General features: G+C 67.1%; 58 protein-coding genes (1 of these 58 only partly in view). 35 read left to right on the top strand and 23 right to left on the bottom strand.

Features of this window, described 5'->3' with window-relative positions:
• Nucleotides 1-744, bottom strand: partial view of a GntR family transcriptional regulator gene (locus D5S18_RS05205; protein WP_239003552.1) — the 5' portion only. Its footprint begins 261 nt before the window's first position; only the first 744 of its 1,005 coding nucleotides appear in the window; its start codon is at nt 742-744; its stop codon lies off the left edge, out of view.
• Between the two features lie 195 nt (nt 745-939).
• Here D5S18_RS05205 and D5S18_RS05200 point away from each other — a divergent pair, with 195 nt between their 5' ends.
• From D5S18_RS05200 to D5S18_RS05190, 3 genes are all read left to right on the top strand, one after another.
• Nucleotides 940-2,172, top strand: coding sequence for an FAD-dependent monooxygenase (locus D5S18_RS05200; RefSeq protein WP_120038584.1), 1,233 nt, complete (start codon nt 940-942; stop codon nt 2,170-2,172).
• 23 nt (nt 2,173-2,195) lie between these two features.
• Nucleotides 2,196-2,660: a VOC family protein gene (locus D5S18_RS05195; RefSeq protein WP_120038582.1), complete on the top strand. Its 465-nt coding sequence runs from the start codon at nt 2,196-2,198 to the stop codon at nt 2,658-2,660.
• Between the two features lie 202 nt (nt 2,661-2,862).
• Nucleotides 2,863-4,458, top strand: coding sequence for a flavin monoamine oxidase family protein (locus D5S18_RS05190; RefSeq protein ID WP_158607801.1), 1,596 nt, complete (start codon nt 2,863-2,865; stop codon nt 4,456-4,458).
• Nucleotides 4,459-4,580: 122 nt separating this feature from the next.
• Here D5S18_RS05190 and D5S18_RS05185 read toward each other — a convergent pair whose 3' ends face one another.
• The 3 genes from D5S18_RS05185 to D5S18_RS05175 all read right to left on the bottom strand — a co-directional run bounded on the left by D5S18_RS05185 (nt 4,581) and on the right by D5S18_RS05175 (nt 9,671).
• Nucleotides 4,581-6,026: a SagB/ThcOx family dehydrogenase gene (locus D5S18_RS05185; protein WP_203236596.1), complete on the bottom strand. Its 1,446-nt coding sequence runs from the start codon at nt 6,024-6,026 to the stop codon at nt 4,581-4,583.
• Nucleotides 6,023-8,263: a TOMM precursor leader peptide-binding protein gene (locus tag D5S18_RS05180; RefSeq protein WP_120038578.1), complete on the bottom strand. Its 2,241-nt coding sequence runs from the start codon at nt 8,261-8,263 to the stop codon at nt 6,023-6,025. The genes D5S18_RS05185 and D5S18_RS05180 overlap by 4 nt, the downstream gene beginning before the upstream one ends.
• Nucleotides 8,264-8,819: 556 nt before the next feature.
• On the bottom strand, nt 8,820-9,671 hold the full coding sequence (locus D5S18_RS05175; protein WP_120038576.1) for a class I SAM-dependent methyltransferase: 852 nt from the start codon (nt 9,669-9,671) through the stop codon (nt 8,820-8,822).
• Nucleotides 9,672-9,800: 129 nt separating this feature from the next.
• Between D5S18_RS05175 and D5S18_RS05170 the strand changes: the two genes are divergently transcribed.
• The 6 genes from D5S18_RS05170 (at nt 9,801) to D5S18_RS05150 (ending at nt 14,466) form a co-directional block, all read left to right on the top strand.
• Nucleotides 9,801-11,144 carry a hypothetical protein gene (locus tag D5S18_RS05170; protein WP_147403850.1) on the top strand — a complete coding sequence of 448 codons (1,344 nt, stop codon included), beginning with the start codon at nt 9,801-9,803 and terminating at the stop codon, nt 11,142-11,144.
• Between the two features lie 26 nt (nt 11,145-11,170).
• Nucleotides 11,171-11,479: a hypothetical protein gene (locus D5S18_RS34345; RefSeq protein WP_147403849.1), complete on the top strand. Its 309-nt coding sequence runs from the start codon at nt 11,171-11,173 to the stop codon at nt 11,477-11,479.
• Nucleotides 11,480-11,483: 4 nt separating this feature from the next.
• Complete coding sequence (locus D5S18_RS05165) at nt 11,484-12,311, top strand: SDR family NAD(P)-dependent oxidoreductase (RefSeq protein ID WP_120038572.1); 828 nt, start codon at nt 11,484-11,486, stop codon at nt 12,309-12,311.
• A 206-nt stretch (nt 12,312-12,517) separates the two neighbouring features.
• Nucleotides 12,518-12,820, top strand: a complete 303-nt coding sequence (locus D5S18_RS05160) for a hypothetical protein (RefSeq protein WP_120038570.1) — start codon at nt 12,518-12,520, stop codon at nt 12,818-12,820.
• A gap of 333 nt (nt 12,821-13,153) precedes the next feature.
• The gene (locus D5S18_RS05155) at nt 13,154-13,660 is read left to right on the top strand and encodes a DUF3658 domain-containing protein (RefSeq protein WP_439651083.1); all 507 of its coding nucleotides are present in this window, start codon (nt 13,154-13,156) and stop codon (nt 13,658-13,660) included.
• 95 nt (nt 13,661-13,755) lie between these two features.
• Entirely contained in the window at nt 13,756-14,466 is a 711-nt protein-coding gene (locus D5S18_RS05150; RefSeq protein ID WP_239003551.1) for an AAA family ATPase, read from the top strand.
• Between the two features lie 115 nt (nt 14,467-14,581).
• Here D5S18_RS05150 and D5S18_RS05145 read toward each other — a convergent pair whose 3' ends face one another.
• Nucleotides 14,582-15,796 (bottom strand): CynX/NimT family MFS transporter, encoded by a 1,215-nt coding sequence (locus D5S18_RS05145; RefSeq protein WP_120038563.1) that lies wholly within the window; start codon nt 15,794-15,796, stop codon nt 14,582-14,584.
• Nucleotides 15,793-16,515, bottom strand: a complete 723-nt coding sequence (locus tag D5S18_RS05140; RefSeq protein ID WP_120038561.1) for a FadR/GntR family transcriptional regulator — start codon at nt 16,513-16,515, stop codon at nt 15,793-15,795. Before D5S18_RS05140 ends, D5S18_RS05145 begins: the two co-directional genes overlap by 4 nt.
• 113 nt (nt 16,516-16,628) lie before the next feature.
• Between D5S18_RS05140 and D5S18_RS05135 the strand changes: the two genes are divergently transcribed.
• Nucleotides 16,629-17,498: a helix-turn-helix transcriptional regulator gene (locus tag D5S18_RS05135; protein WP_120038559.1), complete on the top strand. Its 870-nt coding sequence runs from the start codon at nt 16,629-16,631 to the stop codon at nt 17,496-17,498.
• An 82-nt stretch (nt 17,499-17,580) separates the two neighbouring features.
• A complete protein-coding gene (locus D5S18_RS05130; protein ID WP_120038557.1) occupies nt 17,581-18,432 on the top strand; it encodes an oxidoreductase in 852 nt (283 codons plus the stop codon).
• A gap of 117 nt (nt 18,433-18,549) precedes the next feature.
• Here D5S18_RS05130 and D5S18_RS05125 read toward each other — a convergent pair whose 3' ends face one another.
• Nucleotides 18,550-19,167 carry a TetR family transcriptional regulator gene (locus D5S18_RS05125; RefSeq protein ID WP_203236595.1) on the bottom strand — a complete coding sequence of 206 codons (618 nt, stop codon included), beginning with the start codon at nt 19,165-19,167 and terminating at the stop codon, nt 18,550-18,552.
• Nucleotides 19,168-19,228: 61 nt separating this feature from the next.
• Between D5S18_RS05125 and D5S18_RS05120 the strand changes: the two genes are divergently transcribed.
• Nucleotides 19,229-20,167, top strand: a complete 939-nt coding sequence (locus D5S18_RS05120; protein WP_120038553.1) for a TIGR03564 family F420-dependent LLM class oxidoreductase — start codon at nt 19,229-19,231, stop codon at nt 20,165-20,167.
• Between the two features lie 21 nt (nt 20,168-20,188).
• Here the strand turns inward: D5S18_RS05120 and D5S18_RS05115 are convergent, their stop codons facing one another.
• Nucleotides 20,189-21,043: an alpha/beta fold hydrolase gene (locus D5S18_RS05115; protein ID WP_147403848.1), complete on the bottom strand. Its 855-nt coding sequence runs from the start codon at nt 21,041-21,043 to the stop codon at nt 20,189-20,191.
• Between the two features lie 31 nt (nt 21,044-21,074).
• On the opposite strand from D5S18_RS05115, the gene D5S18_RS05110 reads away from it, so the two are divergent.
• Nucleotides 21,075-21,395, top strand: coding sequence for a hypothetical protein (locus D5S18_RS05110; RefSeq protein ID WP_203236594.1), 321 nt, complete (start codon nt 21,075-21,077; stop codon nt 21,393-21,395).
• 197 nt (nt 21,396-21,592) lie between these two features.
• Here D5S18_RS05110 and D5S18_RS05105 read toward each other — a convergent pair whose 3' ends face one another.
• Entirely contained in the window at nt 21,593-22,489 is an 897-nt protein-coding gene (locus D5S18_RS05105; protein WP_120038549.1) for a LysR family transcriptional regulator, read from the bottom strand.
• A gap of 129 nt (nt 22,490-22,618) precedes the next feature.
• Between D5S18_RS05105 and D5S18_RS05100 the strand changes: the two genes are divergently transcribed.
• The gene (locus tag D5S18_RS05100) at nt 22,619-22,921 is read left to right on the top strand and encodes an EthD family reductase (RefSeq protein ID WP_439651082.1); all 303 of its coding nucleotides are present in this window, start codon (nt 22,619-22,621) and stop codon (nt 22,919-22,921) included.
• A 109-nt stretch (nt 22,922-23,030) separates the two neighbouring features.
• Here the strand turns inward: D5S18_RS05100 and D5S18_RS05095 are convergent, their stop codons facing one another.
• The 5 genes from D5S18_RS05095 to D5S18_RS05075 all read right to left on the bottom strand — a co-directional run bounded on the left by D5S18_RS05095 (nt 23,031) and on the right by D5S18_RS05075 (nt 29,031).
• Nucleotides 23,031-24,479: an MDR family MFS transporter gene (locus D5S18_RS05095; protein WP_120038545.1), complete on the bottom strand. Its 1,449-nt coding sequence runs from the start codon at nt 24,477-24,479 to the stop codon at nt 23,031-23,033.
• A gap of 290 nt (nt 24,480-24,769) precedes the next feature.
• Nucleotides 24,770-25,603 carry an SAM-dependent methyltransferase gene (locus tag D5S18_RS05090; RefSeq protein ID WP_120038825.1) on the bottom strand — a complete coding sequence of 278 codons (834 nt, stop codon included), beginning with the start codon at nt 25,601-25,603 and terminating at the stop codon, nt 24,770-24,772.
• A gap of 265 nt (nt 25,604-25,868) precedes the next feature.
• Nucleotides 25,869-27,050: an FHA domain-containing protein gene (locus tag D5S18_RS05085; RefSeq protein ID WP_239003550.1), complete on the bottom strand. Its 1,182-nt coding sequence runs from the start codon at nt 27,048-27,050 to the stop codon at nt 25,869-25,871.
• Entirely contained in the window at nt 27,047-27,490 is a 444-nt protein-coding gene (locus D5S18_RS05080; protein ID WP_120038531.1) for a hypothetical protein, read from the bottom strand. The genes D5S18_RS05085 and D5S18_RS05080 overlap by 4 nt, the downstream gene beginning before the upstream one ends.
• 2 nt (nt 27,491-27,492) lie before the next feature.
• A complete protein-coding gene (locus D5S18_RS05075; protein WP_120038529.1) occupies nt 27,493-29,031 on the bottom strand; it encodes a hypothetical protein in 1,539 nt (512 codons plus the stop codon).
• Nucleotides 29,032-29,177: 146 nt separating this feature from the next.
• Between D5S18_RS05075 and D5S18_RS05070 the strand changes: the two genes are divergently transcribed.
• The 20 genes from D5S18_RS05070 (at nt 29,178) to D5S18_RS04975 (ending at nt 50,014) form a co-directional block, all read left to right on the top strand.
• Nucleotides 29,178-29,588, top strand: a complete 411-nt coding sequence (locus D5S18_RS05070; protein ID WP_120038527.1) for an Rv3143 family two-component system response regulator — start codon at nt 29,178-29,180, stop codon at nt 29,586-29,588.
• 176 nt (nt 29,589-29,764) lie between these two features.
• Nucleotides 29,765-30,145 carry an NADH-quinone oxidoreductase subunit A gene (locus tag D5S18_RS05065; protein WP_120038525.1) on the top strand — a complete coding sequence of 127 codons (381 nt, stop codon included), beginning with the start codon at nt 29,765-29,767 and terminating at the stop codon, nt 30,143-30,145.
• A gap of 50 nt (nt 30,146-30,195) precedes the next feature.
• Nucleotides 30,196-30,750 carry a NuoB/complex I 20 kDa subunit family protein gene (locus D5S18_RS05060; RefSeq protein ID WP_120038522.1) on the top strand — a complete coding sequence of 185 codons (555 nt, stop codon included), beginning with the start codon at nt 30,196-30,198 and terminating at the stop codon, nt 30,748-30,750.
• Nucleotides 30,747-31,505: an NADH-quinone oxidoreductase subunit C gene (locus D5S18_RS05055; protein ID WP_120038520.1), complete on the top strand. Its 759-nt coding sequence runs from the start codon at nt 30,747-30,749 to the stop codon at nt 31,503-31,505. Before D5S18_RS05060 ends, D5S18_RS05055 begins: the two co-directional genes overlap by 4 nt.
• 74 nt (nt 31,506-31,579) lie before the next feature.
• Nucleotides 31,580-32,923 (top strand): NADH-quinone oxidoreductase subunit D, encoded by a 1,344-nt coding sequence (locus D5S18_RS05050; RefSeq protein ID WP_203236593.1) that lies wholly within the window; start codon nt 31,580-31,582, stop codon nt 32,921-32,923.
• Entirely contained in the window at nt 32,920-33,639 is a 720-nt protein-coding gene (gene nuoE / locus D5S18_RS05045; protein ID WP_120038519.1) for an NADH-quinone oxidoreductase subunit NuoE, read from the top strand. The genes D5S18_RS05050 and nuoE overlap by 4 nt, the downstream gene beginning before the upstream one ends.
• Complete coding sequence (gene nuoF / locus D5S18_RS05040; RefSeq protein WP_120038517.1) at nt 33,636-34,961, top strand: NADH-quinone oxidoreductase subunit NuoF; 1,326 nt, start codon at nt 33,636-33,638, stop codon at nt 34,959-34,961. The genes nuoE and nuoF overlap by 4 nt, the downstream gene beginning before the upstream one ends.
• On the top strand, nt 34,958-37,438 hold the full coding sequence (locus D5S18_RS05035; protein WP_120038515.1) for an NADH-quinone oxidoreductase subunit G: 2,481 nt from the start codon (nt 34,958-34,960) through the stop codon (nt 37,436-37,438). The genes nuoF and D5S18_RS05035 overlap by 4 nt, the downstream gene beginning before the upstream one ends.
• Nucleotides 37,431-39,203: an NADH-quinone oxidoreductase subunit NuoH gene (nuoH, locus tag D5S18_RS05030; protein WP_120038513.1), complete on the top strand. Its 1,773-nt coding sequence runs from the start codon at nt 37,431-37,433 to the stop codon at nt 39,201-39,203. Before D5S18_RS05035 ends, nuoH begins: the two co-directional genes overlap by 8 nt.
• Complete coding sequence (locus D5S18_RS05025) at nt 39,200-40,021, top strand: NADH-quinone oxidoreductase subunit J (protein WP_120038511.1); 822 nt, start codon at nt 39,200-39,202, stop codon at nt 40,019-40,021. The genes nuoH and D5S18_RS05025 overlap by 4 nt, the downstream gene beginning before the upstream one ends.
• Entirely contained in the window at nt 40,018-40,317 is a 300-nt protein-coding gene (gene nuoK / locus D5S18_RS05020) for an NADH-quinone oxidoreductase subunit NuoK (protein WP_120038509.1), read from the top strand. Before D5S18_RS05025 ends, nuoK begins: the two co-directional genes overlap by 4 nt.
• 1 nt (nt 40,318) lies before the next feature.
• Nucleotides 40,319-42,205, top strand: a complete 1,887-nt coding sequence (nuoL, locus tag D5S18_RS05015) for an NADH-quinone oxidoreductase subunit L (protein ID WP_120038507.1) — start codon at nt 40,319-40,321, stop codon at nt 42,203-42,205.
• A complete protein-coding gene (locus D5S18_RS05010; RefSeq protein WP_203236592.1) occupies nt 42,202-43,803 on the top strand; it encodes an NADH-quinone oxidoreductase subunit M in 1,602 nt (533 codons plus the stop codon). Before nuoL ends, D5S18_RS05010 begins: the two co-directional genes overlap by 4 nt.
• Nucleotides 43,800-45,404 (top strand): NADH-quinone oxidoreductase subunit NuoN, encoded by a 1,605-nt coding sequence (gene nuoN / locus D5S18_RS05005; protein WP_120038505.1) that lies wholly within the window; start codon nt 43,800-43,802, stop codon nt 45,402-45,404. The genes D5S18_RS05010 and nuoN overlap by 4 nt, the downstream gene beginning before the upstream one ends.
• Before the next feature lie 162 nt (nt 45,405-45,566).
• Nucleotides 45,567-46,448, top strand: a complete 882-nt coding sequence (locus D5S18_RS05000) for a hypothetical protein (protein WP_120038503.1) — start codon at nt 45,567-45,569, stop codon at nt 46,446-46,448.
• A 173-nt stretch (nt 46,449-46,621) separates the two neighbouring features.
• Nucleotides 46,622-47,407 (top strand): peptidoglycan recognition protein family protein, encoded by a 786-nt coding sequence (locus tag D5S18_RS04995; protein WP_239003549.1) that lies wholly within the window; start codon nt 46,622-46,624, stop codon nt 47,405-47,407.
• 170 nt (nt 47,408-47,577) lie between these two features.
• Entirely contained in the window at nt 47,578-47,895 is a 318-nt protein-coding gene (locus tag D5S18_RS04990; RefSeq protein ID WP_158607800.1) for a WXG100 family type VII secretion target, read from the top strand.
• Complete coding sequence (locus D5S18_RS04985; protein ID WP_120038497.1) at nt 47,892-49,190, top strand: Rv0964c family protein; 1,299 nt, start codon at nt 47,892-47,894, stop codon at nt 49,188-49,190. The genes D5S18_RS04990 and D5S18_RS04985 overlap by 4 nt, the downstream gene beginning before the upstream one ends.
• The gene (locus D5S18_RS04980; protein WP_158607799.1) at nt 49,187-49,717 is read left to right on the top strand and encodes an LpqN/LpqT family lipoprotein; all 531 of its coding nucleotides are present in this window, start codon (nt 49,187-49,189) and stop codon (nt 49,715-49,717) included. Before D5S18_RS04985 ends, D5S18_RS04980 begins: the two co-directional genes overlap by 4 nt.
• Nucleotides 49,718-49,726: 9 nt before the next feature.
• Nucleotides 49,727-50,014 carry a hypothetical protein gene (locus tag D5S18_RS04975; protein WP_120038495.1) on the top strand — a complete coding sequence of 96 codons (288 nt, stop codon included), beginning with the start codon at nt 49,727-49,729 and terminating at the stop codon, nt 50,012-50,014.
• A gap of 40 nt (nt 50,015-50,054) precedes the next feature.
• On the opposite strand, the gene D5S18_RS04970 is transcribed toward D5S18_RS04975, so the two are convergent.
• From D5S18_RS04970 to D5S18_RS04950, 5 genes are all read right to left on the bottom strand, one after another.
• The gene (locus tag D5S18_RS04970; protein WP_203236591.1) at nt 50,055-50,249 is read right to left on the bottom strand and encodes a hypothetical protein; all 195 of its coding nucleotides are present in this window, start codon (nt 50,247-50,249) and stop codon (nt 50,055-50,057) included.
• Nucleotides 50,246-51,148, bottom strand: coding sequence for an aminoglycoside phosphotransferase family protein (locus D5S18_RS04965; protein ID WP_162500968.1), 903 nt, complete (start codon nt 51,146-51,148; stop codon nt 50,246-50,248). The genes D5S18_RS04970 and D5S18_RS04965 overlap by 4 nt, the downstream gene beginning before the upstream one ends.
• A gap of 137 nt (nt 51,149-51,285) precedes the next feature.
• Nucleotides 51,286-51,861: a hypothetical protein gene (locus tag D5S18_RS04960; protein WP_120038493.1), complete on the bottom strand. Its 576-nt coding sequence runs from the start codon at nt 51,859-51,861 to the stop codon at nt 51,286-51,288.
• A 120-nt stretch (nt 51,862-51,981) separates the two neighbouring features.
• Nucleotides 51,982-52,788, bottom strand: a complete 807-nt coding sequence (locus D5S18_RS04955) for a class I SAM-dependent methyltransferase (RefSeq protein ID WP_120038491.1) — start codon at nt 52,786-52,788, stop codon at nt 51,982-51,984.
• Between the two features lie 37 nt (nt 52,789-52,825).
• Nucleotides 52,826-53,740 (bottom strand): zinc-binding dehydrogenase, encoded by a 915-nt coding sequence (locus D5S18_RS04950; protein ID WP_239003548.1) that lies wholly within the window; start codon nt 53,738-53,740, stop codon nt 52,826-52,828.
• 95 nt (nt 53,741-53,835) lie between these two features.
• Here D5S18_RS04950 and D5S18_RS04945 point away from each other — a divergent pair, with 95 nt between their 5' ends.
• Nucleotides 53,836-54,408, top strand: coding sequence for a TetR/AcrR family transcriptional regulator (locus tag D5S18_RS04945; protein ID WP_239003547.1), 573 nt, complete (start codon nt 53,836-53,838; stop codon nt 54,406-54,408).
• 3 nt (nt 54,409-54,411) lie between these two features.
• On the opposite strand, the gene D5S18_RS04940 is transcribed toward D5S18_RS04945, so the two are convergent.
• From D5S18_RS04940 to D5S18_RS34750, 4 genes are all read right to left on the bottom strand, one after another.
• Nucleotides 54,412-54,777 carry a DUF1048 domain-containing protein gene (locus D5S18_RS04940; RefSeq protein ID WP_120038489.1) on the bottom strand — a complete coding sequence of 122 codons (366 nt, stop codon included), beginning with the start codon at nt 54,775-54,777 and terminating at the stop codon, nt 54,412-54,414.
• Between the two features lie 2 nt (nt 54,778-54,779).
• Nucleotides 54,780-55,109 (bottom strand): PadR family transcriptional regulator, encoded by a 330-nt coding sequence (locus tag D5S18_RS04935; protein WP_120038487.1) that lies wholly within the window; start codon nt 55,107-55,109, stop codon nt 54,780-54,782.
• 90 nt (nt 55,110-55,199) lie between these two features.
• Nucleotides 55,200-56,144 (bottom strand): MerR family transcriptional regulator, encoded by a 945-nt coding sequence (locus D5S18_RS04930; RefSeq protein ID WP_120038485.1) that lies wholly within the window; start codon nt 56,142-56,144, stop codon nt 55,200-55,202.
• Between the two features lie 106 nt (nt 56,145-56,250).
• Nucleotides 56,251-56,469 (bottom strand): hypothetical protein (locus D5S18_RS34750; protein WP_203236590.1); only part of this gene is annotated, 219 nt, incomplete at its 5' end.

The following is a 56,469-nucleotide window of genomic DNA, read 5'->3' as shown; positions in this document are numbered from 1 at the left end:
TACCAGGGCGTGCAGGGTGAGTGCTTCGCGGAATCGGGTAACTATCGGCAGCCCGAGTCCGTCGAGTGCGCGGAGTGTCCATTCGGTGTGGGCCATCATGTTGGGCACGAGCAGGGGGCGGGTGAACGAGACCGCCCCGGGTAGCCACATGTGCCTGCGGCATAGCTGCCAGTGCAGGCGGGCGATCAGTTCGAGCTTGGCGCGCCACCCGTGTGGCCCCGGCTCGGGCAGGTTCGCTTCGCCGAAGACCTCGTCGGCCATCTGGGTCAGAAGTTCGTCTTTGTTCGCCACGTGCCGGTACAGCGACATGGGGCCGACGCCGAGGTGTGCCGCGAGGCGCCGCATCGTCACCGCGTCGAGTCCCTCGACGTCGGCGATCGCGATCGCAGCGCGGAGGATGTGCCGACGGTTCATCGCGTCGTGGGGTGTCCGGGCGGCGCGCGGCGCCGGTGGCGCGGCCGGGATTTCCGACGCCTCGCGGTCACCGGGTGTGCTGACCACGGTGCCGGACCCGACCTTCGTTTCGACCAGTCCCTCGTCTCGAAGCGTCGCTATCACCCGTGTCGCGGTCGCGATCGCGACGCCCCACCGCTGAGTGATGCGCCGTACGGAGGGCACCCGGTCCCCTGGTTGTAGTTCGCCGGTCGTGATCCGGTGGCGGATCTCTTCGGCAATCGCCCGGTAGGGCGGGTCTGTCCGCTGTGTTGATGACAATCCGCGGCCTCCGATCTGTGCGCCGAGCACTCCGCATCTTCCATCAGTGTACTAGTCCAATTCCGGGTGAACTAGGGGACTTCTTTTGCTATCACATGGCATCTACCTGGCTGAAACAGCTACATTCTCGATGATCGGATACGACGTACGCATGTGCATGTACGACTTCGACAGCCACGTCGTATCGCGTGCCGTCGTCTCCTGCGACACAGGAGGAAGGAAACCATGAGAAATCGGAGCATCCTCGTCTCCGGCGCCGGGATCGCCGGGCCGACATTGGCGTATTGGTTGCACAGGTCCGGGTTCCGCGTCACCGTGGTCGAGCGCGCGCACGCGCCGCGTAGCGGTGGTCAGGCTGTCGATATCCGTGGGACCGCCCGCCAGGTGGCCGAGCGGATGGGCATCGTCGCGGAGGTCCGCGGGGCACACACCGGTGCGCGCGGGATGGCGTTCGTGGATCGCCACGGCAAGCGGGTGGCGACGTTGAGTACCGCGGTGTACGGGGATTCGGGCGGCCCGATCGCGGAGATGGCGATCCGGCGCACGGATCTGGCGCGGATCCTGTACAGGGCCACCCGCGACGATGTCGAGTATGTCTTCGGCGATTCGATCACCGCGGTCGAACAGGACGACGACGGTGTCCGCGTCGAGTTCGAGACGGGCGGGACCCGGCGGTTCGACCTTCTGGTCGGCGCGGACGGTGTGCACTCCACGGTTCGTCGGCTGGTGTTCGGGCCGCCCGAACGCTACCTGCGTGACCTCGGCTGCTACATAGCGCTGTTCACCACCACCACGACCGTGGATCTCGACGGCTGGCAACTGATGTACACCACACCCGCCGGAGCCGGCAGGCCCGGCAGAACGGTCGGCCTGGGTCCGCAACCGACACCCGACGCTGTGTTGGCCGGATTCTTTCTGCGTTCGCCCGTCCTGCGCTACGACCGGCGCGATATCGACGAGCAGAAACGGATCGTGGTGCGCGCCTTCGAAACAGACGCGTGGGAAACCCCCCGGATCCTGTCCACAATCCGGGACTCGCCCGATTTCTACTTCGACCGGGTCGGCCAGGTCCACGTGGACACCTGGTCGCGTCACCGGACGGTGCTGCTCGGCGATGCCGCCTACTGCGCCTCACCGATGTCGGGCATCGGCACCAGCCTGGCCATGGTCGGCGCCTACATTCTGGCCGGCGAACTCGCCGCGGCCGAGGGCGACCCCCGCCACGCCTTTCCCGCGTATCAGCGGAAGATGCGCGACTTCGCCGGCCGAGCCCAGCACTTCGCGCGCGGTGCGGGCGACAGCGGCCTGATGCCCGATTCGCAGGCACAGTTGTGGCTGCGCAACGTGTCTGTCCGGATGATGCCCTTCCTACCTCGCCGCTTGATCGGCCACGGCATGGAAAAGCTCGCCAACATCGTCGAACTCGACGACTACACCACGGTGAAAACCGAACCCTGACAACCGATACCGAGGAGATAGACATGCAGCGGGTAAGTACGTTCCTGTGGTTCGACGGGCGCGCCGAGGAAGCCGCCGACCACTACACCGGGGCGTTTGCCGACGCCAAGATCCTCGATACCCAACGCGCCCTCGACGGCGGTGTCTCGACCGTCACCTTCGAGCTGGCCGGACAGCGCTACATCGCCTACAACGGTGGGCCGGAACTCTCCTTCACCGGCGCCGCGATCTCGCCCCACGTCGAATGCGACACCCAAGACGAGATCGATACTCTGTGGGCGGCCCTCACCGACGGCGGCCGAGAAGGGCCGGGCGGTTCGCTGACCGACCGCTTCGGAGTGACCTGGCAGATCCTCCCGACAACCCTGCGCAAACTGCTGGACAACTCCGAACCCGAGGCAGCAGGCCGGGTCCTGACCGCGCTGCACGCAATGACGAGAATCGACATCCAAATCTTGATCGACGCGCACGACCAACCTTGCCTTTGAGGTGGCCCTTCGCGCGGGCCTCGGCCATGCCTTTCACGGGCATATTCTCAATGCTTCGGGACGACGGGAGGCGCACCGCATGGTTCTTACCTGCGCCGCGCGCATTGGTAGCCTTTGAGCCGCAGACAGATTTGCTGGAATGCTCGACGGCCCCTCCGGACAGGAGCGCTCCGCTATGTCACCGCGTACTCCGATGCTGCGAATGGTGCAGCGCACGGTCACCGAATACATGGTCGCCGAGCGGCTTGGGATCCCGGTAGACGAGGTTCGTGCGCCGATCTTCGACCGCCGCACATTGCTGAAGGCCGGTGTGGGGGCAGCGGTATTCGCCGGTCTGGCTGGACGGCAACCGGCCGTCGCCCAGTCCCTCGGCCCGGACACACCGCGGATCGCGATCATCGGTGCCGGTATCGCCGGACTGAATGCCGCGCTGACGCTCGCCGATGCGGGCATCGCGGCCACGGTGTACGAGGCGCGGGGCCGGGTGGGTGGCCGCATGTTCTCCGAGCGCGAGTATTGGGATGGCGGTCAGGTCAGCGAGTACGGTGGGGAGGGGGTCGACAGCGATCACCACACGATACGAAATTTGTGTTCCCGCTTCGGGATACCGCTGGTGGATACCCTGTCCGCGGCGCCTGCGGGTAGTTCGCCGGTGCTGTATTTCGACGGCGGCTACGTTCCGCGCGACAAATTCATCGCCGACTTCGAGCCGGTGTTTCGGGCGTTGCAGGTCGATGCCGCCGCCTGCCCCGCCACACCGACCTGGAACAGCGCCACGCCCGCGGGTATCGCGCTGAGCACCATGTCCTTGACCGAATGGATCGCCACTCGCGTTCCCGGTGGCTATTCCAATTGGATCGCACGGCTTTTCGACGACGCCTATGTGGTGGAGTACGGAATGCCGACCGCCGATCAGACCGCACTGAATCTGGTTTCGATGATGAAAACCCAGAAGTCCCTCGATGATCCGCGGGCATGGGGCAATTCCGATGAGCAGTACAAGATCTCGGGCGGCAGTCAGCGGCTGCCGCGGGCGATCGCCGAAGCACTTCCGGACGGGGCGATTCGGTACGAATGGCGACTGGAGGCCATCGTTCGCGATTCCGATGGCGGTCAGACGCTGATCTTCGACGATGCGGGCACCCGCCGCACGGTGCGGGCCGACCACACCATCCTGGCCGTGCCGGTCGGCGTGCTGAAGCATATCGACTACAGCGCAGCAGGTTTCGACCCGCGCATGACCGGCGTGATCGATGCGTTGCCGATGAGCACCAGCACCAAGCTGAATATGCAGTTCACCTCGCGGCCGTGGGTGGGGCGCGGGCAGTGGCCGGGAGTGTCGAACGGAGCGAGCTTCACCGATGTCGGCTATCAGGCGATCTGGGACGCCACTGCGGGCCAACCCGGTAAGCAGGGCATCGCGATCCAGTACGGTGGCGGGCTCGACGCGCGGGGTTTCGCACCTCCGTCGGCCTTCCCTACCGCCGCCGACCTCGCGGTTCGCACCCGCGTCGGCACCGTACTGGCACAATTCGAGCGGGTGGTGCCCGGCATCGGCACGCTGTGGAACGGCCGGGCGACACTGTCGGCGTGGCATGCGGATCCACTCGCCAACGGCGCCTACAGCGCCATGCCGACCAACTACAGCCACCGCTTCTTCGGCTATGAGGGCGCACGCCAGGGCAATATTCACTTCGCGGGCGAGCACACCTCGTCGGAGTCGCAGGGCTACATGAACGGCGGCGCCGAATCCGGCGCCCGTGCCGCGCGGGAGATCCTGTCCGACCTCGGCCGATGAGCCAGCGCTTTCGCCGAGATATTGCCCGGCATGCCCGAACAACACGCCCCACCGGTTGTCGGCACTACGCGTGCGCGACACCCTGTTCCGAGCCCGTGGTGAGGTGTGCCGGAGCGCCGGTATCAGTCGGTGTCCGGAGCGTGCGGGTGAGGACGGCTTCCCAACACGAATTCCCCGACCGGGGATTCCTCGGTGTAGTTCAGTCGCAGGATTCGGCCCGCAGCGTCGGAGTTTCCGCTGCCGATAGCGCAGGGCGCCAATCCCATCGCGGTTGCGACCAGATACATGCTCTGGTAGAGGACGCCGACATGCCGGAGGGTCAGCGCGTAGGCGATGCCGCGGTATTTCCAGGAGAGCCGGCCGAATCGGGACGTAATCGTGATCGCGATATCCGGATTGCCCTGGAAGGCGGTGGCGGCGGATGCGTCGTCCAGGATTGTCCGGCAGTCGGATTCGTTGTCATTGATCAGGATGAGCCGATGCTCGAGGGGGTCGTAGTAGTAGATGCCCTGCCGCAACCCGTCGCATCGGTGCACCGCGAGGTAGAACTCGAGCTCGTAAGCGGCCCCGCCGCCGGGGTAGGGCCGAGTCGTGGTCTCGTAGTGCGCACCGTCGGGCCAGGAGCGGGTCCGGACCCTGGCCACTCGGTAGAGGAATTCGCCGAGCTGGTCGAGATCGATTGGCAGCGTGGCGTGTTCGCGTATCGAGACCCGCTGTTCCATGACGGTGCTCAGTTGTGGGTCTCGGTCGGCGATGTCGCGCCAGGACGGTCGGGGCAGCTGCACGGCGGGTCCGTTGGGGGGTGGCTTGATCGCCGGATGCGGTGGTATGTCGCCGAGGTAGGAGAACACGCCGCCGTGGGGGTCGTCGGTGCGACCGGAGCGGCTGCGGGAGTGGAACAGCAAATCGTGAAAATCCCACTGACGCAACGCATTGTCGGTTTCGGAGGCGAATCGGCCGGATTCCGGGTCGTCGACCTCGACCAGGTTCGCTCCGATGAGGTGGGCCAGCAGGTTGTGCACGACGGGCAGTGGCAGACCTGCGGCATCGGCGAGTTCGATTGCGCCGCTGGTTGTTCCGAGCGCGGCGACGACAGCGCCTGCCGCCGGATGCGGTAGTAGGGCGCGGTGGTGCGCGAGTGGAGATTCGAGAACCAGCAGATCGTCTCGGGAACGCGCGAAACTGAACTTCGACAGTCGCAGTCGTGCGCCGGGGCGCGGTGGGCTCGGGTGATAGGTGGCGTCGGGTGCGGTGGGTTCCAGGCTCATCAACTCGGTGTCGTCGATGACAACGCAGCGTGCGAGCAGCTTGTTCAGGCGGGCCAGGATGCGTTGAAGTTGGTGTCGTTCATGATCGGTGAGCGAGGAGTTCAATTCGGAGAGGGGCACGGCGCGGTGCAGCCGCCGCATCGCCGAAACGAGGCCGTCCGACATATTGCGCAGCGTGAAGGATCCGTGCGCGCCGGTGAGGGTCAGCAGGTCGGCGTCGTGCTCGATCTCGACGCCGGTCCGCAACCGCATGACGTTGTCGATCATGGTGATGTCGGCGATGGCGGTGGGCGGGTTCACAGGAACATCCCGATGGGGTTGAGTTCGCTCTCGGGGGTCGGTTCGGGCAGCCACCCCATGCGCACCGGGACCTCATAGAGCCTCCCCGGCGCGTAGCGGGTCCAGAAGTGCCGCAGGCCGGGGACGATCACCTTGACCACCGGCAACCCGATATCGGGGCGGGTCTGGTCGAGTACGAGCATTTCCAGTCCGGAGTTCTCGACGATCCGCTGGGCCAGCCGCACGTCCTCGGCGAGGTCGTCGGTGCTGGGATCGTGGTAGTCGGCAGAGGTTCGCGACGGCTCGTCGGCCGGCACCAGGTATGGCTGATTGTCGAGGGTGGCCTCGGTGTACCACTCGCGCAATTCCGGAGTGAGATCCTCGACGGGGGTGCTGTCGTATCCCAGAAATTGGTTCGACTCGGTGAGTGCCCGTGAGATCGCGATCTTGACGTCGAAGTGCGCACCGAATCCCATGAGAATGTCCTCGCGGGGCGCACCGATGCGACGCGACAGCGCGACTACAGCGGGGATACCGAGGTCCGAGGTCAGATCCAAGGCCCATGCCTCGCGGCCGAGGCTGCGGTAGCGGTGCTGCCATCGCTGGAAATACGGTTCGTCGAAGCCGGACAGGTCGATTCCGGGCCGCTGAATCCTGTTGTACCACCACAGCGCAACGCTGTCGCGTTCGACGAGCTCCAGAAAACCTTGCAGCACAGCATCTTCCAAGCAGCCGCCTGCAGCGTTGCCATTGGAGTCGGCGAATGCGAACCGACCCGCCTGCTGTGGGTAGTCGTAGAACAGATTCGCGGTGGGCAGGTATCGGGTCGCGTTGTGGGTCAGCGACCACACCGGGGTCCACTCGATACGGTCATCGGGATCGAATGGATCGCACACCCGCTGGTACGGAATCTTTTTCGCATTCCAGGCGGCCCGCTCGGCGAACTGCCGGTCGCTGTAGAGTTGCAGCGAGTTGGGATGGATCGCGGCACCGTCGAGCTCATCCATCCTCGCGGTGACGGTGGCTTCGTCACCGCAGTACACGCCGGAGAAGCGTTCGATCGCCTCGGCCAGCGCGGACGCTTTGGCCTGGGTATCGGTCATCCCCTTCCCGCCGGCGGATTGACGCAGACCCGCATGCAGGGCGGAAATATCGGTCATCGACATGGCCGCATTCGCACCCGCTCGATAGGCGAACAGATCATCGGCGGCCGAACTCGGCACCAACTCTGTCACCGGGCCGGTGATCGGGCTGATGAGCGACCCGTACTCGGCCAGCAACGCCTCGGGTGTCTTCGCGCGATGCCCGCCGTCGGTCGTGAATATCTTTGGCCGAGAGACCAGTTGGACCGGATCCCACTGCAGGCGCCGCTGTAGATCGGGATCACCGCACTCCGGACATTGCGGCCGGGCGCGCACCACATGCCTGCTCCACTGCCAGCCGATGGTATCGAAGGTGAACATGACCGTATGCGGTGCGCTCGGCCGATCCGCCCCGACCTCGGCGCCGGTCAGCCACTGCGCGGCATGCAACGCCGCCATGTGTGCCGCCAGTTGCCGCGTTGCGGGCAGGCCGATTTCGGCGGCGACCGGCGGACCCGCCGCGTCCGTCCGCTGCCGCAGATATGACCGCACCAACTGGTTGGATTCGAGATACGTCGACAGGCAACGCCAGCAGCCCGTGCGTCCGGGCTCGAACACCGGGCCGATCCACACCGTGCTGCCGACCGGTTTGGCAGGCATCCACGCACCGCCATCGGTCAAACGTGCACGATTGTGATCTGCCAATTCCGGACGAAGATAGTCGTCGGTGAGAACCACCCGAAGATCCGGACTGCCAGGCCCCACCTGAAGACCCAAAGCCATTGCTGCGGCGGCGAACTCCGCATCGATGACCTGACCGATGCCCACCACGTCGACAGTTCGGTCCCGCAACCGCGCCACCGCCGCGTCACCGTCCAGGCCGCACAGCTCCCAGTAGCCTCCGGCGCGTGGGTCCACCTCGGGATCGCACTCCACGACCAAACCGGCGTCCACCAGCCGCGCCAACGCCGAATCCAGCCTGTCGCTGTCGAAATCGTTGGCCAGCGCGGCGCTGATATCACCTCGACTCCTGCCTGTCAGCAGAAACGGCGCAAGACGCTCCATCAACCCGCCGTGCAGCCGGGTTCGCCGCGAACCTTCCGAAAAGACATACACTCCGTCCCCCGCTACGGTCTGCACCCCCAGATGACGTGTGAACCGCAGGACAGAACCCATCAGAACCTCCCTCGCAGCCGGGAAAGAACATGTCGACCCCGCCGGCCATCGCGGTGACCGGCGGGGAGCTGTCAGGTCATCGTCAACCGCAACGACACCCACAACGACACCCACACCTATGGGCCTCCGATATCGCATCGAGTTCCTCGATGACAACATCGTCGTACTCTGATTTCTCGGGTGATTTCTCGTCCATTTCGTCCTCCTCGTCGCTGACGTGAAACACGGAATTGACAGGATGATCGGCACACATTCCGATCGCCGCAGCGAACAATGTGCCTCACGTCGGCTACAGTAACAAACAGGACTGCAACTCGAGAAAGTGGGAATAAATTGGTCTGTATTGGATGATTTTCGCCCCGAGACTCTCGCCGATATGGCACGAGGACAACGGCGTCGAATGGCATTCCCGGCTGCGGTGGATTGTTCGCGACGTCGTCGAGATCGACGCCCGACCACCTGCGTGACGACCGCCCGATCGGCGGACAGTCCGCCCGTCCTGCGAAAGATCAACGCGGAATTCAAGTTTCGGGGCGATCAAGTTTCGCAGCCCACCTCATTCGTGCTGGAGGCGGGTGACCGCCGACCAGACCTGCCTACCGGGTTTGCGCGGATTCGGTTGCGGCAGATACGTGAATGGCCGCATGTACCACGGCATCCTGCGCAGTTTCCGCGCATTGATGAAGATCGGCTCCATATCGGTGATCCGCCAACCCAATTCCTCGAAGAATGCGACACCGTTCGGCGGATCGAATCGCAATGGCGCATTGCGGAACATCGACAATTTCATCTTGGCCAGCCCGAGCGCGATATCGGCGATCCACCAGGCGATCTCGGGACGATCCAGCACGGTGGCCAGCCCGGCCACGGTATCGGGTTCGAGATAGGACAGCAGCCCTTCGGTGAGCACCAGCGCCTTGGTGGCCGGTTTGTTCGCCGGTTCGTGCGCGTCGAGCGCCTCGTCCAGGAATGCCTGCCGCGCCTGTTCGTCGGCCAGGTCCACCGCGCGGCGCAGCAGCGCGCACTTCGGTGTCGCGCCTGCCAGTGCCGCCTCTTTCTCGTGCGTCATCGCGGGCAGATCAGCTTCGACCCAGAGCAATTCCGGGGGCAGGTCGAGTCGGTAGGGGCGGGTGTCGAAGCCCGCGGCCAGATTCAGCACCCGATCGCAGCCCTGCGCGAGGCAGTCGCGGATCAGGTCGTCGATGAGTTTGGTGCGCACCACGATCGGCCAGCCGCCACTCAGGGTCCGCTCGGCGGCCGCGGCCATCGCCCGGCCCTGTTCGCCTGCGAGCTTGTCCGCCAAGGGATCTCGGAACAGCGCGTCCGGGCGGGCGCTCTCCTGCGCGCGGTAGGCGGCCACCCACCGCGCGGTATCGGACACATCGGTCGGCACATCCGCCTCGTCCATGGGGTCAGTGTGGCATATCCGGCTTGCGATCGACGGCTTCGACAGACTGCGGCCCGTTCCCAGCGACGGCAATGCGCGCGGGATCCACCTATGGTCGAGGTCACACTCGACCCCTGGGGAGATGACTTGATGACACCGCCATCGGATGCCCCCCGCACCCATGCCGGTTCGGTCGCCGAACAGACCGATCCGCGCGGGTTGCTGCGATTGCGTTTGGCCGCCGCCGGGGGCCCGGCCGTGCACCGAATGGTCGCGCCGGGACTCGTCGAGGTTTTGACGCTCGCTCCTCTCGGTCGCGCGGTGACGCCGGAGTTGTTGGCGGAGTGGGAGATCGGCGTCGAGGAAGCCCTCGCGTCGGCCGAGGCCAATTCCGGCGCGGAGAGTCTGGAACTGGGGTGGGAGGGTCGCGGCGAGACCGATCTGGCCGTGCTCACCGGATCGGAGTTCGCGGGCGCGCACATTCGCAGGCTCGAGCACTATCCGGTGATCGGGCAGCACGGGGCGTTGTTCGTCGCGGCAGGCGCGGGCGAACTCTATGCGCATCCGCTCTGCGGACCCGATTCCGAGGTCGTGCTGGACGCGCTCGGCACGATCGCCTGCTCCGCCGCGATCACCTCCTCGGTCTTCTGGTGGCAGGACCGTGTCATCCGACTCGCCGCGACCACCGCGACGCGTGCCGACGGCAGCGTGGAGGTGCGGCCGACGCCGGAACTGCGCTCGGTGCTCGACGGACTCACGGCCACGCACGAATTCGCGCTGCTCCCAGCCGATATCGACGGCGCGCTGGAGGCGTTGGAGATCTACTCGCGCCTGCGCACCGACCCTGGTCGACCGGACCCGGCCCTGCGCGCGCTGTCCATCGACCTCGATCCTGCCTACGGACTGACCGCGGGGGCGGGGGGCGCGATCCTGCACGCGCGCGGTCACGACCGCGCCCACCACCTGCTCGCGGCGCTGAATCTGACCAAGGACCGCGACCTCGCCGTCCTCGATATCGCCACCGGCTGCCTCTACAACCCGCGCGAGCGCGTCGAGGTCGAGGTCACCATGCCCGATCACACGCTGCCCTATCTCACCCCCGCCCTGCTCGCCGATCTGATCACCGCCGCCGCCGACCCCAACGATCCCGACCTCACCCTCACCCGCGCGGGCGATCGCATACGCGCCCACCGCCACGAATACGTCTACCAACTCGAAACCCGAACCGGGACAGAGTGCTCGCGCGTCTACACGGTGCTGCCCGTCGTGGTGCGCGAGGTGCTGTGGGCATGGGCATGCGAGGATCCGGACTGGAAGACGGCGGTCGGTTGGCGAAAGGTCGCTCCCGGCGCGCCCGGTGTCGAATCGGCCAGGGGATTGGAGATCCTCCAGGACGAATTGGCCGCGCCCACTTCCCGTCTCACCGTGGAGGGTCTGGCGCTGCTCGACCAATTCCTCGGCCTGCGCGACCGAGCGCTGCCCGCAGGAGAATAATTCCGCGCTTCGGTAGGTTCGTCGATGTGAACCGACGAGTTCTGTTGGCTGTCACCGCAGGTGGCGCGTTATTCCTTGTTCCCTGGACGCTGTGGTTGGCGGTCCAACTCCCGAACGGCTACACGACCTATGAGTGGCGGCTGGCCTGGGTCGGGTTCGATGTACTGCTGCTGACGGGTCTGGCGTGCAGCGCGTGGCTCGGGCTGCGGCGCCGCCGCGCGGCGGTGCCGGTGTTGAACGCGACGGCGGCGCTGCTGGGTTGCAGAGTCTCGGTGAGCCCGCACCCATCTCGGGGTAAATCTAGAACGCGTTCCCATTTCACGGTAGAGTCCTGAGATCATGAGCGATACACCCGGGGTGCTCGCCGGACGCGTCGCGGTGGTGACCGGAGCCAGTCGCGGCATCGGCAAGGGCATCGCCCTCGAACTGGGCGCGGCGGGCGCGACCGTGTACCTCACCGGACGCACCGTCAAGGCCAAACAGCTGCCCGGCACCGTCGCGGGCGCCGCCGCCGAGGTCGACGCCCTCGGCGGCGTCGGCGTCCCGGTGATCTGCGATCATCTGTACAGCTCGGGGGTCGTGAAACTGTTCGAGCGCGTCCGAGAAGAACAGGGCCGCCTCGACATTCTCGTCAACAACGTCTACGACTCCCCCGGTTCGGCGCGCTGGCTCGGCCGCAAATTCTGGGAGATCCCGCCCGCCGCTTGGGACGCCGGATTCGATATCGGCGTCCGATCCCATTACGTGGCAGCCTTTTACGCCGCCCCACTGCTGATCGAAGCCCGCGGCCTGATCGTCAACATCTCCTCACCCGGCGCGGTCCGCACCATGCACAACGCCGTGTACGGCGTGGGCAAGGCCGCCCTCGACCGCATGACCGCCGAGATGGCGCACGACCTGGCCGACACCGCCACTGCGGTCTCCCTCTGGCCCGGTATCGTGAATACCGAACTCCTCCAACTCATCCCGCCCGGCCCCGACGGTCGCCGCCTCCTCACCATCCCCGGCGAACCCACCATCGACCTCGCCACCGCCGAAACCCCCCGCTTCACCGGCCGCGCCGTTGTAGCCCTCGCCGCCGACCCGGACCGCAACACCCGCACCGGAAAGGCCTGGAAGGTCGCCGATTTGGCCGAATTCTACGGCTTCAGCGACCTACCGGACTGAATCAAGAGGTTGTCGCGGTCGTGCCGGGAGGTACGCGGGACATGATCACGGGCGGCGAAGGTGCGGTTACTTCAGCGTGACAGGGAACCGATCCGCGTTCTCGTGCATCCAAGTAGATGGGCGGGGAAGTGTCTTCGCCCATCACGGGGGAACCGCCGCACTCAGCGGTGAGCGTGGCGCAATCCCTTTGCACGAGAGGGAGTCTCATGCTCAGGAGTTCATTCTTTCGACGGGGTGCGGGTCTGATCGTCGGAGTTTTCGCGCTGGGGCTGGTAACCGGCACCGGCGTTTCGGACGCGGTGACGTTCGTCGACGTCTGCGTCGTGCGGCAGGATATTCAGTTCCGGCAGGTCTCCGACGATGACTGGGTGCCTTGGGATCGGGTGCTCGGGGTGTACAACTCCGAACAGGAATGCATCAACGTCGGGCAGGCACTGGCCGATTCCACCAAAGGGCGGTATCACTGCCAGATGATCCGGAACGGCGGGGCCTGGGCGCTTTTCTACTAGCGTCCCAGTCACCCTGGTGTCCGGTCGGCGGGCTGCGAGCTCGGATCGGCCGAGTGGAACACAATAGGGAACATGCTCACCGTGCATCTCGCTCCCAATCTCTCGTCGGCGAAATCGATCCGTGCGGCCCTCGACGCCGCCGATGCGGTTGGGAGCGAGGTCGTGATGGGCCGTGACGACCTCAGCTGTGGCCCCCTCGACTGCGGCGACCGACGCGCATGGTGGAATGCGACCTTCACCGGCGACATGGGGATGCGACAGGCAGCGCTCTGGGAGTCGGCGGAGCCGGGGCCACGCCGATCTGTCGGTCCCGCCGCCCGAACGATCGTCTGGGTGAGCAAGCACAGCGCCCAGGAATACGCCGACTATCTGTTCCTCACCACGCGGCCTCGCGACCACCGGTTGCATGTCATCGACGTCACCGCCGGTAGTCGAGGCCCCGCAAACGAGTCGATCGCCGCGGTGGCCTCGCTGACGCCCGCCGAGATCAGCACCTATCTGGGGTCGGAGCGCGCCCTCGATGGCGCCGAACGCACCGAACTGGCACAAAAGTGGGCGAGGTTGCGCAGCGAGAACGCTCCGCTGCGAGTGGTGTCGGCGGCATCGGAACTGGTCTCCGCGCCTGTCGACTACTTCGACGAGGCACTCCAGAACCATGTGTCCGTCGCTCCCACACCGATGCCTGCGGTGATCGCTGCGGTCATGGCCGAGCACCGATTCCAGACCGGCGACTACGTACTACAACGTCGACTTATCGACCTCGTCGCCGCAGGAGTGGTTGCGGCCGAGGGCGACCCCCGCACAGCGCGGTCGTGCCGGATACGGCAGGCCGAGCAGTGACATACCCTCCACGCTCATCCGCCCCGGCGAGGTTTCTGCGCAGGATCCGAGCCACGTCCCCCGACACCGACCGCTACCCCTTCGACCTGCCTATCGTGCGGCACCTCACGCGCGCCGGGGGCATCGAGATCCCCGCCGGGGTGACGTTCCTGGTTGGCGAGAACGGCTCCGGCAAATCCACCCTCGTCGAGGCCGTCGCCGTCGCGGCCGGGCTGAACGCGGAGGGAGGATCACAGAACTTCCGCTTCGCGACCCGCGCGACGGAATCGAAACTGGGTGAACACCTCACTCTGGCGTGGGGAATCTCCAAACCCCGCACTAGGTTCTTCGTGCGGGCCGAGTCCTACTACAACGTCGCGACCGAAACCGAACGACTTGGCCCCGAGCAGCTACGAGCCATGGGCGGGGTGTCGCCACACGCCCGTTCGCACGGTGAATCGTTCGTCGATCTGATGCGTCACCGGTTCCTCGCCAATGGTCTCTACCTGCTCGACGAGCCCGAATCGGCCCTTTCTCCTCAGGGATGCATGGCTGTGCTCGCCCGACTGGCCGAACTGGTACGTCAGAATTGCCAGATACTCGTCGCGACTCACTCGCCGATCCTGCTGGCACTGCCCGGTGCCACAATCCTCGAGATCCGAGAAACCGGCGAGATCAGCGAAGTCACCTACGACGAGGCAATGCCGGTGCGGCTGACCCGAAGTTTCCTTGCCGACCCGGACAGGTATCTGCGCTACCTCACCGAACCCGAACAACATGAGGGCGCGCAGGACATCCCACCTGGTCGGGCAACCTTCGGAAGGTAGTCCGAATGCCGACTACGAGCCACCGTCTCGGGAACCAGCCGCGGACGGGTCGCGGCCGGAGTTGGAGGTTGAGCGGCCGAGCTCGTCCACGCAGACCACACGTCCGCCCGCAGCATTAGATCGGATCCACCCGCGTGCTCAGTCGGGTGTCGCGGCCGGCGCGGGAGCCGACGGCGGCTTGAACGAGTGCCAGTGCGACGAGCAGCAGCAGCGGGATCCGCCATCCGGCGGTGCCGTCGTGGAGCGCGCCGAGCAGCAGCGGTCCGATGGCGGCGACAAGGTAGCCGACCGATTGGGCCATCGCGGCGAGCGCCGCCGCCTGTGCCGGATTCGCCGCTCGCTGGCTTTGAAAGCTCAATGCCAGGACCAGGCAGGCGCCGCCGCCGAGTCCGATCAGCACGCAGGACACCACGGCGAGTCCGGGGGCGAGGATCAGCAGCGCGAAGCCCAGAGCGGCGAGCAGTGAGGCGGTTGCGGCGATGATCCGCTGATCGCGCCACCTGCGGGTGAGGAATGGGAGCACGATGCTGGAAACCAGGCCCGCGATCTGGAAGAGGAACAGCTGCCATCCGGCGGACGCCGCACCCACGCCGCGGTCGTGCAGGATGCTGGGCAGCCACGCGATGATCGTGTAGAAGGCGAGGGATTGCAGGCCCATGAAAACGCTGACCTGCCAGGCGAGTCCGGATCGCCACGGGATCGGTTCCCGCGCCGCGGGGGCGGCGGATTCGGTGCGACGGCCCCGCCGGTATTGCGGCAACCAGACCACAAAGGCCAACGCGGCCAACACAATCCAGCAGCCCAGCGCGGTTCGCCATGCGCCGGGCAGGTACGCGGCCATCGGCACCGATATCCCCGAGGAAAGGGCGGCGACCAGACCCATGGCGGTGACGTAGCCCGCAGTCACCTGGCCGATCCGCGACTCGGGCACACTGCTTTTGATCACCGCCGGTAGCAACACATTCCCGTAGGCGATGGCCGCCGCGACCACGAAAGTGCCTGCGAACAGGAAGAACACGCCGGGCAGCGAACGCACCAGCAGTCCTGTCGCGAGGATGAGCAGCGAATTGCCCAGTACGCGTGCGGATCCGAATCGGTGGGCGGTCCGGCCGACGAACGGTGAGGTCGCGGCGAAGGTCAGCAGCGGCAGCGCGCCGAGCAACCCGCTCCAGATCCCGGACAAGCCGGTGGATCGCTCGATCTCCGGGAGCAGTGGGCCGACACCGGTCAGTGCGGCACGCAGATTCGCCGCGACGAGCACGATGCCCGCCATCAGCAACAAGGCGGGGGGCGCCTTCGTATCCTCGGGGGCGGCGGTTCGAATGGTCATGCTGTGCGCTCCGGCGTTGTGCTGTCGGTTCTTTCGGCGATCGCGTGCGCGCCCGTCAACCGTACGAGCATCACCGCGGCGTGTCGTGCGGCGACCGCGTCGCGGGCGGCGATGGCATCGACCAGGGCGCCGTGCCACCGGTCGTGTTCGGCGGCGATATCGGCGTCCCACGGCAATTCGGACACCATCGATGTGAGCGCGGCGCCCATGTGCTCGTACAGTTCGGTGAGCAGTGCGTTCCCGCCCGCCCGGACGATCGCGAGATGGAACGCGCCGTCGGCCGCCGCGAGCTCGGTCATGACGCCGCCGCTGTTGTGCTCCCGGAGTTCGTCCAGTAGTTCGCGCAGTCGATCGACGTCCGCCTCGGTCCGCCGCTCGGCCGCGACGGCGGCGGCGTGCTCTTCGAGTACGGCCCGCAGTTCCGCCACGTCCGACGCGCGGGCCGTGGCCGCCCGGCGCAGCAGCACGGCCTCCAACTCGCTGCTGACCCGCACATACGTTCCGTCTCCGACGCGTGCCTCGAGCAGACCCAGATGGATCAGTGACCGCAGGGCTTCGCGCACGGTGTTCCGGCTGACCCCGAGCAGTTCGGTGAGTTCCTGCTCGCCGGGAATCCGACCGCCCACCGGCCATCGCCCCGACGCGAGTTGATCCCGCAGTTGATCCGCGACCTGAGCCGTCAGCGTCGATGCACGCCGCGGCTGACGCAATCCCTCCATGAAACCTCCAAATGTTGGACATTTGGATTAAAGCATATTTAGCTCTGGTGCGTAGTACTGGCAGGGCCGGCTACCCCCTTGGTGATCGGTTGGGTGGACAGCAAACTTGGGGCATGGGCAACAACGACTTGGGCGATTTCCTGCGGGCTCGCCGTGCCGGCCTCACGCCGGAGGAGATCGGTCTACCGGTCGAGTTCGGTGGCGGTCGCCGGGTCGCGGGCCTGCGGCGCGGTGAAGTAGCGCAGCTGGCCGGGGTGAGCACCGAGTACTACACCCGCCTGGAACAAGGCCGCGCCCGGCAGCCGTCGGAACAGGTGCTGCGTGCCCTCTGCGACGCCTTGCGGTTCGATGACATCGAGCGGCGGCATCTGTTCGCCCTCGCGGGCGCCGCGTCCGGCCGCGCGGGCCACGCCGAGCATTCGTCACGGTTGCGACCGGCGCTGCGGCAGGTGCTGGATTCGATGGATCTGGCTTCTGCTTTCGTCAGCGACCGGAACCTCACCGTCGTCGGCGGAAACGCGTTGTGGGCGTTGCTGTTTCCCGATGTGGCCGCCATGCCGCGCCGGGAACGCAGCATGGCGCGCTGGACGCTGCTGGATCCGAGTGCCCGCCTGGTGTGGTGCGACTGGGAACGCGTCGCCCGCGACTATGTGCACGGATTGCGGCGGGCCGCCGCCGACCAGCCGCGCAACCAGCACATCGCCAACCTGATCGGCGAGTTGATGATGCGCTCACCCGAATTCCCGGCGTGGTGGTCGGAACATCGCGTCCAGGAACGCAGCACCGGACTCAAACGCCTGCACCACCCTGTCGTGGGTGACCTGGAGTTGCAGTACGAGATCTTCACCTCGGTCGCCGATCCGGGCCAATCGCTCGTGGTCTACACCGCGCCGTCCGGCTCGCCGTCCCAGGAGCGGCTGCGACTGCTGGCCAGTTGGGGTAGTGAACCCGCGGCTATCCGGGACACTGCCGCCGAATCCTGAGCACCGCCCGAATCACCGACCCCGCCATGCCCGTGGGGTCGATACCGCCGTGCCCACGCACGTCATCGAAAGGAAACCCGTTGTGAGCAAGACATTCCTGATCACCGGCGTCAGCACCGGACTCGGACTGGCCATCGCCCGACGCGCCCTGGCGGCCGGGCATCGGGTCGCGGGCACCGTGCGCACCGAGGAGCACGCGGCCGCCTTCCGGGAACTGGACACCGACCGCGCCCACGCCTTCCTGCTCGACCTGTCCGATGCGAACCGGATCGAACCCGCGGTGCGGGCCGTGGAAGCGGAACTGGGTCCGATCGAAGTGCTCGTGGCCAACGCGGGTTACGGGCTCGAGGGCACCTTCGAGGAATCGTCGATGGATGATCTGCGCCGCCAGTTCGAGGTCAACGTCTTCGGCACGGTGGCGACGGTGAAAGCGGTCCTGCCCGGTATGCGGGAGCGACGCGGCGGCCACATCTTCGTCATCACCTCGATGGGCGGGCTGACCACCTTCCCCGGCCTGGCGTTCTACGAAGGCAGCAAACACGCACTGGAAGGCATCACCGACACGCTCGCCCAAGAGGTCGACCAGTTCGGTGTGCGGGTGACCGCGGTGGCGCCCGGCGCGTTCAAAACCGATTGGGCCGGTAGGTCACTGGTCCGCGCACCACGCAGCATCGCCGACTACGACACGCTGTTCGACCCGATCCGGACCCGCCGCCAGGCCCTCGCGGGGAAAGGAATCGGTGATCCGGATCGCGCCGGCGACGCCATCCTTGCCGTCCTGGATGCGGAGAAGCCGCCTGTGCATTTGCTGCTCGGTTCGGATGCGATCCGTCTGGTCACCGCCGGACGCCAACGCGTTCAAGACGACTTCGACGCCTGGCACGAACTGAGCCGCTCCACCGACTCCCCCGAAGGGGGAGTGTCGGTCGCCTGACGCTCATGCCGCTGCAACTTGCTCATCATCCCCATGTGACCATGGCGACGATCCCGGTCTTCGTCGTCTTTGTCTTGACGCAGAAGCACTTCATCTCCGGACTCGTGGAGGGTGCGGTCAAATAACCGCGCCGAAGCCCGTTTCCAGCAGGGTGAAGGCGCGGTCGGCTTCGGCGACGGCGGTCGGGTGGCGTTCGACGGCGGTGGATCCGGTGGCGATGGCTCGCCAGTTGGATTCGCTGAGGTGGCGGTGCACGGCGCTGATAGCACAGGCGGCGACGCGGGCGTCGAGCTCACGGCTGCCGTCGAGGGTGAGAGCTTCGGTCAGGGATTGTTCGCCTGCGGTGAGGTAGTGGGTGAGGCGGGTGGCGAGGGCGGGTGTGGCGAGGATCAGGCGGTAGCAGGCCACGACGGCGGGGTCCGCGCAGAGGCCGGTGGTGGGTTCGTGGTGGTCCAGGCCGGTGCGGAAGGCGAAACGCAGTGCGGTGAGCGGGGTTTCGCCTTGGGGGCGGTCGCGGACGATGCGGGCGGCGTCGTCGACGTGGTCGGCGAAGCGGTGCAGGACGAGGTCTTCCTTGGTCGGGAAGTATTTGAACAGGGTGCGTTTGGAGACCTCCGCGGCGGCGGCGACCTGAACGACCGGGACCGCGTCGAACCCGTCGGCCACGAACAGGCGCAGGGCGGTGTCAGCGATGGTGGCGCGCAGTTGCCGCTTCTTGTGTTCCCGCAGGCTCATGGTTGTCAGCATAGCGAAAAGTAGACCTGGAGGATAAGTAGACCTGGTATACACTTCGGCCATGCGAATCGGCGTAGCGTTGCCCAGCGACTATCAGGCCCAGCTCACGGCGGGTGTCAATCCCGTCGACCATCTGCTGAGCCGAGCCCACGCGCTGGTCGAATGCGGTATCACCACCCTCTGGCTGACCCAGCGCTTCGACTACGACGCCGTCACCGTCGCCGCGCTCATCGGGCGGGAACTGCCGGGTGTCGCGGTCGGCACCGCCGTGACACCCATCCATCCGCGCCACCCGCAAGCGCTGGCGATGCAGGCGCAGACCGCGCAGGCCGCCTGCGCGGGCCGGTTCGAACTCGGGATCGGGCTGTCCTCCCCCGATATCGCCGCCGGATACGGCAATACCCGACCACGAATCCGCTATTTGCGCGAATACCTTGCGGCACTGCAGGATCTGTTGATCACCGGCGCCTGCGACCACACCGGGGAGATGCTCACCGCCCGCTCCCCCGAACCCAGCATGATGCCGACCGTCCACTCGCCGATCCCGGTGCTGCTGGCCGCCTCCGGCCCGCTCACCCTGCGGGCCGCCGCCGAACTCGCCGACGGCGCGCTCCCGCTGCTCACCGGCCCGCGCACCCTCGCCGAGTTCACCGTCCCCACCCTCGCCCGATACGCCGACGCGGCGGATCGGTTGCGGCCAAGGGTGATCGGACTCTTCGGCGGTGTCGTCACCGCCGATGTCGCGGGCGCCCGCGAACGCGCCGCCGCGAAGATGAACCCGTACGGCGCGGTCCCGGCCTATCGGGCGCTGCTGGACCGCGAGGGCGTGGACCAGCCCGTCGACCTCGCCGTCATCGGCGCCGAACAAACCATGGCCGACGCCGTGGCCGCCTACGCCGCCGCGGGTGCGGACGAACTCGTCATCACCCTCACCGCCACCGGCGCCCCCGGCGACGAGGAACGCACCTGGTCCCTACTCGCCGAACTCGGCAATCGATGAGTTCCCGAGTCCCTGGACCACCTAGGGCAGCCGGAGGTGTTCCAGGATGAGGCCGCGGACGGGTTCGACATCGGCCAGCAGGCCGTGCCCGGCACCGGGGAGAACCACCGTGTCGGCCCCGGCACGCCGCGCGGCCGCCGCGGCCACCGTCGAATCGTGCACCTCGCTCGCCCCGGCCAGTGCGACGAAGGTCGGGACCGGCAGCTGGGTCAGCCCATCCGGCAGGTGCGGATAGACGATCGGCGAGGCCGGGAAGTGTGCGGCTCCGTGCGCGAGCAGATCGAGGTAGGCCTCCAAGTGCGCTGGTCCGCTGCCGAGACCGTCCGGTTGCAGCATCGCGCGGGCGGCCTCGAATGTGGGGTGCGGGTCGCGGTTTCGGCCCAGCTCCTCGAATTCGGGACTGAGCCCGGCGAAGACCAGGGGCGGGTCGAGCAGGACCAGCCGTCGCACCCGTTGGGGATGGGCGAGGGTGAACCGGAGCGCGAGGTGACCGCCCAGGGACTGGCCGCACAGGTCGGCTGCGGGTAGCCCGAGCAGATCGAACGTTTCCGCCAGCCAGTCCACGAGATCGTCCATGCTGGTCAAGGCCGCGCCGGTATGCCGGCTGCGGCCCGGCTCGCCCATGATGTCCACGGCCCGCAGGCGATGCTCCTCGGCCAGCGCACCGACGACCGGGTGCCACATCCCGGACGTGCCGCCGTATCCGTGCAGCAGGACCAGCGACTGCGCCGCAGCCGGGCCGGCGGAGGTGACCCGCGTTGTTCCGTACCGACCCGGAAGATCCACCGTCTCGACCGGCACCGGCCAGTGGGCCAGCACCGCGTCGTAGGCCCCGAAATATGCTGCCTCCAGCTCAGGGGTGGCGAAGGTATTCATCGCATCTCCTTTTGTAAGTCAGCTGTATTATGTGGAATTCGCTGCCGAACAGACCGCACGGCGCGTCACCCGTGGCCTCGACCGACTCGGCTCGCCTCCGCACCCCCGAGACGTGCTGCGAGTGACGCTCATGGAGATGCTCCCCCTGCACCCGGACGCCTGCGCCACCAGCCGGATGAGCGCCGCCTACACCCTCGAGGCGCTCCACGACCCGGTGCTGCACGAGCAGGCCCGCCTCGGACTCCATGACGGCAGAGCACTCACCGAACGCCTGATCAGGCAGGCGATCGCCGACGGCCACCTCCCCCGGATCGTGAACCGGCGATCGAGACGAACCTCCTGCTCGCGCTGACCGGCTTCACCCCGCTGCTCAAGTTCGACGTCATCGATCCCGACGCCGCGCTGGTGGCCATCGATTACTATCTCGACCGACTCTTCGGCTGCACCTGAGACCCCCCTCTTTCGCCTTGCCGGGCTACACCAGGGTGGTTCGTTCGGCATCTTCGGAGACACCGGCGGCCAGGGCGCATCCATCAGCCCGGCGACCCGTTAGTCCGGCAGCCAGTGCAGTTCGTGCGCCAGGGTTTTGGCGATGGCACGGACGCGGCGGTGCAGTGGTGACTGCTCGCGAGGGAGGACCAGGTGGATCGTCAAGGTGGGTGCGCCCCGCAGCGGTCGCCACGTGAGACCGGCCGGTTGGGTCGCGACCGCGGTCTCACCGGCCGGGGCGAGGGTGAGCCCGTCGCGCAGGTCGCGCTGGGACAGGTCGAAAGAGACTGCGGGCGTGTGGAATCGGGGGTTCGGCCGGGCGTCGCGGAACAGTGCGGACAGCTGGTCGTGGATCACGGGGTTGGCCGCACGGTCGGGGAGTCGCAGCGGATACGCGGCCGCGTCGTCGATCCCGACCTCCGGGTGTTCGGCCAGCGGATGATGCTCCGCCAATTGGACCCCGACGCGCATACTCCGCAGCAGGTACCGGCGCACGCCACGCCCCGGCTGTTCACCGCGGGTGATCCCCACATCGATGCGGCCGTCGGCGACCGCGGGCGAGATCTCCGGTGTCGCCATCTGGACCGCGCCGACCTCGAGTCCCTTGTGAATCAGCTTGTCCACCAAGGCGGGTGCCGTCTCGGCCCCCGCACTCAGGCTGTATCCGATGCGGAGCGTGCCCAGTTCACCGGCCGCCGCCTTCCGGGCGGTGTCCCATGCCCGGTCCAGCGCCGCCAGAGCGGGCGGCGCGGACTCCGCCAAAGCCGCACCGGCCGTGGTCAATACGACGCTGCGCGTGTCGCGAATCAGCAGGGCCGCACCGAGTTCCGCCTCCAATCGGCGCATCCGGGCACTGAGTGCGGGCTGCGCGATACCGATCCGTGCGGCCGCGCGGGTGAAGTTCAACTCCTGCGCCAGCACCAGGAAGTACCGCAGGCTCAGGGTATCCGGCGCCACATACCTTCCCTCGTCGATTGATAACCATCCGTTCTGAGCCTATCCCGTATTGATCTTTCCCCCGACCGCACCTCGAGCCATAACCTGCGCATATGACAATTCAACTGGGCGGAGGCCATCGTGCATAGGATGCTGGTTTTGTATCCCGAGCCCGTCGACCCTGACCACTTCCGCGACTACTACGTGACCAAACACATTCCATTGGTCAAGGAGATGCCCGGCCTGCTCGCGTGCCGCTACAGCTTCGATGTGGCGGCGGCAAAGGGAGAAGCGCCGTATTTCGCGGTCTTCGAAGCCGACTTCGCCGACGCCGCCACCCTGGCCGCAGGGCGGGCGACGCCACACGGCCAACGGGTGGCCGCCGATGTCGCCAACTACGCCACCGGCGGTGTGGTCGTCATCGACTATCCGATACAGGACGCCACCGACTGAGGTTGGTCGATCCGCTCCGGGACGCGTTCGGTCGGCCGCTGCGGCCGGGTCCGAACGCGATTCACCGCTGGAGCGCTCGGCGTGGGCCGGCTCAGGCGATCGGGTCTCGCTACACGAGTTCCGGAGCGTGCTCGTCGGATTCCTCCGGCGCGTGCGTCCGGCTCGGCAGCAATACCGCCATCACGATGACGACGACCGACAGCGCGGCGGAGGCCACGAACGCCAACCGCATGCCCGCGAGGTGGGCGGAGATCGGATCGGTGTCCGCCGCCGTCAGCGCGTTGGCGCGGGCCGACATGATGGTGATGACGAGGGCGGTGCCGAGCGCCGCCGCCACCTGCTGCAATGTGCCCAGCATGGAACTGCCGTGCGAGTACAGCCGCCGCGGCAGCGCGCCGAGGCCCAGGGTGAATACCGGGGTGAACGCGGCGGCCAGCGCGAGCATCAGCAGGATGTGCAGGGCGAGCAGCTGCCAGTACGGCATGCTCATCGAGATCTGGGTGAATCCCGCCAGCGCCACCGTGATGCCCAGCGCACCCGGAATCACCAATACCCGGCCGCCGAATCGGTCGAACAGTTTACCGATGGTCGGGCCGAGCATGCCCATGACCAGCCCGCCGGGCATCACCAGCAGACCGGTTTGCAGCGGGCTCAGTCCGCGAAGCGTCTGCAGGTACAGCGGCAGCAGCATCATCGATCCGAGCATCGCCAGGAACGCGACCGCCATCAGCACCAGCGCCTTGGTGTAGTCGCCGAACAGCAGGATCCGCAGATCGAGCAGGGGCGAACCGGTCCGCTGCAACCGCACCTGACGCGCCGCGAACACGCCGATGAACGCCAGCCCGACGGCGATGATCGCCACGGGAGTCGCGATGCTGCCTTCGCCGAATCGGCTCAGGCCGAACACCAGGCCGCCGAATCCGAGCGCCGCGAGGGCCACGCTGGGCCAGTCGATCGCGCCGGTCCGCGGTTCGCCGATGTTCTCCAGCCGCCGCAGGCCCAGCCAGGCGACCGCGCCCGCGATCGGGAGCATCAGTACGAAAAGCCAACGCCACGTACCGATTTGCAGCACCAGACCCGAAACGACCGGACCCATCGCGGGCGCCACCGACATGGCGAGGGTGACGTTGCCCATCACGCGCCCGCGGTCGTCCTCGGGGACGACCGTCATGAGGGTGGTCATCAGCAGCGGCATCATCACCGCGGTGCCGCCGGCCTGCACGACCCGTCCGGCCAGCAGCACCGCGAACGTCGGCGCGACGGCGGCGAGCGCGGTGCCCGCCAAGAAGACGCCCATCGCTATCGCATAGGCCCGGCGGGTGGTGACCCGTTGCAGGAACCACCCGGTGACCGGAATGATCGCGGCCATTGTCAGCATGAACGCGGTGGATACCCACTGCGCCGACCGATCGCTGACGTGGAGGTCGTCCATCAGCCGCGGGATCGCGTTGATCATGACCGTTTCGTTGAGGATCACCACGAATGTCGCGAGCACCAACAACCGGACCACGGTCGGTGTCCTGCCTCCGGTCTGTGGCTTGGGTTGATCGGGGGACATCGGGTACCTCCATGAGCGTGTGAATCGGTGGAACGTGTGGCTCGATGCCGCGTCACCGACTGTCGTCTCCGGGCATCACACGATCAGACGACAGTGGTCCCTTCGATTCATCGGTCAGGAAAGTATCTCTGTCCGTGGATTCGCCGCTGCGGGTGGCTCCCGCAGCAAACCGATGGCGCTCCGAGGGTATTCGGCATAAATCGGACCCGCTCGGTGCGGGCGAGACCGCCAGGAGGGTTACCCTCCTGGCGGCGCTCACCATGCCCATGGCGTGCGGTGCGGACCCCGGATCAGTTCTTGCGGGCCAGACCGGACACGATCAGATGCTCCCAGATCGACAGTTCGCGACCCGCCTGCCCGATCGCGGCGTCCTGATCGTCCGGCCGCCACTGGGCGCAATATTTGATGCCGGGCTCCAGGATCTCCAGATCGCCGAAGAGGGCCTCGATCTCGGCATCGGAGCGCCAGGTGCCGCGCCCGAAGGTGGACAGCAGCTTCTCCTGCGCCGCCTCGGTCTCCGCATTGTGTCCGGACCGGAAGTGCGAGATGTAGACCAGGCTGCCCGGCGCCACCCGATCCGTCCACTCGCGCACCAACTCGCCGGGGTGCTCGTCGTCGTTGACGTGATGCAGGATGGCGCTGAACACCACACCCACCGGCTGGTCGAAATCGATGAGCCGCGCCACCTCGGGATGCTGCTGAATCGTCTTGGGCTCGCGCAGATCCGCCTGGATGACGGTGGTGTGGTGATTGGTCGCCAGCAGCGCGCGCCCGTGCGCCAGCACGATCGGATCGTTGTCCACATAGACCACCCTGGCGTCGGGCGCGTACCGCTCCGCCACCTGGTGCACATTGTCGGCCGTGGGCAGACCGCTGCCGAAGTCGATGAACTGCCGCATCCCGGCCTGCGTCATATCGCGGATGGCCCGCACCATCGCCTGCCGATTGGTGAACGCGATGGCCACCGAACCCGGTAGGTCCTTTTTGAAGTGGTCGCCGATTTGCTGGTCGACGACGTAGTTGTCCTTGCCGCCCAGAATGTAGTCGTAGACACGGGCAATACTCGGTTTGCTCTGATCCACGGCATCGAATGCCGCCTTGATCGCGGCTGCGTCCTCGGCCATCTCAACACCCTTGCTCACGAAAACTTGCTCATCATGGTAGGAGACCGCACACCGCACTGGGAGCGCTTCGCCGCGGCCACCACCGGAAACCGCTCCGGCGCCGTCGAGCCTATCGGGCTCGTGATTCTCGGTGTCCGGCGGATCACTTTGTCGCCGAAGGGATTTCGATCCGCCCATGGCCCGATCGGGGTGACGATTCGGGCGAAGGTCAGAAATCTCGCAAACAGGAGGAAAAGTGAATCACATTGTGCGAGCTAATGATCTGTCACCTCGCTTGGACCTGTCCGTGCTGGGAGTCGAAGCTGATCAGTCGACCGCCCAGGGACACCTGGGCGCCGGGTGGCAATTTCACCGGATGGCCGGGAACGGCCCGTGTCCACTCGACCGCTCCCGGCAGGCGGATATGGGTTCCGTTGGTCGATCCGCCGTCGACCACGGTCACATCCCAGTCGATGAGGCGAATCTCCGCGTGGGCGCGCGACATTCCGCCCGAACGGTCTTCGATCCGGATCGGGCGGGCGCCGCGCAGGCGGACCGCGTCGGAGTGTTCGGGTTCGCGGCCCAGGACGCAGTCGTTGTCGAGGACGAACTGGTTGCCGTCATCGAGGAGGAGTAGACCGAGTGGTGGGCGGATGCCGTCGGTGAGGACGCAGGTGAGTTGATCCATGCGGATGCCGCAGACGGCGCAGAAGGAGACTCGCGGGTCGTTGAGGTGGTGGCGGGCGCATTTGAAACCCTTGACCAGCACCCCGGAAGGGGACGCGGCAATCGGTTGGGAGAGTTGAACTTCGCGGGATACGGGTATCGATGCGGCCGTTTCATCGCCGTCGATCGCGAGCTCGTGGTCGGTCGGCACTCCCCCGGACTTCGCGTCACGGTGCTGCGCCGGGAGGAGCTCGCTGTGAATTCGCGGCGCGGCTGCCGGGTCCGACGCGCCGCCGAACCATACGACAGCACCCGACCCCGACACCGTCCCGGCCTCGAGAGCGTGAATCCCCCTCTCCGGCAGCGCCTCCCGTCCGCTACCGTCCACGAGGATCCCGACCCCCACCTCGGGCATCGGCGCGACGACCCGATCCACCGTGAATCCGGCGTCGCGCCCTCGCAGCACCTCGCTGCGCCCGCCCCACGACAGCACCGCCGTCACCCCACCGTGCAGGAACACCGCGATCCCGGTGTCCGCGGGTGATATCACCCCGAATTCGACCGAATTCTCGGCCAATCCCATCAACCATCCGGTCGCCAGCCGCGCGATGACCCGCCCGATACCGCGCCCCTGCTGCCCGGCCGCCTCCCGTACCAACCCGCTGAGCGTGACCAGTGTCCGCCGAGACGCCGAATCAACTGTCGGCGCACCACCTTCGCGGTGCGCCACCACGATCACCACCCCCGCGACCACCGCCACCAGATGCCCGCCGGGCAGCACCTCCACCTGTCGATCGTTCACAGGAATCTGCCACCTCGAAATCGCCATCGGTGAAACAGCACCCGCAGCGGACCATTCACCGTCAACCAGAAAACCAGCCAGGTAGTGACGAATTGGATGAGGAATGCCGCGAGACCCGGTCGCAATCCGGCGGGCAGAACGAGGGTGGTGCGGGTGGCGAGAACCCACATGAGCGCCCCCTCGTTGCCAATGGTGATCAGCCCGAACAGTGTCGGCCAGTCCTTTTCCCAGCGGAACTGCTGCAGAAAATGGTAGAGGCATTCCCACAGCACACCCACCAGAACTGTCGCGGCCAATACCGAAAGCGTTACCCGGTAGGACTGGCCGAGGCTCAGCGACCCGGTCGGCAGCAGCGGCGTAATGACCAGGGCGACAAGTGCTCCCAGAATTCCGAGGACGAGGATTCGGGACTGGATTCGGCCGTGGAGCGTGGGGAGCATGGTCAGATCTTCTTGTCGGTCATCCAGAGCCACCATTGCCGCGCCGAGCGCAGCGGCCCCATGCGCGGGCAGAACCCGAGGGCGGCGAGATCGTCGGCGATCTCCTGCGCGGCGATCTGCAATCCCAGGAAGGTGTCGACGCCAGGGAATGGACCGCCGAGAGTGGCGCTGCCGGAGGCATAGACGCGGCCGCCGCCGCTGCGGGTGCCGATCAATTCGAAGGTGGTGTCCACATCGAGGCGCCCCACCGGGTTGCGGCCCGCTCCGGTGTGGTCGAGCAGGTCGGCCAGCAAACGGTGTTCGCGGATATCGGCTTCGAGTCCGGTGCAGTCGATGATGTAGTCGACGGTGCTGTCGAAGGGCTGCGTCGGTGGTGGAAATGGCAGTGGGGCCGAGGGATCCGGCACGATGGTGGTCCGCACGCCGCCGGGTGCGGCGGGCCGCAGATCCCGCGCGGTGCCCGCCATCACCTGATACCACCCCTCCCGGCGACCGCGCCGCAACTGGGCGCGCCAGGTATTCCTGATCGGGGTGCTGGTGCCGCCGAAGCGGCGATACGCCTCGGCGCGTTGGTCGCCTTGCAGCCTGCGCATCTTTGCCTTCAGTTGTCCGCCCCACACCGATTTCGGATAGTTGAAACCCTGATAGGACCAGCCGTCGCCGCCGGGGCGGCGGCTCCGGAAAGCAGGTCCGCGGGGTTTGGCGATGTAGTGGCGGAACAAATGCAGGATCCGCGTATCCAAGTGCAGCCGGTCGCGATCGTCGATGAGGCGTTGCAGGACTCGACTGGCCACGATGCCGCTGCCGCGAATCATGACGACACCCGGTCTGCGCTGTAGGGCCTGATAGACGTGCTCGTGCGGTTCGTAGGCATTGACCACCCTGGTCGGGTCGCGATAGCGCTCCCGGTATTCCTGGAGGTCGGGCAGTAGTTTCAGGCCCGGATATCCCACGGCCACATGCACATACGCGCTGCGGAAGGCGACGCGTTTGGTGGGCGCGGTCCCCTGCGGCGGGGTGAGGATGGTGAAATAGCCACCGCCCGCGCGTTTGCGCACCATGCGCACCTGCCCTTTGCGCAGGGAGTCCGAATAGCCGATGCGGCGGAATTCCCGCTCCATGCCGAGGAAGACCTGTCCCGCGCGCGGGGTGTAGTAATTGCTGAGGATCGGTTCGGTGAGCACATTCCACAGCGGCGCGAGGGTCTTCTCCGCGAACGCCTCGCGCACCGCGTAGGAGGGGAAGCCCCACATGTTGTCGGGTTCGGAGGCGGAGTCGCTGCGCAGTCGCTCGGCGCGCGGGATCTGCGAGCAGGTCACCAGGTATTCGTAGGAGCTCCACGGCACGTCCTGCGGGCCGAGCACCGCCATCGAACGCGCGGGCACTCCGTAGATGCGCAGGATGTCATAGGTGACGAAGGATCCGATGCCGCTGCCGATGAGCACCAGCGGCACGTCGAACACGGGAATGCCGGAGCCGGTTAGCATTTCGTCGGTCCACAGATCGGTGTAGATCAGCGCCGATGTGAGATCTCCCCGCATTTTCCGGACTCTACCGGGATCGTCTTGCGGGCGACTTGCGATCGTCTTTCGATTCGGTCCCGAGACGCGGCTCGCTCCCGCGACGCGCGGATCGATCCGGGTGAACCTGCCACCGGCGGGGCCGTTCGCGTCGTACCATCGCGAACGTGGCCGATGCGACGCGTACCGCCCCGCTGCGGGTTCTGGTCTACAGCAATGATGCCGATACCCGCGGCCAAGTGCTGCTGGCCCTCGGCCGGAATCCGCATCCGGATCTACCCGCGCTGGAATTCCTCGAGGTGGCCACCGCGCCGGTGGTGGTCGAGCGGATGGACGCGGGCGGGATCGACCTGGCCATCCTCGACGGCGAGTCCACGCCCGCGGGCGGACTGGGCCTGGCCAAGCAGTTGAAGGACGAGATCTCGGTCTGCCCACCGATTCTCGTGCTCACCGGCCGCCCGGACGATGCCTGGCTGGCCAATTGGTCGCGGGCCGAGGCCGCCGTGTCGCATCCGATCGATCCGATCGCGCTGACCGCGGCCGTCGTATCCCTGTTGCGCGCCCGCGACGCGGCCTGATTCCAACCGGTCGATTACCCCCGTTTCGCTCATGAATAGTCCCCGCAACCGAGATCAAACTCGGCGGCGAAAACGGGACCTTCCAGGCAGGTCGGTTGTAGTCTGTGCCCTAGCTCACAGAGGTGCGAGCTACTGCATGACCAATCATCTGTCATATATGGAGGGGAAGTGCAGTCGTGAATATCGAAGTGCCCGCCCTGGTCCTCGGCGCGGTCGCGGCCGCGTTCGCGGTGTTCTCCATCGTCGCGGCGGCGCTGGTCGGCCCCAAGCGCTATAACAGGGCCAAGCTCGAAGCCTACGAGTGCGGTATCGAGCCGACACCGCACGCCGTGGCAGGCGGTCCGGGAAACGTTACCGGGCAACGCTTTCCGGTGAAGTACTACCTCACCGCCATGCTGTTCATCATCTTCGACATCGAGATCGTGTTCCTCTACCCGTGGGCTGTCCACTTCGATGCGCTCGGTCTCTTCGGTCTGGCCGCGATGGCGCTGTTCATCGTCAACGTCTCGGTGGCCTACGCCTACGAATGGAAACGCGGCGGACTCAGCTGGGACTGAGCGCGCGCCGAAATCCGTAGCAACACAGTGGAAGTGAGTGTCGGTCGGATATGGGTCTCGAGGAAAAACTGCCCAGTGGCTTTCTGCTGAGCACGGTGGAGGATTTCGCCGGATACCTGCGCAAGGGTTCGCTGTGGCCCGCCACCTTCGGTCTGGCCTGCTGCGCGATCGAGATGATGGCCACGGGCGCGGGTCGATTCGATCTGGCGCGCTTCGGTATGGAGGCGTTCCGCGCCTCGCCGCGCCAGGCGGATCTGATGATCGTGGCCGGACGGGTCAGCCAGAAGATGGCCCCGGTGCTGCGCCAGATCTACGACCAGATGACCGAGCCCAAATGGGTGCTGGCCATGGGTGTTTGTGCCTCCTCGGGCGGCATGTTCAACAACTACGCGATCGTCCAGGGCGTGGACCACATCGTCCCGGTGGATATCTACCTGCCCGGCTGCCCGCCGCGCCCGGAGATGCTGCTGCACGCGATCCTGACGTTGCACGCCAAGATCCAGGAGATGCCGCTCGGGGTCAATCGCGAGCAGGCCGTGCGGGCCGCCGAGGCCGCCGCCCTAGCCGCGACGCCGACCATTCGCATGGAGGGTCTGCTGCGATGACCTCCCACGATGAGACGGATAACCAGAAGCCGCAGGCCGATTCGCACGGCCTCGGAACGAACACCCCGGCGGGGGAAGACACCGCGGCGCAGGGGGCCGAGGTGATAGGCGTGCGCCGGGGCATGTTCGGTGTGAGCGGATCGGGCGACACTTCCGGCTACGGCAGGTTGGTCGCACCGGTCAGCCTGCCGGGCGGCACACCGCCGCCCTACGGCGACTATTTCGACGATGTGGTCGCCCTCTTGCGAAACGCCCTGTCCGAGCGCGGGATTCACCTGGAGGACGCGCTGGAGAAGGTGGTGGTCTTCCGGGGCGAACTCACCCTGCACGTGCGCCGCGAGCAGTTGCCCGCCGTGGCGCGCACCCTGCGCGACGAGGCCGCGCTGCGCTTCGAACTGTGTCTGGGCGTCAGCGGCCTGCACTACCCGGAGGAGACGGACCGCGAATTGCACGCGGTGTATCCGCTCATGTCCATCACGCACAATCGGCGGCTGCGGCTCGAGGTGTCGGTGCCCGACGCCGATCCGCACCTTCCCTCGCTGTACGAGGTGTACCCCACCACGGACTGGCACGAGCGCGAGACCTACGACTTCTTCGGTCTCCGCTTCGACGGCCACCCCTCGCTGACCCGCATCACCATGCCCGACGACTGGCGCGGACATCCCCAGCGCAAGGACTACCCGCTCGGCGGTATCCCGGTCGAGTACAAGGGCGCGCGCATCCCGCCGCCCGACGAGCGCAGGGCCTATAGCTGATGAGTGGGCGTCATATGCGGCCCGCGCGCGAAACCCGCGCGCGGCCACCGGGTTTCGATCGGAAGGTGTAGCAGATGAATGACACCGACACCCGCCCGGACGCGACGGGCGAACGCAGCGCCCCGCCTCCGGAGCCCACCGTGGTCACCGTGGTCGGCCAGGACTGGGACGAGGTCGCCGCGGCCCTCGGCGAGGCGCGCGAGGAGCGCATCGTCGTCAATATGGGTCCGCAGCATCCGTCCACGCACGGCGTGCTGCGGCTCATCCTGGAGATCGAGGGCGAGACCGTCACCGAGGCCCGCTGCGGTATCGGCTACCTGCACACCGGGATCGAGAAGAATCTCGAATTCCGCAACTGGACCCAGGGCGTCACCTTCGTCACCCGCATGGACTACCTCGCGCCGTTCTTCAACGAGACGGCCTACTGCCTCGGGGTGGAGAAGCTGCTCGATATCACCGAGGCGATTCCCGAGCGCGCCACCATCATTCGGGTGCTGCTGATGGAGCTCAACCGGATCTCCTCGCATCTGGTGTGCCTGGCCACCGGCGGGATGGAGTTGGGCGCGATCACCCCGATGCTGTTCGGTTTCCGCGAGCGCGAACTCATCCTCGATGTCTTCGAGGTCATCACCGGCCTGCGGATGAATCACGCCTTCATCCGCCCCGGTGGCCTGATTCAGGATCTGCCCGCCGACGGTGTCACGAAAGTCCGTGAGCTGCTGGACATTCTGCCCAAGCGGCTGCGCGATCTCGAGAAGCTGCTCACCTACAATCCGATCTGGAAGGCCCGCACCCAGGATGTCGGCTACCTGGATCTGACCGGATGCATGGCCCTCGGCATCACCGGTCCGGTGCTGCGCGCCACCGGCCTCCCGCACGACCTGCGCAAGAGCCAACCCTATTGCGGTTACGAACAATACGAGTTCGACATCCCCACCACCACCGGCTGCGATGCCTATGGCCGCTACGTCATCCGGGTGGAGGAGATGAAGGAGTCGCTCAAGATCGTCGAGCAGTGCCTGGACAGGTTGCGTCCCGGCCCGGTCATGGTGGACGACAAGAAGATCGCCTGGCCCGCCGATCTGCAACTCGGCCCCGACGGTCTGGGCAATTCGCCCGCCCACATCGGTCGCATCATGGGCAAGTCGATGGAGGGGTTGATCCACCACTTCAAACTGGTCACCGAGGGCATCCGGGTGCCCGCGGGCCAGGTGTACGTGGCGGTGGAGTCCCCGCGCGGGGAGCTGGGCGTGCACATGGTCAGCGATGGCGGCACCCGCCCGTATCGGGTGCACTACCGCGACCCTTCGTTCACGAATCTGCAAGCGGTGGCGGCCATGTGCGAGGGCGGCATGGTCGCCGATGTCATCGCCTCGGTCGCCAGTATCGATCCGCTGATGGGCGGTGTCGACCGATGAGCGAGGAGCCGATGAGCACCCCGATCCTGCTGACATTGAGTGCCAGGCCCGAACCGTATCCGCCGTTCGTGCGCGAGCGGCTCGAACTCGACGCCAAACAGATCATCGCCCGCTATCCGCAGCCGCGTTCGGCACTGCTGCCGCTGCTGCATCTGGTGCAGGCGGAGGAGGGGTGCGTCACCGGCACCGGGATCGAATTCTGCGCCGAGCAACTGGATCTGACGGGCGCGGAGGTCACCGCCGTGGCTACCTTCTATTCCATGTACCGGCGCGAACCCACCGGCGACTACCACGTCGGGGTGTGCACCAATACGCTGTGCGCGGTCATGGGCGGGGACGCCATCATGGCCGCGCTGCAACGGCATCTGGGTGTGCGACACGGCGAGACCACACCCGACGGTGCGATCACCCTGGAGCACATCGAGTGCAACGCGGCCTGCGACTACGCACCGGTCATCATGGTGAACTGGGAGTTCTTCGACAACCAGACCCCGGAATCGGCACTGGCCCTGGCGGATTCGCTGCGCGCGGGCGAACAGGTCGCCCCGACGCGCGGTGCGCCGCTGTGCACCTTCAAACAGACCGCCCGCATCCTGGCCGGATTCCCGGACGAGCGTCCCGGCGTGCTGGAGGGCGCGCCGGGTGAGCCCACCGTGATCGGCCTGCGCATCGCCAAGGAGCGCGGGATGACGGCCCCCGACCCGGAGGACGCATGACGACGACGCTCACCCCGGTGCTCAGCGCGCACTGGGACGACCAGGATTCCTGGACCCTCGCGGGCTATCGGCGCCGCGCGGGCTATGAGGCGCTGGCGCGGGCGCTTCGGATGGAGCCGGATCAGGTCATCCAAACGGTGAAGGACGCGGGCCTGCGCGGCCGCGGCGGCGCGGGTTTCCCCACGGGGATGAAGTGGAGCTTCATCCCGCAGGGTCCCGGCCCCGACGGCGTGACCAAACCGCACTACCTGGTGGTCAATGCCGACGAGTCGGAACCCGGCACCTGCAAGGACATTCCGCTCATGCTGGCCACCCCGCACACCCTGATCGAGGGGGTGATCATCGCCGCCTACGCCATTCGCGCCGCGCACGCGTTCATCTATGTGCGCGGCGAGGTGGTGCCGGTGCTGCGCAGGCTGCAAGCCGCCGTCGCCGAGGCGTACGCCGCCGGATATCTGGGTAGCGACATCCTCGGCTCCGGCTACGACCTGGAACTGGTGGTGCACGCGGGGGCGGGCGCTTACATCTGCGGTGAGGAGACGGCGCTGCTCGATTCGCTGGAGGGCCGCAGGGGGCAGCCGCGACTGCGGCCGCCGTTTCCGGCGGTAGCGGGTCTGTACGCCTGCCCGACCGTGGTCAACAATGTGGAGTCGATCGCCAGCGTGCCCGCCATCATTCGCAATGGCATCGGCTGGTTCCGGTCCATGGGCAGTGCGAAATCGCCCGGTTTCACGCTGTATTCGCTGTCCGGCCATGTGGCGCGGCCGGGTCAGTACGAGGCCCCGCTCGGCATCACCCTGCGGGAGCTGCTGGAGTTGGCGGGCGGGGTGCGGCGCGGCCACGAGGTGAAGTTCTGGACGCCCGGCGGATCGTCCACCCCGCTGTTCACCGCCGAACACCTCGATGTCCCGCTCGACTACGAGGGTGTCTCCGCCGCCGGATCCATGTTGGGCACCAAGGCTTTGCAGATCTTCGACGACACCACCTGCGTGGTGCGCGCGGTCCTGCGCTGGACGGAGTTCTACGCCCACGAATCCTGCGGCAAATGCACCCCGTGCCGGGAGGGCACCTACTGGTTGGTCCAGTTGCTGCGGCGGTTGGAGGCCGGGCACGGCACCGAGGCGGATCTGGACAAGCTGCTCGACATCAGCGACACCATCAACGGAAAGTCGTTCTGCGCCTTGGGGGATGGCGCGGCCAGCCCGATCTTCTCCTCGCTGGAGCACTTCCGCGCGGAGTATCTGGATCATCTGCGGCTCGGCGACTGTCCGTTCGACCCCGCGCGCTCGACCGCGTGGGCCGAGGCAGGAGAGGCGCGATGACCGCGACAGTCGATGCCGATACCAGCGGGCTGGTTCCCGCCGACCTGGTGAGCGTCACCATCGACGACACCACCGTGCACGTCCCGGCGGGCACGCTGATCATCCGCGCCGCCGAACTGGTCGGGATCCAGGTCCCCCGCTTCTGCGATCATCCGCTGCTCGATCCGGTCGGCGCGTGCCGCCAGTGCCTGGTCGAGGTGGCGGGGCAGCGCAAACCGGTGGCCTCCTGCACCATGACCGTCACCGAGGGCATGGTGGTGCGCACCCAGGTGAGCTCCCCCGCCGCCGACAAGGCGCAGGAGGGGGTGATGGAGCTGCTGCTGATCAACCACCCGCTCGACTGCCCGGTCTGCGACAAGGGCGGTGAATGCCCGCTGCAGAACCAGGCCATCTCCAGCGGCCGCGCCGAATCCCGCTTCGAGGGCGTGAAACGCACCTATCCCAAACCGATTCCGCTGTCGAGCGCGGTCCTGCTGGATCGGGAACGCTGCGTGCTGTGCGCGCGGTGCACCCGCTTCTCCCAGCAGGTGGCGGGCGACCCGTTCATCGAACTGCTGGAACGCGGTGCGCTGCAGCAGGTCGGCACCGCGCAGGCCGAGCCGCTGGACTCCTACTTCTCCGGCAACACCGTGCAGATCTGCCCGGTGGGCGCGCTGACCGGCACCAGCTACCGCTTCCGTGCCCGCCCGTTCGACCTGGTCTCCAGCCCGAATGTGTGTGAGCACTGCGCGGCCGGTTGCGCCCAGCGCACCGATCATCGGCGCGGAAAGGTGCTGCGCCGCCTGGCCGGTGACGATCCGCGGGTCAACGAGGAATGGAACTGCGACAAGGGCCGCTGGGCCTTCGCCTACGCCACCGAGCCCGACCGCCTCACCACACCCTTGGTGCGCGGCTGGGACGGCACCCTCGCCCCCGCCTCCTGGTCCGAGGCGCTGGCGCGGGCCGCCGAGGGGCTGGCCGCCGCCTTCGGCAACGCGGGTGTGCTGGTGGGCGGGCGCGGCACCGAGGAGGATGCCTACGCCTACGCCAAATTCGCGCGAATCGCACTGGGCACCAACGATATCGACTTCCGGAATCGCGCGCATTCGGCCGAGGAGGCCGAATTCCTGGCCGCCGCCGTCGCGGGTCGCCCCGCCCGGGTGACCTACGAGTCGGTCGAGGGTGCGCCGGGCGTGCTGCTGGTCGGGCTCGAACCGGAGGAGGAGTGCCCGATCCTCTACCTGCGGCTGCGGAAAGCGGCGCGCAAACGTGGCTTGGCGGTGTCGTCCGTCGCGGCGTTCGCCTCGCGCGGACTCGAGCGCATGTCCGGCACGCTGCTGCAGGCCGCGCCGGGCGCGGAGGCGCGGACGATGGACGCGTTGCGGGTCGGCGAATTCCTCGACGCGGCAGCGCCTTCCGCGTTCGAGGCCGCGGCGCGCATGCTGCGCGAGCCGGGCGCGGTCATTCTGGTGGGCGAGCGACTGGCCTGCGCACCCGGCGCGCTGTCGGCGGCCCTGCGGCTGGCCGAAGCCACCGGCGCCGCCCTGGCGTGGGTGCCGCGCCGGGCGGGTGAGCGCGGCGCGGTCGAGGCGGGGGCCATGCCAGGGCTGCTGCCCGGCGGTCGTCCGGTCGCCGATCCCCGTGCGCGCCAACAGGTTCGCTCGGTGTGGAATGTGCCGGACCTCCCGATGCACGCGGGGCGCGACACCGCCGCCATCCTGGCGGCCGCGCCGACGCTGGGCGCGCTGGTCATCGGTGGTGTGGATCCGGCCGACCTGCCCGATCCGGCGGCGGCGCTGGCCGCCGTCGACGCGGCCCGCTTCGTCGTCAGCCTCGAACAGCGCCATAGCGCCGTCACCGAGCGCGCCGATGTGGTCTTCCCGGTGGCCACGGCCATGGAGAAGTCCGGCACCTTCCGCACCTGGGAGGGCAGGCCCCGCCCGTTCGATGCCGCGTTGGCCGATGCCACCGTGCGCCGCACCGCCGCGCCGCTGTCGGATCAGCGGGTGCTGCATGCCATCGCGCAGGAGATGAAGGTCGGTCTCGGCCTGCCCGATACCGCCAGTGCCCGTGCCGAACTCGACCAACTCGGCGCCTGGGACGGCCCCGCGGCAGCCACGCCCGATCATCTGCCCGGTCCGCAGGCCGCCCCGGAGGCGGGCGCCGCGATCCTGGCGGGCTGGCGCATGCTGCTCGACCTGGGCCGCATGCAGGACGGCGAACCGAATCTCGCGGGTATCGCCCGCAGGCCGGTGGTGCGCCTGTCCCCGGCCACCGCGGCGGAAATCGGTGCGGCGCCCAACGATCCGGTCACCGTCGCCACCGAACGCGGCGCGATCACGCTGCCGCTGCTCATCACCGACCTGCCCGACCGGGTGGTCTGGCTGCCGCTGAACTCGCCGGGCTCGGCGGTCGGCGAGCACCTGGCCGTCCAGCCCGGCGGCCTGGTGCGCCTGCACCGCGCCGACGAGAGGAACAAGGAGCACCGCCATGAGTGAGCTCTTCGGTCACGACCCGCTGTGGCTGGTCATCGCCAAATCGCTGGCCGTCTTCGTGTTCCTGCTGCTCACCCCGCTGGTGGCGGTGGTGGCCGAGCGAAAGATCGTGGCGCGCATGCAGATGCGCATCGGCCCCAACCGGGTCGGCCCGTACGGCTCGCTGCAGAGCCTCGCCGACGGGGTGAAGATGGCGCTCAAGGAGGACATCGTCCCCGCCATCGTCGACAAGCCGATCTACATTCTGGCCCCGATCATTTCGGTGATTCCGGCATTCATGGCCTTCGCGGTCATCCCGTTCGGGCCGGAGGTGTCGGTCTTCGGGCAGCGCACCATGCTGCAGCTCACCGATCTGCCGGTGGCCGTGCTCTACATCCTGGCCATCACCTCGGTGGGTGTGTACGGGATCGTGCTGGCCGGGTGGGCATCGGGTTCGACCTATCCGCTGCTGGGCGGCTTGCGTTCCACCGCGCAGGTCATCTCCTATGAGATCGCGATGGCGCTGTGCTTCGCGGCGGTATTCCTGCACGCGGGCACCATGGCCACCTCGGGAATCGTGAACGCCCAGAACGGCACCTGGTTCGTCTTCCTGCTGCTGCCCTCCTTCGCCATCTACTGCGTCTCGATGGTCGGCGAGACCAACCGGGCGCCGTTCGACCTGCCCGAGGCCGAGGGCGAACTGGTCGGCGGTTTCCACACCGAGTACTCCTCGCTCAAGTTCGCCATGTTCATGCTGGCGGAATACGTGAATATGGCGACGGTCTCGGCGCTGGCGACCACGCTGTTCCTCGGCGGCTGGCACGCGCCGTTCCCGCTCAACCTGTGGGCGGGCGCGAATTCGGGCTGGTGGCCGGTGCTCTGGTTCACCGCCAAGGTGTGGACGTTCCTGTTCGTGTTCATCTGGCTGCGCGGCACCCTGCCCCGGCTGCGCTACGACCAGTTCATGAATCTCGGTTGGAAGCTGCTGATTCCGACCTCGCTGCTGTGGGTCATGCTGGTGGCCGCGGCGCGGGTCGTCGAGGCCGAGGGCTACCACCATGTGGAGACACCGGCGCTGGTCGCGGGCGGACTGCTCATCACCGGTGCCATGGTGGGGATGTTCCTCCGTGCCGGCCGTCATCCGGGCCTCCCACCGCTGCCCGAGGAACCGGTCGCGGATTCGACCGTGTTCCTGGGATTCCCGACGCCACCGCTGCCCGCCCGGCCGGAGCACGAGATGGCCGGCCCCGGCCTGCTCGACCCGCTGGCGGGTTTCGCGGTCACGGCGGCCACCATGTTCAAGAAGCCCAATACCGAGTTCTATCCGGAGCAGAAGGTGCCGACGGCGCCGCGCTATCACGGCCGCCACCAACTCAATCGGCATCCCGACGGGTTGGAGAAGTGCATCGGCTGCGAACTGTGCGCGTGGGCCTGCCCGGCCGACGCCATCTTCGTCGAGGGCGCGGACAACACCGAGGCCGAACGGTTCTCACCGGGCGAGCGCTACGGGCGGGTCTACCAGATCAACTATCTGCGCTGCATCGGCTGCGGCCTGTGCATCGAAGCCTGCCCCACCCGCGCGTTGACGATGACCAACGAATACGAACTCGCCGACGACAACCGCGCCGACCTCATCTACGAGAAGGACCGGCTGCTCGCCCCGCTCGCACCGGGTATGCAGGCCCCACCCCACGCCATGCAGCCCGGAACCACCGAGGCGGACTACTACCTCGGCATGGTCGGCCCCGACCAGAGCGAGCAAGCCGGACTGGAAGGAGCCGCGCGATGAACGCCCTACTGGCCGCCGCACCACTCACCGCCACCTCGACCGGCGAATCGGTGCTGTTCTGGGTGCTGGCGCCGCTGGCGGTGCTCGGCGCGCTCGGCATGATAGCCGCGACCAAGGCGGTGCATTCGGCGCTGTGCCTGGCCGCGACCATGATCGCGCTGGCCGTGTTCTACATCGCCCAGGACGCGCTGTTCCTCGGCGTGGTGCAGATCGTCGTCTACACCGGCGCGGTCATGATGCTGTTCCTGTTCGTCCTCATGCTCGTCGGCGTCGATTCGGCCGAATCGCTGCGGGAGACGCTGCGCGGGCAGCGGGTCGCCGCCGCCGCGGTCGGGGTCGGCTTCGGGCTGCTGTTGATCAGCGGGATCGGCAACGGCATCGCGCACTCGAACATCCGCTACCCGGCAACGGGTTTCGGTGATCGCGACGTGATCGGCGCACTGGCCGAACTGATCTTCGTGCGCTACGTGTGGGCCTTCGAACTCACCGGGGCGCTGCTCATCACCGCCACCATCGGGGCCATGGTGCTCGCCCACCGCGAACATCTCGGCCCGCGACTGGGCCAGCGGGAACTGTCGCGGCAACGCTTCCGCACCGCCGCGGGCCGACCCACCCCGCTGCCCACCCCCGGCGTGTACGCCAGGCACAACGCGGTCGACATCCCCGCCCGCCTGCCCGACGGATCATTCGAGCAACTCTCGGTCAGCACCATCCTGCGGCATCGCCGCACCAGGGCGCTCACCGAGGCGGCGGTCATCTCCGTCGGCCGCGCGCCCAGCGCGCCCACCCACGACAGCGATGAGGAAGGCTCCCGGTGAACCCCCAGAATTACCTGTTCCTGTCGGCCCTGCTGTTCACCATCGGCGCGGCCGGAGTGCTGTTGCGGCGCAACGCGATCGTCGTGTTCATGTGCATCGAGCTGATGCTCAACGCGGTGAACCTGGCCTTCGTCACCTTCGCCCGACTGCACGCCAACCTGGACGGACAGGTGTACGCCTTCTTCACCATGGTGGTCGCGGCGGCGGAGGTCGTCGTCGGACTGGCCATCATCATGACCATCTTCCGCGCCCGCCGCTCGACCTCGGTCGACGACGCCAACCTGCTGCGGTTCTGAGATGGAAACCGCATCGCTGTGGCTGCTGCCCGCCCTGCCGCTGGCCGGGGCCGTGATCCTGCTGCTGACAGGACGTTTCGCCGACGCGTGGGGCCACTTCCTCGGCTGCCTGACCGCGCTGGCCGCCTTCGGCGTCGCCGCCTGGTCCTTCTTCGCCATGCTCGGCCGCGCCGACGCCGCGCGCGCCATCTCCACCGACCTGTTCCACTGGGTGCCGGTGGGCGGGCTGCGGGTGGACTTCGCGCTCCAATTGGACCAGCTGTCCATGTGTTTCGCGCTGTTGATCACGGGTGTCGGCTCGCTGATCCACATCTACTCCATCGGCTACATGAGCCACGACCCGGCGCGGCGGCGCTTCTTCGCCTACCTCAACCTGTTCCTGGCCGCCATGCTGCTGCTGGTCCTGGCCAACAACTATCTGGTGCTCTACCTCGGTTGGGAAGGTGTCGGCCTGGCCTCCTACCTGCTCATCGGGTTCTGGTTCCACAAGCCGAGCGCCGCCACCGCCGCCAAGAAGGCGTTCGTGGTCAACCGGGTCGGCGATATGGGTCTGGCCATCGCCATGATGGTCATGTTCGCGACCTTCGGCTCCGTCGACTTCCACGGCGTCTTCGGGGCGACACCGCAGGCGAGCGAAGGTGTGCTCACCGCGATCGGTTTGCTGCTGCTGCTCGCGGCCTGCGGCAAATCGGCGCAGGTGCCGCTGCAATCCTGGCTCGGCGACGCCATGGAGGGTCCCACCCCGGTGTCGGCGCTCATCCACGCGGCCACCATGGTCACCGCGGGCGTCTACCTGATCGCGCGCTCCAACCCGATCTTCGATCTCGCGCCGGGCGCGCGGCTCGGAGTGCTGCTGGTGGGCGCGGTGACGCTGCTGTTCGGCGCGATCGTCGGCTGCGCCAAGGACGACATCAAGAAGGCGTTGGCCGCCTCCACCATGAGCCAGATCGGCTACATGATCCTGGCCGCCGGACTCGGCCCCGCAGGCTACGCGGTGGCCATCATGCACCTGCTCACCCACGGCTTCTTCAAGGCGGGCCTGTTCCTCGGCGCGGGTTCGGTCATGCACGCCATGGGCGAGGAGACGGATATGCGCCGCTACGGCGGATTGCGGAAACTGCTGCCGATCACCTACGTCACCTTCGGGCTCGGCTACCTGGCGATCATCGGGGTGCCGCCGTTCGCCGGATTCTTCTCCAAGGACAAGATCATCGAGGCCGCGTTCGGCGCGGGCGGATTCAATGGCATCGCCCTCGGACTCGCGGCACTGCTCGGCGCGGCGCTCACCGCCTTCTACATGACCAGGGTCATGCTGCTCACCTTCTTCGGCGAGAAGCGTTGGCGCGAGGGCACAGATCCGCACGAGTCGCCCGCGGTGATGACGGGTCCGATGATCCTGCTCGCGGTCGGGTCGGTGGCCTCGGGCGCGCTGTTCGTGTGGGGCTCCGCACTGCAGAACTGGCTGGAACCGGTGGTCGGCGCACATCACGGCGCCGAGGCGGTGCCCGCCGGTGTGGTCACCGCACTGGCCCTGGTGGCCGTGGCGATCGGCGTGGCGAGCGCCTACTGGCAGTACGCGCAGCGCGAAATCCCGGACACCGCACCGCAGGTCGTCTCCGCGCTCACCGTCGCCGCCCGCAACGACCTCTACGGCGACGCGATCAACGAGGCCGCCTTCATGCGACCGGGCCGCGAGGTCACCCGCTCGCTGGTCTTGCTCGACACCCGAGGGATCGACGGCATCGTCAATGGCACCGCCGCCCTCATCGGCGGACTCTCCGCACGGGTCCGGCGGGTGCAGTCGGGCTTCGTGCGGACCTACGCCCTGTCCATGTTCACCGGCGCGGCCCTGCTGGCCGCTGCCCTGCTGGCGGTGAGGATCTGGTGACTGCATATCCCTGGCTGACCACACTGTGGCTCGCGCCCGTCCTCGGCGCGGCGGTGGTGCTCGCACTGCCCGCGCGCCGCCGCACCACGGCCCGCGTCCTGGGCCTCGGCGTCGCCGTGGCGGTGCTCGCGTTCGCGGTGGTGCTCGCGGTGCGCTTCGACCCGGGCGGCGCGCCCTACCAGTTCGTCGAATCCCACACCTGGATACCGGCTTTCGGCGCGGGCTACACCCTGGGGCTGGACGGGATCGCGCTGGTGCTGGTGCTGCTCACCGTCGCGCTGGTGCCGCTGCTCATCCTGGCGGGCTGGCACGACGACCGGGAGATCAGCGGCGCGGCGCCCGAGGGGCGGGTGGTGCACACCTATGTCGCACTGACCCTGCTGGTCGAGGCGATGGTCCTGATCTCCTTCGTCGCGTTGGACATCCTGCTGTTCTACGTGTTCTTCGAGGCCATGCTGGTCCCGATGTACTTCCTCATCGGCGGATTCGGCGCGGGCAGGCAGCGCGGGCAGCGGTCGCGGGCTGCGGTGAAATTCCTGCTCTACAACCTGTTCGGCGGATTGATCATGCTGGCGGCGGTGATCGGGATCTATGTGATCACCGTGCGCGACGGGATCGGCGGGGCGAGTGGCAGTTTCGACTTCCGCACCGTGGTCGCGGCCGCCAACTCCGGGCACCTGGGCGCGACGCCCGGCGTGCTCAACGCCCTGTTCCTCGGATTCATGTTCGCCTTCGCGGTGAAGGCCCCGCTGTGGCCGCTGCACACCTGGCTGCCCGACGCGGCCGTCGCGGCCACCCCGTCGAGCGCGGTGCTGATGATGGCGGTGGTGGACAAGGTCGGCACCTTCGGCATGCTGCGCTACTGCCTGATGCTGTTCCCGGACGCGTCGAAAACCTATGCCCCGCTGGTGGTCACGCTCGCCTTGGTCGGCATCGTCTACGGCGCGATCCTGGCCATCGGGCAGACCGATGTGATGCGGCTGATCGCCTACACCTCGATCTCCCACTTCGGCTTCATCATCCTCGGCATCTTCGCCATGACCAGTCAGGGGCAGGCGGGCGCGACGCTGTACATGGTCAACCACGGGATCTCCACCGCGGCACTGTTCCTGGTGGCCGGATTCCTGGTCTCGCGCCGAGGCACCAGGCTCATCGCCGATTTCGGCGGCGTGCAGAAGGTCGCACCGGTCATGGCGGGCGCGTTCTTCATCGCCGGTCTGGCCACCCTGTCGCTGCCGGGGCTCGCGCCGTTCGTCAGCGAATTCCTGGTGCTCGTCGGCACCTTCACCCGCTACGGCCTCGCGGCGGTGATCGCGACCAGTGCGCTCGTGCTGGCGGCGCTATACGTGCTGTGGATGTACCAGCGGATGATGACCGGCCCGGTCAAGGAGGGCAATGAGCGCCTCTACGACCTGGTTCCGCGCGAATTGGCCGTGGTCGCGCCGCTCATCGTCGCACTGCTGTTCCTCGGTGTGTATCCGAAACCGGTGCTGGACTTCGTGAATCCGGCTGTCGCGCACACCCTCACCACCATCGGAGAGCACGATCCGGCGCCGGGCACACCGGCGCGGGTCGATGCGGGAGGTGCCACCAAATGAGCGCAGCGGTTCTCGCGGCCACCGTGCCCGCGCCGAGTATCGAGTACGGATTGCTCTCCCCGATGCTGATCGTCTTCGGCACCGGTGTGGTGGCGGTGCTGGTGGAGGCGTTCGCGCCCCGGCGGCCGCGCTACGGAATCCAGGTGTCGCTGAGCGTCGCGGGCTTGGTGGCGGCGCTGGTCGCGGTGATCGCGCTGGCGGGCACCTCCGCAACGGCCATGGGCGGCGCGGTCGCCGTCGACGGGGTGACGCTGTTCCTGCAGGGCGTGATCCTGGTGGTGTCGGTGCTCGCGGTCTTCTTCCTCGCCGAGCGGCGCGCGGACCGCGTGCCCGTGCCGCGCTCGGGTCCCGGCACCTGGAGCCTGGCCGCCGCGCGCGGGGTGGACGCCTTCACCCCGCAGGCCTCGGCGGTGCCGGGCAGCGCCGACGAGATCGCCGCCGTGCGAGCGGGTTTGGCGACCACCGAGGTCTTCCCGCTCACGCTGCTCGCCATCGGCGGACTGCTGCTGTTCCCGGCGTCCAACGACCTGCTGACCATGTTCGTGGCGTTGGAAGTGCTGTCGCTGCCGCTGTATCTGCTGTGCGGGCTGGCCCGCCGCAAGCGGCTGCTGTCGCAGGAGTCGGCGCTGAAATACTTTCTGCTCGGCGCCTTCTCCTCCGCCTTCTTCCTCTACGGCGTCGCCCTGCTCTACGGGCAGGCCGCCACGGTCCGGCTGGGCGGGATCTCCGAATCCATCGAAAAGCTTCCGGAGAACACCACTTTGGCGCTGCTCGGGCTCGGCATGCTCGCGGTGGGGCTGCTGTTCAAGATCGGCGCGGTGCCGTTCCAGTCGTGGGTGCCCGATGTGTATCAGGGCGCGCCCACCTCGGTCACCGGATTCATGGCGGCGGCCACCAAGATCGCGGCCGTCGGCGCGATGCTGCGGGTCCTCCAGGTGGCCGCGCCGGGTCTGCGCCAGGATTGGCGGCCGGTGCTCGCGGCGGTCGCCATCGCGACGATGGTGGGCGGCGCGGTCATGGCCATCACCCAGACCGATGTCAAGCGGATGCTGGCCTACTCCTCCATCGCGCATGCCGGATTCCTGTTCACCGGCTTGGTGGCGGGCAATACGAAAGGTGTCGCGGCAGTCCTGTTCTATCTACTCGCCTACGGGCTGGGCACCCTGGGCGCATTCGCGGTGGTCACCCTGGTGCGCGACGCCTCGGGCGAGGAGGCGACGGCGCTGTCGCAGTGGGCCGGGCTTGGACGCCGCTCCCCCTGGCTGGCAACGGTTTTCGCGCTGTTCCTGCTCTCCTTCGCCGGACTGCCGCTGACGAGCGGATTCGTCAGCAAGTTCGCGGTATTCGCGGCGGCCTCGGCGGGCGGGGCGGTGCCGCTGGTCATCGTCGGCGTGATCAGCAGCGCCGTGGCCGCCTTCTTCTACATTCGGGTGATCGTGCTGATGTTCTTCACCGATCCGCCCGCCGACGCGCCGACGGTGGTATCGCCGATCATGACGGGCACCTTGGTCGCGGTTACCGCCGCGGCGACCCTGGTGCTCGGCGTCTTCCCGCAGCCGCTGCTCGATTTGGCCACCAGGGCGGCGACTTTCGCGCACTGAACAGGATCTTTCGCCGCCGTGCCCGGACATCCGGGCACGGCGGCGCTGTGTTCTCGCGGTTGGGAAATCCTGGTACGGCACCGTTCTTAGAATTCCGAATCGGAACGGCTGACCAATTACGGTGCCGCCGGCCAGGTTTGCACAACCGCGAGGAGTTGGCCGATGAGCGCCTATATTCCGCCGTCCCCACCGGTCGATATGGTGATGAGCGCGTCCTGGCAGCCGATCATGACCTTCATCCAGGTGATACCCGTCGTCATCGCGCTGTGGCTGGGTGTGCGCCGCTGGCTGCCCAAGGATTTGCCGCTGCTCGCCGCGATATTCGTCGGTGGCGCGCTGACCTGCCTGATCGAGCCGATCACCGACCGCGGATCCTTCGTGTGGTTCGCCACGAAGGGCATGTGGGTCATGTTCACCACCTTCGACCGACCCATGCCCTGGTTCATCCTTCCCTGCTACCTGTGGTTCATCGGCGGACAGGTCGCCTACCTGATCTACCGGATCCGCATCGGCGTCACCCGCGGCCAATTGTGGCGGCTCTACGGCATATTCATCGGCCTCAACCTGGCGATGGAACTGCCCGCCATCGCCGCGGGCATCTACGCCTACTACGGGCCGCAGCCGTTCGAGATCGCCGGACTGCCCCTGTGGTTCCAGGCCATCAACTCGGTGACCTCGCTGCTGGCCGCCGCCGTCGTCAGCTACATGTGGCCTCGGCTGCGCGGCTGGCGCAAGCTCGTCACCCCGCTGATCCTGCCGTGCAGCCATGCCATCACCAATGCCGCGGCAGGGTGGCCGGTGCAGACCTCGCTCAATACCACCGACAATATGTTGGTGGTCAATCTGACCGGGCTGCTCACCATCGGTATCGCCGTCGGGTTGGCGGCGCTGGCCATCGCATTCCTGGTGCGGCAGTCGGAGATCGCCGCGCAACGCGATGACGCCGCTTCGACCGCAGATGTTGTGCCACCCGTCCTCGACAGCGCCGTCACGGAATCCGATTCGCCCGCGACCCCTTCCGCTCCGGCGGCCGCTGCCACCTGAACGGGCGACCCACCCGGTGTGATCTCGCGAACAGCGAAATTGCTACCGCCACAGGGCGTTTCGGAATCACTGTATCGAAATATGTTGCGCTGACGCCCCTTTCGATCCTGCGTTGCTGAATTGTAACCTGGCCGAATGCTAACGAATTGCGCGATATGGCCGACTATTGGGGCATGACTCTGAACAGAGACCTCGCTGATCGGTCGGGTGCGCAGGAGATCATCGCGGCGGGCGGTGCGGACGGTCCGTTCGGGCCGCCACCGAACCCGCCCTTCCGTGAACCGGTCAAAACCTCCTACGCCTGGGGGTTCCCGGTGGTGACCCGATCCGGGTTGGGCGTCGATGAATCCCAGATGACCTGGGGCGCACCGGAATTCTCACCCGCGCAGCTGATCACCGTGCACCACACGTTCATTCCGAACGGCACCGAGTACCCCGACTATCGCGACGCGGTCCGCGAAATCTACCGCTACCACACGCTTCCGGCCCCGGTCGGGCAGGGCTGGGGCGATATCGGCTACCACCTGGTGATCGACCCCAATGGCGTGATCTACGCGGGCCGCAGCACCGGCACCGCCGACAAGCCCGTCGACGACTCGCCCATCTTCGAACCGGGATCCACGCTGAAGCCCGGTGCCCGAATCGTCACCGCCGGACATGTATATCGCGCGAACACCGGCAATATCGGCATCTGCGTGATCGGCGATTTCACCAACCATCTGCCCAGCAAGGCCGCCCTGCACAGCCTCGACATCGTCCTGGCCCGGTTGTGCTCCGGATTGAAACTGGACCCATCCTCCCAGGTCAACTACGTCAACCCGGACAACGGCGTCACCGCGACCATGCCCGCGATCAGCGGTCACCGCGATTGGTCGGCGATCGCGGGGCCCACCGAATGCCCCGGAAACCGCCTGCACGAGGCCCTGCCCCTGCTGCGCAAGCTGTCGGATCTCGGCTGAGTCGGCGTACTCGGGTGCGGGGGCGAGCGATCCCCTGCACCCGCTTGTCCTGTCGCCGGACCGCCATATAACCCAAGTGGCGCAACACCTTCTGTCCTATGCTGTGAATGTTCCGATGCCGCCGAATGGGGTCTGCGGCACGGACTCTGGCAGGTACACGAGGGTATGTCATGGCAGACGAGCTATCGGCGAACTTCACCGATATGCAGGTATCCGCGCGTCAGTTGGCCGATTGGCACGGCGACAGTACACAGGTCTTCGAAGCGGGTCATGCCGAGATCTCTTCGGCCGCATCGGGATGGGTGGGCAATTCACAGGCCGCCCTGCACACCGCGCTGGCGAAGATGCGCGGTTCGGCGTCGCGGTTGACCGGCCGCCTCGATGATCACTCGGCGGATATCGCCGCGGGAAGTGGGGAATACCACGACGTCGATCACGGTTCCGGCGAGAACATCACGCGATCCGGTCGAACCCATCTGAAGATATGATCACCATCTCCGATATCGATCGCTGGAATGTCGCCGATATCGAGAAGGTCTTCCAGGTGTGCGCCGATCACGCCGACCACTGCGATCAGCGCGCCACCGATCTGGGTAGCCTGGAAACCTTCCAGACCTGGGATGGTCAGGCGGCCGATGCGGCGAAGAGTGCGATCGGCAAGACCCGCAAGGACTTCGACGATCACGGCAACCACGTCTCGGCCGTCGCCGCGGCGGCCAAGACCGCCGCCGATGAGGTGGCCACCATCAAAACGAAACTCGGCGGCCTACGGGACCAGGCGGCCAAGGGTGGTCTCGGCATCGGCGACGACGGCCAGGTCACGCGAACTGTTCAGGGTCCCTACACGCAGGACAGGCTCAACCAGATCGAGGCGCGGCGGTCGGTGCTGCAACTCGAGGTCAACCAACTGCTGATCAACGCGGAGAAGATCGATCACGATCTCGCCACCGCGATCAAAGGCGCCGACGGCGAAATCAACCCCGATGACCTGAACAAACAGAATCATCCGCCGGTGTGGGCGGCGTTGTACGGTATGGGATCGCTGGGGCTGCCCGAGTATCCGGATCACTCGCTGACCGACGAGGAGGCCCGAAACTGGTATGTGGAGGCGGAGAAGCGAATCGCGGCGCTGAAGGACACGATCCTCAACGATCCGAATCTGACGATGGACGAGAAGGCCAGGATGGTCTTCGAAATGCGCAACGAAGTCCGGTCCAAGGCAAGGGATTTGATGGCCAACCGCACCGGGGCGGCCGCGCTGAACCAGAGCGATCCGAACTGGGAGTACGAGGATCTGATCCGGGACAAGATGAATCGCAAGGGACTCACCCGCGAACAGGCCGTCCAGGACCTCTTCGATTCCTCGACGAAGAGTCGCACCAGTGTCAACCAGTCGCTGGGGGTGGATCCGGAGAATCCGAAATTGCCCGATCCGAACGAGGTCAGGAGCAGACCCGGTGTCAGCGAGTCCGTGGCGTCCGAGGGCGGGAACTTCGGTTCCAAGGCATTGAAATTCGCTGGGCGAGCGGCAATTCCGCTCGCCGCCGGATTCGTGGCCTGGGACAACTACGAGCAGGTCCAAGCCGGAAACAAATCCGTGCCGCAAGCTGTCGTCGGTGGAGTCGGCACGGTCGGCGGCATGATAGCCGGCGCGGAGTACGGTGGGGCGGCCGGAGCGTTCGCCGGCCCGGTCGGCGTGGTGGTCGGCGGCGTGGTCGGTGGCACCGTCGGCGCGTTCGTGGGCGGCTCGTTGGGCGATTGGATCGGCGGGTGGTTCGATTGAGCGATCGCGCCCCGACCATCTACGCGGCCCTGTCCGATCTCGCGGACAGTGTGTACCGGGTGACCGACTCCGCGACACTGCCGGGCCGGGTATCCCTCGATCTCGATGCGGACACCTGGGTCGAACTCGACGCCCGACAGGCGGGTTATCTGCACGTGTTCGCCAGGAAACCCGAACGGCCGCAACCGGGTTTCGGCACCAATATCGTCGTCGTCTGCACCAGGGTCATCCTGGATGCCGAGCTCGGCGCTGTCCTGGACCACGCGTTCACCGAATCGCGGCGACTGCCCACCTGGCGCGAGGAGCGGGCCACCAGAATGCCTGCGGCGAACCGGCATTCGGGCTGGACCTTCCAGTCGGGCACCTACTCGGACAATGCTCGCACGCTCTACACCGCGACCAGATACGCGGTGTATCAGCGTGGGAATGTCGGGTATCTGCTCCAGGTGACCGGTACGGCCGCCGACGCACCACGTTACGGTACCTTGCTGGACAGAGTTGTGTACCACGCGACGCTCGAGGACTGAGAGGTACCGATGGTCAAGCGTTCCGATACCGTGGCCGATCTGGAGCAGGCGCTCGCCGCGACGGTCGTCTTCCGTGAGGATCCGGACGAGAAGTTCTGGATGATCGGCGAAACCCCCACTCAGACATTGCATGTCCGACTCGGCAACTTCCCGGACGAGGAGTTGTGGTCGCTGTACCTCGGCAATGATCGGTGGATGGATTTCACGACGCCGCCCGCGGGTTGGACGCTGGATATCAGCGAGGCGGGGTGGCCCGATACCGCGCGCGACCGCCTGCCGAAGGGTGAATTCCACTAGCGGGAAGCGACTTTCGCTCGGCCTGCGCCGCGAGAGTCGACTACTCGTGTCGACTCAGGAAGGTCGGGATGTCCTTCGCGGTCGGATAGTTGGGCAGTGGTGCGGGTTCGTCGTCGAGGAATGCGGTGATCACGGTCGCCGCGCGATCGTTGTTGTCGTCGAGGCCGTTCCAGATATTCCACCTCGCCATCGACGGCCTGCTGACCAGGGCGGCCCGCCGGTAGTGTCGGTTCACCGCGCCTTCAACTGCCGTGCCACCTCGAGGTGGTGCGGCACCAGAGGTCGTCCGTCCTGGATCTCCCAGAGGGAGTTCTGCAATACCCGTCCCAGGGTCCATGCCTTGGCTCGCTGCCGATCGAGTTGCAGGATCTCGGTCATCGCGTCGAAGCGCCAGAGCACGTCGTCGGGGTCGAATCTGTTGTCGATGGCCGGAAGAAGATCGAATCCGGGATCACCGGCGAGTGGTTTCGGGTCGATGGCGAGCCAGGGTTCGCGGTCGCCCGCCACGACGTTCTCGAAGTGCAGGTCCCAATGCAGTAGTCGCGCACCGGGTTCGGCGATGACTTCGCCGACCGCGCCGCCGCAGTGGTCGAGCAGTGCGCGCTCGTCCGGGTCGTCGATCGCGGCGAGCGCCGCGGGGAGATCGGTCAGCATCCGCGCGGCGATATCACCGAGGCGGCGCATTCCCGTGGGTGCGGGGACGGCGGTCAGTCGGGCGAGGAGTTCGGCGATGACGAGCACCGCCTGCCGCGTTTGCGCGCCCCCCTGATCGCATATCGTCGACAGCATCCGGCGCGGGTCGAGGCGTTCGAGCAGCAGCGTCCCGGTCCGGTCGTCGTAATCGAGCAGGCGCGCGGCGCCGTGACCGGCCCACAGTCGCAGCGCCTCCGGTTCTCCTTCGGTCTCCTCGTCCAGGATCTGGAACTTGATCGCGGCGGGCCTGCCGTCGGGCCGAACCACCGGCAGCACGAGCGCGGCCATACCGTGCATCGAGGGACCGTCGACCCGCAGTTCCCACCGCCGCAGCAGTTCGTCCACCAGTGCGGGCAGTGCCGCGATGAAAGCGCGACCGACCGAACCCGCGTAGGTGTACTGCGACTCGATCAATCCCGCGGGTATCTCAATGTCGACCACGCCGGTAGATGCTAGCTACGCACCGAAATTCGGGCACGGGCTTTTTCGCGACGACTGTCGCCGCAGCGACATTTCGGTGCATCCTTGTCGAACTACGTTGTGCTGGAACACCTCTCGAATTGCCGACGCCGGACCCTTCACATCGCGGCCAGCTCCTCGAGTACGTTCAGGGCGAGGTCGGCTATCGCCTGGTCGGGCTCGTTGTCCAGGAATTCCTCCAACAACGTCGCATAGGCGGGCCACGGCTCGTACGTGATCGCCCACACCGCGCTCTGCCGGACGTCCGCCGCGCCGCTGCGCAGTGCCCGGCGCAGGGTTCCGAAGAATTCCTCATCGAATTCCACCGGCGCTCCCATCCCCAGGCGCAGCACCGATTCGGCGTAGGTCGCCGGATCCGCTTCGGGGTCGACGTCGCCGATGAGCTCGGCGAGTCGCCAGGTGTTCAGCTTCTGTTCCGCGAGCTCCACGGTGGCGCTCAGGACCTTCTCATCCGAACCGGTGATCATCACATAGGGGAACCCGGAGAGTAGATCCTCGACGTAGGTGAGGGCGATGGCCGGGCCGACGTACCAAGCGACCTGGCGTGGCGTCCACTCCTGCCGGTCCGCGGGGATGTCGGCGCGCAGCGGCCAGCCGAGCAGTGCGGCCAGTTCCGCCACGGCGGATTCGTCGACGCCGTCCCGCAGGACCAGCCGTCGGCTCCGGTCGGTCATTTCGGCGCCCGGATCGCGTTGATCGCCGCCTCGATCTGATCATCCGGGGTCGCTTCGCCCGCGCGCGGAGTGGCCGAAAGCTGCTCTGCCGTAAGAAAACTCCACTCCATGCGTCCGACCCTAGCGAACCGTCGGTGGTGGGAGGCGCCGCACTTCGGCGATTCGTCGAACCCGCGAGACGCAGGTCAGCATCGGGAGGGTGAACTCGCCATGCGCGGTCTCGGCGCGGCTCGTGAGGAAGGCGCGGATGCGGCCCAGCGTGGCCTGCTGCTGCGGTTCCGGCATGACGAGCATTCCCGCCCGCGTGGCGAGCGTGGCGACGAGGGAGTCGGCAGTGCGCTGCTGCCCGTGCGGGAACTGGGCCTGCTCGAGCGAGTCGAATTGGGCCGCACCGGATTCGGGCCGATAGATGTCGGCCGTCTCCGCGCGCCAACTGGCGGGGGTATCGCGCGGCCCGATGACCGCGCTGCCACCGATTCTCGCGAGATCGACGACCCAGTCGACTCGATCGTCCACGACATTCCACAGTCCGGCGAGGACACCCGCGGGTGCGAGGACTCGGGCGATCTCCGGTCCGGCGCGGTTCATATCGAACCAGTGCATGGCATTGCCCGCCACCACGGCATCGACCGACCCGTCCGGCAACGGGATCTCCTCGGCACTCCCCCGCAGCGCGCGAACATCCGGCAGTGCGCGGCGCAGTTCGGTCAGCATCTCCGAATCGGGTTCGACCGCAACGACTTCCGCGCCCGACGCGCACAGCGTGGCCGTCAGCTTGCCGGTGCCCGCCCCGAGGTCGAGAACTCGCGGTCCGGGTGCGTGTTCGAGCGCCCACCGCACCGCCAACTCTGCGTAGTCCGGACGGTGTTCGGCGTATACGGCCGCCGCGGTGCCGAATGATGAACCGAGCCGGTTCTTCTCGTCCATTTGCTCACCGCTGTCCATGTCGAGCCGCGCCTTTCGGTCAGTCGGCTATGTCCAAGACCGCCTTGCCCGCGATACTCCGGTCCAGCAGCGCCTTCGTCGCGACGGCGATCTGCTCCAGGGAACCGCGCCAGCCCACCTCCGGCGAAAGCCTACCGGCGGCAACGAATTCCAGCAGAGTTGCCAGGTCGGGACCGACCGCGCGGACGTCGCCGAAGGTACTGATCGTCTTGGACGGCCCGAGGGAGAACAGTGAGTGCGCAGCGAACACCGCGGGCTCGTCGGATGCCCAGCCGATGGACTGCACATCGCCGCCCGGCGCGAGAAGTTGCCAGGCGGCGGTCAATTGCGACCCGCCGACGGTATCGAGGATGAGATCGACAGGCCGATCGATATCTTCCAGGCCGACCATCACTTGGTGCGCACCCAATTCCGCCAATCCCGCCTTGCGGGGCGCCGATCCCACCGAGGCGATGACATGGGCGCCGCCCAGGGCCGCCAACTGGATCGCGTACCGCCCGACGCCGCCTGCCGCACCCGTGATCAATACCCGCCGCCCCAGGATGTCGCGGGAACGCAGCGTGCGCAGCGCGCTGATTCCTGCCATGGGCAGGGCCGCCGCGTCGGCGAGGTCGACTCCGGCCGGGACCTCGGCCACCGAGAAGGTGTCCACGGCCATGCGCTGCGCCCACGCACCTGCGCCGAATGCGGCGACCTTGGTTCCGGCGGCGGGTCCGCTGCCGTCCGCCGCCGCGCGCAGGACGACACCCGAGGCGTCGTAGCCGTGCACGGTTCCGGCCGGACGGAGACCCGCGAAGGCCACTTCGCCCCGGTTGAGCGAGATATGTCGTACGTCGAGCAGCAACTGATCGGGTGCCGGATCCGGTTCGGCGACCATCCCGAGTCGCAGCGAACCGGGCGCATCGGGATCGACAATGAGCGCGCGCATTTCCATCGGTGACTTCCTCCGTAGATTTATCCGGACTGATAGTCCGGATAGCGGATGCTAGCATATCCGGACCAACAGTCCGCCTCTATGGGAGTGTCGACTTGACCGAACAGCGCGCCGACGCGATCCGCAACCGTCGCGCGGTCCTGGACGCGGCCGAACAGCTACTGGCCGAAGGCGGCGGGGAGCATGTATCGCTCGATCGTGTCGCCGCCCGCGCCGGCGTCGGCAAAGGCACCGTATTCCGCCGCTTCGGCAATCGCGCCGGACTCCTCCAGGCGCTCTTGGCGGAAAGGTCGCGCGAGTTGCGCGAAGCGATCACGAATGGCCCGCCACCCCTCGGGGCGGGCGCGCCCGCTCGGGAAAGACTCAGCGCCTTCCTCGAGCGATTGGGTGCCATCGCCGAAGGCAATGCGGTACTGCTCTCCGCACACGACCAAGCCTGCGCCGAGGACAAATACCGCGACCCCAGCTACCAGGCCTGGCACCGCCACCTCCGCGCCCTATTCGCCGACGAACGCCCTGATCTCGACGCCGACTTCCTCGCGCACGCCATCCTGGCCGTCTTCGATGGCGACCTGATCCGCCACACGACCTCCCCCGAAGACCCCCGACATTTCACCCGTTCCGTTCAGCGAATGGCCACCGCACTGCTAGAGCGGGCACCGAACTGAACCTCACCCACGGGATCCGGCCCGCGCGATCGCCTCGATCAACTGTTTGCGGGCACGGGCGGGGACGAAGCCGCCCTCCGTGTAGTTCTTGACGAAGGTCTCCACGAACTCCACCGGATCCGCGCCGACTATCTGGCGGATCGGAGTCCCGTCGGCCGCGGCCTGTTCGAACAGGTCGACCAGGTCCTCGTATTTCGCTACCTCGCGGTCGGTGTCGATCGGCACGAAGTGCATGGTGTATCGCTCGATCGCCTCGACTGCCTCGCGATAGTTCGACGGAAGCCGTTCCACCCGCGCCTTGTACTTGCGCCACCGCAGTTTGGGGCCGACCACCTTGGCGATGAAGCCGCCGTTTCCCGCATCCGACATGGTTATCTGCCTCCTTCGTGGAGCTGTTCGAGCCGGTCTGTGAGGAAGCTCCACGTCCTCCAGAATTCTTCGAGATATTCCTGCCCTCGCGTGTTGAGGGAGTACACCTTGCGCGGTGGTCCCTTCTCCGACGGGACTTTCCGCACATCGACCAGGCCGCGCTGTTCGATCCGGACCAGGAGCGCGTAGACGGTGCCCTCGGCGATATCGGCGAAACCCTGATCGCGCAGCCACGTCGTGATCTCGTAACCGTGTGCGGGACTGCGCGACAGGATCGCGATGACGATGCCCTCCAACGTTCCCTTGAGCATCTCGGTCATCTGCTTGCTCATGGAACGCACCCCTTCGGGCTACTCGGCGACGCTGACTACTAGTACATAGTAACGCTGAATACCGGTACTTAGCAACACCGAATAGTCCGGTCAGTCCATCGGATTGGCTGCCAACCAGTCGAGCACCTGCTGGGCGTGCGTATTCGGCGGGAAGATCGGATAGAAGACATGCTCGATCCGACCGTCCCGCACCACGAGGGTGATCCGGGTGTACAAACGCGGATGGCCCGCGGCGGCGAAGGTCGGCAGGTGCAATGCCGCACCGAGCGCGAAATTCTCGTCGGAGAGCATCCGAAACGGAAGATTGAGGCGCGCGACGAATTCGGCTTGATACTCGACATCCTGACCGGACAGTCCCCACACCTCCCGCGCACCCGCGGCCCGCAGCTGTGCGTAGTGGTCGCGGAAATCGCATGCCTCGGTGGTGCATCCGCGCGCACCGGGAATCGCGTCCCACCCTTCGGGGATATCGACGCCGGGCCTGCCGGTGAGCGGATACAGGTAGAGAATGGTGCGCCCCTGCGGCAGCTCCCGCAGCCGAACCTGCCCGCCGGTGGTCGGCAAGACGAGATCCGGAATCGGCAGGCCCGGAAGATGATCCGCCGCGCCGTCATCGACGGGTATCGGCAGACCGGCGGGCAGCGCCGTGAATTCGCTCATGATTGGTCTCTCCTTGTCGAAGGTGCGCGACGCGGCCCGCTCCAGCCGCGTCGCGAGGATCCGCCGCCGCAGCCTCAGCGCGTCGACCATCTCGTCGAGCACCGCGATGGCATCGCGATAGGCCACCAGCGAGGTCGGGCATTCGTCGCTGTGCCGATGACCGTCGCGCAGACATTCGACGAACGGCGCCGCCCGCGCCGGGGTGATACCCACCGCCGCCAGCGCGCGGATCTCCGCGACGATCCGCACATCATCGGCCGAATAGTCGCGATACCCATTGCTCAGCCGCGACGGCGCGATCAAGCCCAGGTGCTCGTAGTAGCGCACGGCCTTGGTCGACGCGCCCGTCCTGTGGGCCAACTCGGAAATCTGCATGCGGTCTCCTCGCTCCCGACCGTAAACCTTGCCCTCGGGGGCAAGGTCAAGCATGGACCGGGTGGCGGAGGTCGGATCAGCGGGATCTATAGGCAATGCCGCGCAGTTAAGTCTTGGCCGGTGTCGTCAAGCCTTGGTTGAGGACTTCGATGTGGATCGTGATGCGGTAGCTGTTGCGGTCGATGCCGACTTTGGCGGGGTGCTTGGAGATGGCGCGTTTGACGACGCGGGGGCAGGCGCGGGCCCGGCGGGCAGGTAGGGGCACGGCCAGGACAGCCCGGCCGATCTGTCCGGCGAGGTCGACGACGGTCCCGGCGATGATGCC

It is taken from the genome of Nocardia panacis, from assembly GCF_003598715.1.
Classification (GTDB): Bacteria; Actinomycetota; Actinomycetes; order Mycobacteriales; family Mycobacteriaceae; genus Nocardia; species Nocardia panacis.
Note: the sequence above shows the minus strand (reverse complement) of the source record. Positions and strands in the feature narration are given on the sequence as shown.

Excerpts from the sequence above, each read along its gene's own strand:
- D5S18_RS04975 (WP_120038495.1), top strand. The coding sequence starts at position 49,727 with ATGGTCAAGCGTTCCGATACCGTGGCCGATCTGGAGCAGGCGCTCGCC.
- D5S18_RS05100 (WP_439651082.1), top strand. The coding sequence starts at position 22,619 with ATGCTGGTTTTGTATCCCGAGCCCGTCGACCCTGACCACTTCCGCGAC.
- D5S18_RS05165 (WP_120038572.1), top strand. The coding sequence starts at position 11,484 with ATGAGCGATACACCCGGGGTGCTCGCCGGACGCGTCGCGGTGGTGACC.
- D5S18_RS05160 (WP_120038570.1), top strand. The coding sequence starts at position 12,518 with ATGCTCAGGAGTTCATTCTTTCGACGGGGTGCGGGTCTGATCGTCGGA.
- D5S18_RS05075 (WP_120038529.1), bottom strand. The coding sequence starts at position 29,031 with ATGCGGGGAGATCTCACATCGGCGCTGATCTACACCGATCTGTGGACC.
- D5S18_RS05080 (WP_120038531.1), bottom strand. The coding sequence starts at position 27,490 with ATGCTCCCCACGCTCCACGGCCGAATCCAGTCCCGAATCCTCGTCCTC.
- D5S18_RS05055 (WP_120038520.1), top strand. The coding sequence starts at position 30,747 with ATGACCTCCCACGATGAGACGGATAACCAGAAGCCGCAGGCCGATTCG.
- nuoF (WP_120038517.1), top strand. The coding sequence starts at position 33,636 with ATGACGACGACGCTCACCCCGGTGCTCAGCGCGCACTGGGACGACCAG.
- D5S18_RS04955 (WP_120038491.1), bottom strand. The coding sequence starts at position 52,788 with ATGGACGAGAAGAACCGGCTCGGTTCATCATTCGGCACCGCGGCGGCC.
- D5S18_RS05170 (WP_147403850.1), top strand. The coding sequence starts at position 9,801 with ATGACACCGCCATCGGATGCCCCCCGCACCCATGCCGGTTCGGTCGCC.
- D5S18_RS05140 (WP_120038561.1), bottom strand. The coding sequence starts at position 16,515 with ATGGAGGGATTGCGTCAGCCGCGGCGTGCATCGACGCTGACGGCTCAG.
- D5S18_RS05060 (WP_120038522.1), top strand. The coding sequence starts at position 30,196 with ATGGGTCTCGAGGAAAAACTGCCCAGTGGCTTTCTGCTGAGCACGGTG.
- D5S18_RS05145 (WP_120038563.1), bottom strand. The coding sequence starts at position 15,796 with ATGACCATTCGAACCGCCGCCCCCGAGGATACGAAGGCGCCCCCCGCC.
- D5S18_RS04990 (WP_158607800.1), top strand. The coding sequence starts at position 47,578 with ATGGCAGACGAGCTATCGGCGAACTTCACCGATATGCAGGTATCCGCG.
- nuoL (WP_120038507.1), top strand. The coding sequence starts at position 40,319 with ATGGAAACCGCATCGCTGTGGCTGCTGCCCGCCCTGCCGCTGGCCGGG.
- D5S18_RS05195 (WP_120038582.1), top strand. The coding sequence starts at position 2,196 with ATGCAGCGGGTAAGTACGTTCCTGTGGTTCGACGGGCGCGCCGAGGAA.
- D5S18_RS05135 (WP_120038559.1), top strand. The coding sequence starts at position 16,629 with ATGGGCAACAACGACTTGGGCGATTTCCTGCGGGCTCGCCGTGCCGGC.
- D5S18_RS05090 (WP_120038825.1), bottom strand. The coding sequence starts at position 25,603 with ATGGCCGAGGACGCAGCCGCGATCAAGGCGGCATTCGATGCCGTGGAT.
- D5S18_RS04930 (WP_120038485.1), bottom strand. The coding sequence starts at position 56,144 with ATGCAGATTTCCGAGTTGGCCCACAGGACGGGCGCGTCGACCAAGGCC.
- D5S18_RS05095 (WP_120038545.1), bottom strand. The coding sequence starts at position 24,479 with ATGTCCCCCGATCAACCCAAGCCACAGACCGGAGGCAGGACACCGACC.
- D5S18_RS04950 (WP_239003548.1), bottom strand. The coding sequence starts at position 53,740 with ATGGAAATGCGCGCGCTCATTGTCGATCCCGATGCGCCCGGTTCGCTG.
- D5S18_RS04935 (WP_120038487.1), bottom strand. The coding sequence starts at position 55,109 with ATGAGCAAGCAGATGACCGAGATGCTCAAGGGAACGTTGGAGGGCATC.
- D5S18_RS04960 (WP_120038493.1), bottom strand. The coding sequence starts at position 51,861 with ATGACCGACCGGAGCCGACGGCTGGTCCTGCGGGACGGCGTCGACGAA.
- D5S18_RS05125 (WP_203236595.1), bottom strand. The coding sequence starts at position 19,167 with ATGAGCCTGCGGGAACACAAGAAGCGGCAACTGCGCGCCACCATCGCT.
- D5S18_RS05035 (WP_120038515.1), top strand. The coding sequence starts at position 34,958 with ATGACCGCGACAGTCGATGCCGATACCAGCGGGCTGGTTCCCGCCGAC.
- D5S18_RS04940 (WP_120038489.1), bottom strand. The coding sequence starts at position 54,777 with ATGTCGGATGCGGGAAACGGCGGCTTCATCGCCAAGGTGGTCGGCCCC.
- D5S18_RS05180 (WP_120038578.1), bottom strand. The coding sequence starts at position 8,263 with ATGGGTTCTGTCCTGCGGTTCACACGTCATCTGGGGGTGCAGACCGTA.
- D5S18_RS05000 (WP_120038503.1), top strand. The coding sequence starts at position 45,567 with ATGAGCGCCTATATTCCGCCGTCCCCACCGGTCGATATGGTGATGAGC.
- D5S18_RS05120 (WP_120038553.1), top strand. The coding sequence starts at position 19,229 with ATGCGAATCGGCGTAGCGTTGCCCAGCGACTATCAGGCCCAGCTCACG.
- D5S18_RS05115 (WP_147403848.1), bottom strand. The coding sequence starts at position 21,043 with ATGAATACCTTCGCCACCCCTGAGCTGGAGGCAGCATATTTCGGGGCC.
- nuoE (WP_120038519.1), top strand. The coding sequence starts at position 32,920 with ATGAGCGAGGAGCCGATGAGCACCCCGATCCTGCTGACATTGAGTGCC.
- D5S18_RS05190 (WP_158607801.1), top strand. The coding sequence starts at position 2,863 with ATGGTGCAGCGCACGGTCACCGAATACATGGTCGCCGAGCGGCTTGGG.
- D5S18_RS04985 (WP_120038497.1), top strand. The coding sequence starts at position 47,892 with ATGATCACCATCTCCGATATCGATCGCTGGAATGTCGCCGATATCGAG.
- nuoN (WP_120038505.1), top strand. The coding sequence starts at position 43,800 with ATGAGCGCAGCGGTTCTCGCGGCCACCGTGCCCGCGCCGAGTATCGAG.
- D5S18_RS05050 (WP_203236593.1), top strand. The coding sequence starts at position 31,580 with ATGAATGACACCGACACCCGCCCGGACGCGACGGGCGAACGCAGCGCC.
- D5S18_RS05175 (WP_120038576.1), bottom strand. The coding sequence starts at position 9,671 with ATGGACGAGGCGGATGTGCCGACCGATGTGTCCGATACCGCGCGGTGG.
- D5S18_RS05200 (WP_120038584.1), top strand. The coding sequence starts at position 940 with ATGAGAAATCGGAGCATCCTCGTCTCCGGCGCCGGGATCGCCGGGCCG.
- nuoH (WP_120038513.1), top strand. The coding sequence starts at position 37,431 with ATGAGTGAGCTCTTCGGTCACGACCCGCTGTGGCTGGTCATCGCCAAA.
- D5S18_RS05025 (WP_120038511.1), top strand. The coding sequence starts at position 39,200 with ATGAACGCCCTACTGGCCGCCGCACCACTCACCGCCACCTCGACCGGC.
- D5S18_RS04995 (WP_239003549.1), top strand. The coding sequence starts at position 46,622 with ATGACTCTGAACAGAGACCTCGCTGATCGGTCGGGTGCGCAGGAGATC.